This window comes from Aureimonas sp. N4 (assembly GCF_001463925.1).
In the GTDB taxonomy this organism is placed as follows: domain Bacteria; phylum Pseudomonadota; class Alphaproteobacteria; order Rhizobiales; family Rhizobiaceae; genus Aureimonas; species Aureimonas ureilytica_A.
In genome coordinates this window covers 1-55,723 of the sequence record NZ_BBWS01000060.1, presented here as the reverse complement: position 1 = coordinate 55,723, position 55,723 = coordinate 1, and the positions used below count along the sequence as shown (strand labels likewise).

Annotated in this window: 55 protein-coding genes (1 of these 55 cut by a window edge); 29 read left to right on the top strand and 26 right to left on the bottom strand. The window is 64.3% G+C overall.

Going from position 1 to position 55,723, the window contains the following annotated elements; translation table 11 throughout:
• From AUL28_RS21185 to AUL28_RS21160, 6 genes are all read right to left on the bottom strand, one after another.
• Nucleotides 1-671, bottom strand: partial view of a type IV secretion system protein gene (locus tag AUL28_RS21185; RefSeq protein WP_062236794.1) — the 5' portion only. The gene continues 43 nt to the left of window position 1, outside the view; 671 of the gene's 714 nt are visible here — the first part of the coding sequence; its start codon is at nucleotides 669-671; its stop codon lies beyond the left edge, outside the window.
• Between the two features lie 3 nt (nucleotides 672-674).
• Nucleotides 675-3,035: a VirB4 family type IV secretion/conjugal transfer ATPase gene (locus AUL28_RS21180; RefSeq protein WP_062236792.1), complete on the bottom strand. Its 2,361-nt coding sequence runs from the start codon at nucleotides 3,033-3,035 to the stop codon at nucleotides 675-677.
• Complete coding sequence (locus tag AUL28_RS21175; RefSeq protein WP_062236788.1) at nucleotides 3,029-3,373, bottom strand: type IV secretion system protein VirB3; 345 nt, start codon at nucleotides 3,371-3,373, stop codon at nucleotides 3,029-3,031. The genes AUL28_RS21180 and AUL28_RS21175 overlap by 7 nt, the downstream gene beginning before the upstream one ends.
• 3 nt (nucleotides 3,374-3,376) lie before the next feature.
• Complete coding sequence (locus AUL28_RS21170) at nucleotides 3,377-3,664, bottom strand: TrbC/VirB2 family protein (protein ID WP_082640619.1); 288 nt, start codon at nucleotides 3,662-3,664, stop codon at nucleotides 3,377-3,379.
• A gap of 120 nt (nucleotides 3,665-3,784) precedes the next feature.
• On the bottom strand, nucleotides 3,785-4,408 hold the full coding sequence (locus AUL28_RS21165; protein WP_062236782.1) for a lytic transglycosylase domain-containing protein: 624 nt from the start codon (nucleotides 4,406-4,408) through the stop codon (nucleotides 3,785-3,787).
• Nucleotides 4,409-4,909: 501 nt separating this feature from the next.
• Nucleotides 4,910-5,452 carry a MarR family winged helix-turn-helix transcriptional regulator gene (locus AUL28_RS21160; protein WP_062236779.1) on the bottom strand — a complete coding sequence of 181 codons (543 nt, stop codon included), beginning with the start codon at nucleotides 5,450-5,452 and terminating at the stop codon, nucleotides 4,910-4,912.
• 165 nt (nucleotides 5,453-5,617) lie between these two features.
• Between AUL28_RS21160 and AUL28_RS21155 the strand changes: the two genes are divergently transcribed.
• The 3 genes from AUL28_RS21155 to AUL28_RS21145 all read left to right on the top strand — a co-directional run bounded on the left by AUL28_RS21155 (nucleotide 5,618) and on the right by AUL28_RS21145 (nucleotide 8,295).
• A complete protein-coding gene (locus AUL28_RS21155) occupies nucleotides 5,618-6,682 on the top strand; it encodes a hypothetical protein (protein WP_062236776.1) in 1,065 nt (354 codons plus the stop codon).
• Between the two features lie 375 nt (nucleotides 6,683-7,057).
• Nucleotides 7,058-7,297, top strand: coding sequence for a hypothetical protein (locus AUL28_RS21150; protein WP_062236773.1), 240 nt, complete (start codon nucleotides 7,058-7,060; stop codon nucleotides 7,295-7,297).
• Nucleotides 7,298-7,482: 185 nt separating this feature from the next.
• Entirely contained in the window at nucleotides 7,483-8,295 is an 813-nt protein-coding gene (locus AUL28_RS21145; RefSeq protein ID WP_244493594.1) for a helix-turn-helix domain-containing protein, read from the top strand.
• 100 nt (nucleotides 8,296-8,395) lie between these two features.
• Here the strand turns inward: AUL28_RS21145 and AUL28_RS23440 are convergent, their stop codons facing one another.
• The 6 genes from AUL28_RS23440 to AUL28_RS21115 form a co-directional block, all read right to left on the bottom strand.
• Nucleotides 8,396-8,551: a DUF4113 domain-containing protein gene (locus AUL28_RS23440; protein ID WP_244493595.1), complete on the bottom strand. Its 156-nt coding sequence runs from the start codon at nucleotides 8,549-8,551 to the stop codon at nucleotides 8,396-8,398.
• A gap of 250 nt (nucleotides 8,552-8,801) precedes the next feature.
• A complete protein-coding gene (locus tag AUL28_RS21135) occupies nucleotides 8,802-9,593 on the bottom strand; it encodes a glutaredoxin family protein (RefSeq protein ID WP_062236764.1) in 792 nt (263 codons plus the stop codon).
• Between the two features lie 18 nt (nucleotides 9,594-9,611).
• The gene (locus AUL28_RS21130) at nucleotides 9,612-10,124 is read right to left on the bottom strand and encodes a DUF305 domain-containing protein (RefSeq protein WP_062236761.1); all 513 of its coding nucleotides are present in this window, start codon (nucleotides 10,122-10,124) and stop codon (nucleotides 9,612-9,614) included.
• A gap of 72 nt (nucleotides 10,125-10,196) precedes the next feature.
• Complete coding sequence (locus AUL28_RS21125) at nucleotides 10,197-10,649, bottom strand: DUF305 domain-containing protein (RefSeq protein ID WP_062236758.1); 453 nt, start codon at nucleotides 10,647-10,649, stop codon at nucleotides 10,197-10,199.
• A 234-nt stretch (nucleotides 10,650-10,883) separates the two neighbouring features.
• Entirely contained in the window at nucleotides 10,884-11,261 is a 378-nt protein-coding gene (locus AUL28_RS21120) for a hypothetical protein (RefSeq protein WP_244493593.1), read from the bottom strand.
• Nucleotides 11,262-11,377: 116 nt separating this feature from the next.
• Entirely contained in the window at nucleotides 11,378-11,833 is a 456-nt protein-coding gene (locus tag AUL28_RS21115) for a DUF411 domain-containing protein (protein WP_062236752.1), read from the bottom strand.
• 221 nt (nucleotides 11,834-12,054) lie between these two features.
• Here AUL28_RS21115 and AUL28_RS21110 point away from each other — a divergent pair, with 221 nt between their 5' ends.
• The 11 genes from AUL28_RS21110 to AUL28_RS21060 all read left to right on the top strand — a co-directional run bounded on the left by AUL28_RS21110 (nucleotide 12,055) and on the right by AUL28_RS21060 (nucleotide 20,989).
• Nucleotides 12,055-14,544 (top strand): heavy metal translocating P-type ATPase, encoded by a 2,490-nt coding sequence (locus tag AUL28_RS21110; RefSeq protein ID WP_062236749.1) that lies wholly within the window; start codon nucleotides 12,055-12,057, stop codon nucleotides 14,542-14,544.
• Between the two features lie 32 nt (nucleotides 14,545-14,576).
• Entirely contained in the window at nucleotides 14,577-15,041 is a 465-nt protein-coding gene (cueR, locus tag AUL28_RS21105) for a Cu(I)-responsive transcriptional regulator (protein WP_062236745.1), read from the top strand.
• A 59-nt stretch (nucleotides 15,042-15,100) separates the two neighbouring features.
• Entirely contained in the window at nucleotides 15,101-15,301 is a 201-nt protein-coding gene (locus AUL28_RS21100) for a heavy-metal-associated domain-containing protein (protein ID WP_062236742.1), read from the top strand.
• Between the two features lie 189 nt (nucleotides 15,302-15,490).
• Entirely contained in the window at nucleotides 15,491-15,898 is a 408-nt protein-coding gene (locus tag AUL28_RS21095; RefSeq protein WP_156420120.1) for a hypothetical protein, read from the top strand.
• 108 nt (nucleotides 15,899-16,006) lie between these two features.
• Entirely contained in the window at nucleotides 16,007-16,330 is a 324-nt protein-coding gene (locus AUL28_RS21090) for a hypothetical protein (RefSeq protein ID WP_156420119.1), read from the top strand.
• The gene (locus tag AUL28_RS21085) at nucleotides 16,327-17,781 is read left to right on the top strand and encodes a TolC family protein (RefSeq protein ID WP_062236733.1); all 1,455 of its coding nucleotides are present in this window, start codon (nucleotides 16,327-16,329) and stop codon (nucleotides 17,779-17,781) included. Before AUL28_RS21090 ends, AUL28_RS21085 begins: the two co-directional genes overlap by 4 nt.
• Nucleotides 17,782-17,795: 14 nt before the next feature.
• Nucleotides 17,796-19,184, top strand: coding sequence for a multicopper oxidase family protein (locus tag AUL28_RS21080; RefSeq protein ID WP_062236855.1), 1,389 nt, complete (start codon nucleotides 17,796-17,798; stop codon nucleotides 19,182-19,184).
• 58 nt (nucleotides 19,185-19,242) lie between these two features.
• A complete protein-coding gene (locus AUL28_RS21075) occupies nucleotides 19,243-19,719 on the top strand; it encodes a cupredoxin domain-containing protein (RefSeq protein ID WP_062236852.1) in 477 nt (158 codons plus the stop codon).
• Between the two features lie 38 nt (nucleotides 19,720-19,757).
• Complete coding sequence (locus tag AUL28_RS21070; protein WP_062236730.1) at nucleotides 19,758-20,042, top strand: copper-binding protein; 285 nt, start codon at nucleotides 19,758-19,760, stop codon at nucleotides 20,040-20,042.
• Nucleotides 20,043-20,141: 99 nt separating this feature from the next.
• Nucleotides 20,142-20,465: a hypothetical protein gene (locus AUL28_RS21065; RefSeq protein ID WP_062236727.1), complete on the top strand. Its 324-nt coding sequence runs from the start codon at nucleotides 20,142-20,144 to the stop codon at nucleotides 20,463-20,465.
• A 149-nt stretch (nucleotides 20,466-20,614) separates the two neighbouring features.
• Nucleotides 20,615-20,989: a hypothetical protein gene (locus tag AUL28_RS21060; protein ID WP_062236724.1), complete on the top strand. Its 375-nt coding sequence runs from the start codon at nucleotides 20,615-20,617 to the stop codon at nucleotides 20,987-20,989.
• Between the two features lie 454 nt (nucleotides 20,990-21,443).
• Here the strand turns inward: AUL28_RS21060 and AUL28_RS21050 are convergent, their stop codons facing one another.
• From AUL28_RS21050 to AUL28_RS21040, 3 genes are all read right to left on the bottom strand, one after another.
• Complete coding sequence (locus AUL28_RS21050; protein ID WP_058599640.1) at nucleotides 21,444-24,329, bottom strand: Tn3 family transposase; 2,886 nt, start codon at nucleotides 24,327-24,329, stop codon at nucleotides 21,444-21,446.
• A 254-nt stretch (nucleotides 24,330-24,583) separates the two neighbouring features.
• Complete coding sequence (locus AUL28_RS21045) at nucleotides 24,584-25,603, bottom strand: isopenicillin N synthase family dioxygenase (RefSeq protein ID WP_058599641.1); 1,020 nt, start codon at nucleotides 25,601-25,603, stop codon at nucleotides 24,584-24,586.
• A gap of 298 nt (nucleotides 25,604-25,901) precedes the next feature.
• Nucleotides 25,902-27,041 (bottom strand): cobalamin-independent methionine synthase II family protein, encoded by a 1,140-nt coding sequence (locus AUL28_RS21040; RefSeq protein WP_192843510.1) that lies wholly within the window; start codon nucleotides 27,039-27,041, stop codon nucleotides 25,902-25,904.
• A 203-nt stretch (nucleotides 27,042-27,244) separates the two neighbouring features.
• Between AUL28_RS21040 and AUL28_RS21035 the strand changes: the two genes are divergently transcribed.
• Nucleotides 27,245-28,015 carry an HAD family hydrolase gene (locus AUL28_RS21035; protein WP_058599642.1) on the top strand — a complete coding sequence of 257 codons (771 nt, stop codon included), beginning with the start codon at nucleotides 27,245-27,247 and terminating at the stop codon, nucleotides 28,013-28,015.
• Here the strand turns inward: AUL28_RS21035 and AUL28_RS21030 are convergent.
• The 5 genes from AUL28_RS21030 to AUL28_RS21010 all read right to left on the bottom strand — a co-directional run bounded on the left by AUL28_RS21030 (nucleotide 27,981) and on the right by AUL28_RS21010 (nucleotide 33,181).
• Nucleotides 27,981-28,814, bottom strand: a complete 834-nt coding sequence (locus tag AUL28_RS21030) for a MurR/RpiR family transcriptional regulator (RefSeq protein WP_058599643.1) — start codon at nucleotides 28,812-28,814, stop codon at nucleotides 27,981-27,983. The two genes, AUL28_RS21035 and AUL28_RS21030, sit on opposite strands and share 35 nt — an antisense overlap.
• Nucleotides 28,815-28,963: 149 nt before the next feature.
• Complete coding sequence (locus tag AUL28_RS21025; RefSeq protein ID WP_058599644.1) at nucleotides 28,964-30,229, bottom strand: ABC transporter substrate-binding protein; 1,266 nt, start codon at nucleotides 30,227-30,229, stop codon at nucleotides 28,964-28,966.
• A 34-nt stretch (nucleotides 30,230-30,263) separates the two neighbouring features.
• The gene (locus tag AUL28_RS21020) at nucleotides 30,264-31,082 is read right to left on the bottom strand and encodes a carbohydrate ABC transporter permease (RefSeq protein WP_192843509.1); all 819 of its coding nucleotides are present in this window, start codon (nucleotides 31,080-31,082) and stop codon (nucleotides 30,264-30,266) included.
• Between the two features lie 12 nt (nucleotides 31,083-31,094).
• Entirely contained in the window at nucleotides 31,095-32,030 is a 936-nt protein-coding gene (locus AUL28_RS21015; RefSeq protein ID WP_082640616.1) for a carbohydrate ABC transporter permease, read from the bottom strand.
• Nucleotides 32,027-33,181, bottom strand: coding sequence for an ABC transporter ATP-binding protein (locus AUL28_RS21010; protein ID WP_058599646.1), 1,155 nt, complete (start codon nucleotides 33,179-33,181; stop codon nucleotides 32,027-32,029). Before AUL28_RS21010 ends, AUL28_RS21015 begins: the two co-directional genes overlap by 4 nt.
• A gap of 196 nt (nucleotides 33,182-33,377) precedes the next feature.
• Between AUL28_RS21010 and AUL28_RS21005 the strand changes: the two genes are divergently transcribed.
• Nucleotides 33,378-34,196 (top strand): phosphodiesterase, encoded by an 819-nt coding sequence (locus tag AUL28_RS21005; RefSeq protein WP_058599647.1) that lies wholly within the window; start codon nucleotides 33,378-33,380, stop codon nucleotides 34,194-34,196.
• A gap of 96 nt (nucleotides 34,197-34,292) precedes the next feature.
• On the opposite strand, the gene AUL28_RS21000 is transcribed toward AUL28_RS21005, so the two are convergent.
• Complete coding sequence (locus tag AUL28_RS21000) at nucleotides 34,293-34,907, bottom strand: recombinase family protein (RefSeq protein ID WP_058599648.1); 615 nt, start codon at nucleotides 34,905-34,907, stop codon at nucleotides 34,293-34,295.
• 648 nt (nucleotides 34,908-35,555) lie between these two features.
• On the opposite strand from AUL28_RS21000, the gene AUL28_RS20990 reads away from it, so the two are divergent.
• The 4 genes from AUL28_RS20990 to AUL28_RS20975 all read left to right on the top strand — a co-directional run bounded on the left by AUL28_RS20990 (nucleotide 35,556) and on the right by AUL28_RS20975 (nucleotide 41,424).
• On the top strand, nucleotides 35,556-35,960 hold the full coding sequence (locus AUL28_RS20990) for a FixH family protein (protein ID WP_062236715.1): 405 nt from the start codon (nucleotides 35,556-35,558) through the stop codon (nucleotides 35,958-35,960).
• Nucleotides 35,960-37,465, top strand: a complete 1,506-nt coding sequence (locus AUL28_RS20985; RefSeq protein ID WP_306302771.1) for an efflux RND transporter periplasmic adaptor subunit — start codon at nucleotides 35,960-35,962, stop codon at nucleotides 37,463-37,465. The genes AUL28_RS20990 and AUL28_RS20985 overlap by 1 nt, the downstream gene beginning before the upstream one ends.
• Nucleotides 37,462-40,572, top strand: coding sequence for an efflux RND transporter permease subunit (locus AUL28_RS20980; protein WP_062236711.1), 3,111 nt, complete (start codon nucleotides 37,462-37,464; stop codon nucleotides 40,570-40,572). The genes AUL28_RS20985 and AUL28_RS20980 overlap by 4 nt, the downstream gene beginning before the upstream one ends.
• 276 nt (nucleotides 40,573-40,848) lie before the next feature.
• The gene (locus AUL28_RS20975; protein ID WP_062236708.1) at nucleotides 40,849-41,424 is read left to right on the top strand and encodes a recombinase family protein; all 576 of its coding nucleotides are present in this window, start codon (nucleotides 40,849-40,851) and stop codon (nucleotides 41,422-41,424) included.
• A 572-nt stretch (nucleotides 41,425-41,996) separates the two neighbouring features.
• On the opposite strand, the gene AUL28_RS22885 is transcribed toward AUL28_RS20975, so the two are convergent.
• Both AUL28_RS22885 and AUL28_RS20970 read right to left on the bottom strand, forming a co-directional pair.
• Nucleotides 41,997-42,140, bottom strand: coding sequence for a hypothetical protein (locus tag AUL28_RS22885; protein ID WP_156420118.1), 144 nt, complete (start codon nucleotides 42,138-42,140; stop codon nucleotides 41,997-41,999).
• The gene (locus AUL28_RS20970; RefSeq protein WP_062236705.1) at nucleotides 42,137-44,320 is read right to left on the bottom strand and encodes a heavy metal translocating P-type ATPase; all 2,184 of its coding nucleotides are present in this window, start codon (nucleotides 44,318-44,320) and stop codon (nucleotides 42,137-42,139) included. The genes AUL28_RS22885 and AUL28_RS20970 overlap by 4 nt, the downstream gene beginning before the upstream one ends.
• A 68-nt stretch (nucleotides 44,321-44,388) precedes the next feature.
• Here AUL28_RS20970 and AUL28_RS20965 point away from each other — a divergent pair, with 68 nt between their 5' ends.
• From AUL28_RS20965 to AUL28_RS20925, 9 genes are all read left to right on the top strand, one after another.
• A complete protein-coding gene (locus AUL28_RS20965; protein ID WP_062236702.1) occupies nucleotides 44,389-44,811 on the top strand; it encodes a MerR family transcriptional regulator in 423 nt (140 codons plus the stop codon).
• 68 nt (nucleotides 44,812-44,879) lie between these two features.
• Nucleotides 44,880-45,218 carry an ArsR/SmtB family transcription factor gene (locus tag AUL28_RS20960; RefSeq protein WP_062236699.1) on the top strand — a complete coding sequence of 113 codons (339 nt, stop codon included), beginning with the start codon at nucleotides 44,880-44,882 and terminating at the stop codon, nucleotides 45,216-45,218.
• A gap of 11 nt (nucleotides 45,219-45,229) precedes the next feature.
• Nucleotides 45,230-45,637, top strand: a complete 408-nt coding sequence (gene arsC, locus AUL28_RS20955; protein WP_062236848.1) for an arsenate reductase (glutaredoxin) — start codon at nucleotides 45,230-45,232, stop codon at nucleotides 45,635-45,637.
• On the top strand, nucleotides 45,634-46,077 hold the full coding sequence (locus AUL28_RS20950; RefSeq protein WP_082640615.1) for a GNAT family N-acetyltransferase: 444 nt from the start codon (nucleotides 45,634-45,636) through the stop codon (nucleotides 46,075-46,077). The genes arsC and AUL28_RS20950 overlap by 4 nt, the downstream gene beginning before the upstream one ends.
• The gene (gene arsH / locus AUL28_RS20945) at nucleotides 46,074-46,799 is read left to right on the top strand and encodes an arsenical resistance protein ArsH (protein ID WP_062236696.1); all 726 of its coding nucleotides are present in this window, start codon (nucleotides 46,074-46,076) and stop codon (nucleotides 46,797-46,799) included. The genes AUL28_RS20950 and arsH overlap by 4 nt, the downstream gene beginning before the upstream one ends.
• Nucleotides 46,800-46,821: 22 nt before the next feature.
• Nucleotides 46,822-48,132, top strand: a complete 1,311-nt coding sequence (locus tag AUL28_RS20940) for an arsenic transporter (protein WP_062236692.1) — start codon at nucleotides 46,822-46,824, stop codon at nucleotides 48,130-48,132.
• Nucleotides 48,105-49,379 carry an arsenite efflux MFS transporter ArsK gene (gene arsK, locus AUL28_RS20935; protein WP_062236689.1) on the top strand — a complete coding sequence of 425 codons (1,275 nt, stop codon included), beginning with the start codon at nucleotides 48,105-48,107 and terminating at the stop codon, nucleotides 49,377-49,379. Before AUL28_RS20940 ends, arsK begins: the two co-directional genes overlap by 28 nt.
• 329 nt (nucleotides 49,380-49,708) lie before the next feature.
• Entirely contained in the window at nucleotides 49,709-50,185 is a 477-nt protein-coding gene (locus AUL28_RS20930; protein ID WP_062236686.1) for a hypothetical protein, read from the top strand.
• Between the two features lie 128 nt (nucleotides 50,186-50,313).
• Nucleotides 50,314-53,289 (top strand): TrlF family AAA-like ATPase, encoded by a 2,976-nt coding sequence (locus AUL28_RS20925; RefSeq protein WP_062236684.1) that lies wholly within the window; start codon nucleotides 50,314-50,316, stop codon nucleotides 53,287-53,289.
• A 234-nt stretch (nucleotides 53,290-53,523) separates the two neighbouring features.
• Here AUL28_RS20925 and AUL28_RS22880 read toward each other — a convergent pair whose 3' ends face one another.
• From AUL28_RS22880 to AUL28_RS20910, 3 genes are all read right to left on the bottom strand, one after another.
• On the bottom strand, nucleotides 53,524-53,727 hold the full coding sequence (locus AUL28_RS22880; protein ID WP_156420117.1) for a hypothetical protein: 204 nt from the start codon (nucleotides 53,725-53,727) through the stop codon (nucleotides 53,524-53,526).
• Between the two features lie 219 nt (nucleotides 53,728-53,946).
• Nucleotides 53,947-54,630, bottom strand: a complete 684-nt coding sequence (locus tag AUL28_RS20915; protein ID WP_062236680.1) for an Abi family protein — start codon at nucleotides 54,628-54,630, stop codon at nucleotides 53,947-53,949.
• 115 nt (nucleotides 54,631-54,745) lie between these two features.
• Nucleotides 54,746-55,243 (bottom strand): helix-turn-helix domain-containing protein, encoded by a 498-nt coding sequence (locus tag AUL28_RS20910; RefSeq protein WP_192843508.1) that lies wholly within the window; start codon nucleotides 55,241-55,243, stop codon nucleotides 54,746-54,748.
• Nucleotides 55,244-55,723 lie beyond the last annotated feature (480 nt).

The window sequence follows — 55,723 nt, the reverse complement described above, 5'->3', positions numbered from 1 at the left end:
TCCTGCCGGCGCCGATCCTCCATCAATGTCTGACGCCCAGTGCGCTCTTCGGCTTCCTGCACCATTTTGAGCCCCTGCATTCGCATAAGATCGTTCTGGAGCATGGCCTGCTCAGCCTGAAGCCGCGTCGAGATCGCGGTGAGTTCACCGACATTGTCAGCTCTATCGATGCTGTCGCGCAGCTCCTTGAGCCCCCCTAGGCGGTCCTCCGCCGTCTCGTAGATCACCTCGCCGATCCCTTGACCGCGCGCGGTGCGCATGCCTTGGCGTTCCAAAGCCTTGCCGTAGAAATCGTCCGTGGCGGTGTAGCCGGTCACCTTGTTTCCGGCCCGAATGGACGCGATGCGGCTTGCCAAGTCGCCAGAGCCCTTGCCTGTCAGGAGATCCTCGTAGTCGTCGAAGTTCTCCGGCAAGTAGCGGCGGATTTGATTGCTATCGAGGAGTTTGGCAATGTCTTCGACATCCTTGAAGTCGTTCACGCTGTCGTAGAGGCGTTTTGCTTCGTCGAGTTGGCTCTTGAGCTGCTCAATCTGCTCGACCTGATTGCTTACCTGCTTGATCGACTCCGCCATGTTGCGAGGATCAAATACGATGTCGAGCGCCAACGTAGGAGTGGCGACGAGCGAACCGACGACGACGAGCGTGACCGGGATGGTTTTCTGAAACGCCATGAATCAAGCCTTTCTGCGTTGGTGGAAAATCGGGAGCCAAACGGTCGGATCATCACCGTGCTCGGCGCGGATCGCATCGAGGAGGTCGACGGTCTCAAAGCGACCGGACAGGATCGCCAGCTCGTCGGGGAGCGAGCCGAGATTCAGCTCACAGACCACCGAATTGTGGCCCTGCTTCACGAGGAACTGCCGCATGTCGACCGTCAGCTCCTCGCGGACGAGGCGATATTCCTCCGCCGTCAGGCCGAAGCCCTCGCAATAGTCGGCGCGGCTGGCGGCCGGGTTCGGCATGAATATCTTCGTCGGGCACATTTCGACGATCGTGTGCGCGATCTTCGAGCGAAGCGCGTCGGCCGGGCTTTGCGTACCGAACACCATGATGGCGTTGCGCTTGCGGTAGGTCTTGAGACCGTTCTGTGCCAAGTCAAGAAAGGCATCGTCGCCGAGTGCCTTCCAGAACTCATCGATGTCGATGATGAGTTTTCGTCCATCGGCGAGCGCCTGCACGCGATGGAAAAGCACCATCATGAGCGGCGTACGGATTTCCGGATGATCGAGGAAGTCGGTCATGTCGAAGCCAAGGAAGCGGGCGTCGAGCGCGATCGCGTCGCGGTCGTTGTCGAGCACCCAGCCGAGCGCGCCACCATTGCACCAGCGCTCGAGCCGCGCACCGATGCCGGTCTCGTCGCTTTGGCCAAGAAGGGGGCGCAGCGCGGATAGAGAGCGCTGTTCGCGCGGCAATGGCTCCAGCGCGGCGAGGCCATCGTCGATCCGCCGTTCCTCGACGACGGACAGCGGCTCGTTCGGACGTGATACCAGCTTGCGGACGAGGCGGCCGAAGAAGTCGCGGTTCTCTGGCGTGAACTCCAGCGCCTTCAACGGAGCACAGCCGGTCGGGCGACCATTCTTCAGCGTCAGGTAGGTTCCACCGCAGGCGCGTACGAAGAGCTCGGCGCCACGGTCCTTATCGAAGAACACCTGCTGTGCACCATGCTTCTCGGACTGTGCGAGAAGGAAATTTTGCGCGACGGTCTTGCCGGAGCCCGAAGGGCCGCAAATGAAGGTGTGGCCGAGATCGTCGACGTGGAAGTTGAAATGGAAGGGGCTCATCGCCGTGGTTCGCAGCAGTGCGACCGCGGGACCCCAGTGATTGTTCTCAGGCTTTCCGTACGGGAAATTGTGGAAGGGTGCGAGCGCTGCGAAGTTGCGTGAGTTGATTGCGCCAGGACGCACCCGCATACCGAAATTGCCTGGAAATTGCGACCAGAAGGCCGCCTCGAGCGCTAGGTCCTCACGCGCGACGGCCATACCGGAATCGGCGAGCATCGAGCGGGCGGCGGACATGTTGTTTGCCAGTCCCTTCATGTCGTCGCCGTAGACGAGCATCGAGAACTGGTGCTCTCCCAAGACGAACCGGTTCGACATGAGGTCGTCGATCGCGCCGTCGAGCTGGTCGATCTGCGACGAGGCTCGGTCGTTGGCGTTCGTCATCTGGTTCTGCTTACGCTCCATGACAACGCGAGCAGACGCCTTCGACAGAAAGGTGAAGCTCTGCGAGATCACGAAAGGGAAACGCGCTTTCAGGAGGTGGTTCCAGGCACCGGGCCTTGTGGTGGCGGGATATTCCTTAATGCCGAGAACGCCGGCGTAGCGCTGGTCGGCCGCGCCGCGCAGCTCGATCGCCTCCCGACCGAAGATCAGCCGATCGCGATAGAGCGCGTTGCCAAGATGACCTCTGACAAGCGGTATCCGCAGCGGCCCGCCGGTGAGGACGAGGTTCAGCATCTCCATCGGTTGGCTGAACATCATCCCTTGATGCTCATAGAGGCCGAGGAGGGTGGGATTGTAGCGGGCAAGACCGGCCATCAGGTCACGGCCTGCGTCCTCAAGGAACTTGATTGCGTCCACATCGGGACCGTTCCGGTCGCCGCGACGGCGGGCTAGGCGCGACAGGAAGCCGGCTGCACGCTGGCCAAGGTCACGGCCGCCATAGCTGACCAGTGTGACGTAAATCTCGTTGACGAAGAGCCGGCGGCCGGTGACATGCTCCCGGTACCTAGCGTCAAGATCGCGCGCGAAGGTCGAGCGGAACTCGCCATTCGGATAGGTCCTGTCCTCGCGGCGGACGACATGCGTCCAAATGGCAAGCCGATCGTTCGCGATGTTGCGCCAGGACTGATGTAACTTGGTGTGCCAGTCGTTGAGATCGGTGTTGTCGGCCGTTTCAAAGCTCGTCCCGTCGAGCTTGAGCGCCAGCATCATCGCGCCGGTGTCCAGCGCGACGACATGCTCGTTCGCATGACGGCCGTAAGGGAGGAACGCAGCGGCGCCAAGCTCCCGCTTAAGGAGGGCGGCGCTTACCATCCGACGACGTCTTTGCGGGAATAGCGCCGCATGACCGGCAGCGGGGCATACGAGCTGCCCCCCCACACTGCCTTGTTGCGATTGCGGCCCTTCGTGTGGAGGTAGGCAAAGAGGACGTTAAAGCGGTTGTGGTCGTGCCGGACAATCGCGCGGAAGAGGAGATGGATTACGCCGCCGAGCACGAGATAGATCATGCTGCCCGCAAGGAGGTAGACGATGGAGGTGATTAGAAAGTTCACCAGCATCGCCTCGACTGGCACGCCCGCGATCATCGCTGGACGCGTGCAAGCAAGGAACAGCGTGTCCTCGCTCAGCCTATCCTGTCCGTCGTCCGCCATTGGTCAGGCGCCGGTGATCATGCCGACGATCTCCTCGGCCGAAAACAAGATCACAATACCAGCGACGACGATCGCGCAGCGTCGGAGATCGAGATAGCCGAAGATCCAAAGAAATCCGGTGATGATGACGCCGAGGACCGCCAGAAGCCGTGCGGTATCCCCCGTCAACATGTCGACGATGTTTTGCAGGACGCCCGAAAACTCCTGAGCTCTGGCGGGGTCGGTGGCGCTGAGGGCAATCGAACAAGCCATCACCAGCAGTGCGACAGATTTCCGAGATGCGATCGTCATGATCGAAGCCTCCGTGTGATGTTGCGCGATGCCAACTCTCAGGGCAGCGCGCTGCCCGGGTGGGCGGCTAAGGTTGAACTCGGCTGATCCAGCGGAATGGGCCGGGGAGATGCCACAGGGTCAGTTGAAGAGGTTCACCCGCTTGGCCGGGGACGATCGAAAAACATCGAGAGCGTCGGGCTCGGTGGCGAGTGGTTTAGCATTGGGACCGCCGCTTGGCGGCTCGACACCTTCCGCCGGGGTCAACCCCCTGCGGATGTCTTCGATCGCTGGGACTACGTAGGTGCCCGCATTGAGAACTTTACGGACGTAGCCATTTCGAAAGCCCCGCTCATGGCTGCCCGTGTTATAAGCTGACAGCGCCATATGCAGCGCGTCTTTGTCTCCCGCTGCTTTCGGCCGAGCGGAACGGAAGCCGGACTCAATCACTCTGGCTGCCGCCGCGACATTCCGGCAGGCATCAAAGGCATCAGCCACCGTGAGGCCCAACCACTCAAGGTTGGACGAATTGATCTGACCAAGGCCGAGATCGATATTCGCGCCCGCTTTCAGCAGAACAACTGCCTGCGCAACAGCCTCATCAGCGCTGCTCGGCTGGCGATCAAGCGGAGTTCCAGCGTTGATCCCTATCGCATAAGGATTAAAGCCCGACTCTACCCGGATGATGGCCGCCATTGTTTCCGGAGCGACCGTTGGAGAGCATTTTGAAGCAAGTTCGATAATGGCTGCCAGCTCCAATACCATCTCGATTACCTTCCAGGGTTCGGCAACCTTTCGCCTGCATGAGCAGCTAGAACCACTCGCGAAACCGGTCCATACATGAATGAGTCATGCAAATCTAGTCTGCTCAAACGCTGACCCGTTGATGCGGTGTGGTAAAGGCTATCGATGCGTGATGGGACAGACGGTACAGTGCGAAAGACAACAGCCCTATTTTTCACCCAATCAGACTGGCGTGACCGAGGCAGCGTGCTGTTTTCTACGTGCGCCTGCGGCGCGCTCAAAGCCTGCTCGTCCGGGACTTTTTGGAATGCCACACAACCGTCCAGAAAGTGCGGCCTACGCGGGACCGCAATGCTCGAGTTGAGAGCTTCCGGTAGAGATACCCAGAGGCTAGGCGGAGACCCGCAAAGCTGATTGCCCGATGCCTCATGGTGCCTTCGTATGCCCGTTCGAAGGCGCTTGATTCCGTCGATCAGAGCTTTTTAGTCGAGTGCGTCGCGTTCCCTGTCCATTCAACACGCCTCAGGGCAGCTGATGCCTGTTCTCAGCACCGAACAACTCAGCCCATCGCTCCTCAATAGGGCAGCCATTCGGAACACAGACACTCTCGTCGCACATCCGGCAGATTTGGTAGCACTGCCCGTCACGCTTGTTCAGCAGTCCACCTAGCACTTTGTGCAAAAGGCCTTCGAGCTCCGCATTTTCAGTATCGGTAAGTGGCGAAACGGCTCGCTCCAGCACGCCCTCACGCTGCTTAAGGGCTAGCTTGCGAAGTTGATGTCCTTTCTCGGTCAGCTCCAAAAGGACGATACGTCGGTTGTCAGGTGACTGGGACCGCATGACCAAACCGTCGGCTGTGAGCCTATCAATGACGCGCGTTGATCCGCTTTGAGTAAGCCGGAGAGCAGTGGCGACTTGACCTACAGACATGCCTGGGTGCGCGCCGATCATGATGATGGCGGCTCCCGTTTCGCCCTCGATTCCTAGGACGTCGGCAACTGCACTACGGAATCCATCGGCCAACGCGAGGGATAAAGCACCTAGGATATTTGCGGTCTTTTCCAACGCACTCTCCCGATCATGTATGAGGAATACAACGGTCCAGGGTGGAAAGCCATTGAGACTAAGAAGCTTGCCTTTCTGAACATGTATGAGTCATATAAACGATCAGGTTTATGTGATCGTTGAGGCTTATGCATGCTAGTTGAGTGCCCAGAAGCGTCCCTCTCTATGCCCCTCCACGCTCTTATCGACGCTTCCTCTAATCCAGGCTCCGCACCAGACTTCGGGAGTGACATCGATGCGGCTAACGCGGTTCTTCTAGACGCTGACAAGACGCGTGAGGAGAAATGCCGCGCCCTTCTAGCGTGGATCGCACGCCATCAGCCCTGCTTATTCGGCCGTCTTGGTTCACGCGGCTTACACGGTATCGGGATCAATGTTTGCTGGCTGGACCATGAGGACATCGCAAAGGGTGATCTCCATCTACAGCACAAAATTCAGGGCGCTCGGCGGGAGTGGAAACGTCAAGCCGCCGCAGGAAAGGCGCACGGCTTCCTGATCATGTTCAACGATGCGCGTCTCTTAACGGTTAAGCCAAGCGCCGCTCTCGTCGCTCTCTGCGAGAAGATTGCCGATCTCTATCTGATCGAGCATGCGCCTGTCGAACCAGACGTCATATATACGGAAGCCATACCCCTCGAGCTTGGCGAGCTGACGCTGTTCAAAGCTGGCATCAACATCTTTTATCCTACTGCCCACCGAACCCGGCATCACGATAGGCGATGCCCCGGCGGCCTGCTGATCTCCGTTAATAGTCCTGGGCACTGGGCCAACTCATTGGTGAAGCATGGCCTTGCGCCAACACTCACGGAGGCTGTCGATCGAGCCATGGACAATGCGTTGCGTTCGATTGGAAATGGCGGGATGGGAAGCGCTCCAACACCGACCTGCACGTGGCACAACCGTCAATCTGATACTGACGAGAAGCGGCGAAACCTCGGCAAGATGCCCTTCTATATCCCGAAGGACCACTCCCAGCGCGACTACACGGCGCTCTATCATACGGACGTTCTTATTCCGACGGACGTCACTTTGGACGGGGAGGTCGACCCCGAGCTCTCTGGCGCGGAGCAATGGAAGCATCTCATTCTCGATTATATCACCGAGGAGCGTTTCCCGACGACACATGTCAATTATGCGCTTTTCCATGGTCATCCAATTCCTCCGGAAGCCATGTTCCACAATCCGTGGCCACCACGCCGAGCGTCCAATTCGCCTTTGGCGGAGTACTAAAGCCGCACCTTGGTACTGGGGACGGTTCCATAAACAAAGTTATGAAAGAGGATAATTTCTATCGCTCCAACAGCAGCTTAGAGCCTATAGGCCGCACATATGAATAGCAATCCAAGGTCCCTTTCGCACTCACATCTGAGCGCCACGACACCAAAGCGATGGCTGAACGCACCAGCGAAGCTGAAACGCGCTAGAACGAGCCAGGCACCCTTGCTGCGCGTTGCTCCGTAGGCACTGCACATGCGCTCAGACGATCGCTCATGGCATTGAAGGTGACTTGCGTGAGCCTGCATTGCTCGCAGTGATTTTCGCTAGCGTTTCGTTCATAAATCAGCCAACGTCGCACTAGTTATCGGTTAACAGAATCGAGTCGTGATGATGGCACGGAAGGGCAGTCCCAGTTTGCAGGCTCTCACCCGCGCGCGTCGGCGCGAATTGGGCATGCGATCGATGGAAGCAGTTCTCTACGAGAGCGAGTTGGAGACGCTCGATGTCATCAAAACCCGATTGAACCTCACATCGAGGTCGGAAGTGCTGCGCATGATGATTGCGAAGACTGACCCCGACAGCTTCACCCCAGCGGACGCGGCCGTCATCAGGGAAGATGCCGCCTAATGTTGGACCTCAACCATATCTCGGAGACGCCATAGGCAAAGAAAAAGGCCCCGAAGCGGGAGCCGCCGGAGCCTCATTCTGTATTCGGTTCGCACCCGCAGAATTAAGCTCTCCCAACCTCATCGTCAAGAGAAATCGCGGCTCACCGCCACGGCCTCGCTTTGCCTTTTTGCAAAGGAGCGACCATGACGGCCCAACACCCCCGCGCGTCCTGGAGCGCGCGAGCGACGGCGCTTGTCCCCTCACCGGAGACAGCCGCCGAACGGGACCTTTTTGCCGATATTTCGACCCAGCAAGGTGCTGATCATCCAGACCATCTCGCCCGGCTAGCGATCTGGCGTGACCATCGGGCGGGGCTCATTTCCCTGGCCGAGGCGTCACGTCGTTCGCAGAATGTCGGCCGTGAACAGATGGCCAAGGCAGAGCGTCAGGCTGCGCCGGCAAGGCCGCGTCACACGCGAGCGGCGCCGAACGAGAGCCGCCAGTACGCTGGCGACATGGCGACCACAGCCGCGCGCGACGATCGGCTGACGCCGAACGCCAAAGCCTTTCTTCAGGTCCTTCGTGCGCGGTGCGGAAAGGGCCATGAGACGACGATCACGAAGGGCACGGCTGGAAACATTATGGCGCGCTCGACGCGCACCATCCGGCGCTATCTCGTCGACCTCGTTCGCTTCGGCTACGTGCAGCTCGCCATTCAACGCAATGGCCGCGGAATGCACCTGGGCCTGATCGTCACGATCACGGAGAAAGTCCGTCCTTTCTATGAAGAGACCAAGGGTCTCGCCGCATGGCTCGCGGAGAAGCCAAAGGCTGCCTTCCGCCCCTTCGGAGGCGTTCTATCTCCGAGAAGGAAGGGGGTGACACTCTTGTCGCCCAAAAACCAAACCAAAGAATTTTCCTCTACCGCTTCCTTCGGAAATGCGGACACGGGCCGCTCTGCAGCCCGTGACAGGCTTATGAATGGGGTAGGGGCAATTCCTGTGCCAAGCCGATAACGCTTGCTCCTGCCCTTCTCAGCCCTTTCAGCAACTTCAACCAGGTGTCCATGGCCCTGGATCGAAGCGCCATGGGTCGCGCATCGCGAGAATCTGGACGCTATCGTGCTGCGATGCGTGGTAGCTCGGCAACCCGTGTTGTGTACCGCGGGGAGCGCATGTCGAACTTGGTTTGCCAGTCACGCCGGATGCCGGCAGCCGCCGGCGCTATCGCGCCGCAGCCGAACTTGGCGTTCACTGCGTCGATCGCCGTCATAAGGCATTTGAAGTGATCGCGATCACGGGTGTCGAACAACGGACGTGGCCCCCTCCCGGCAAGGATTAGATCGTCCATGATGATACCAGCCTTTGAATAGCGATAGTCATCCTGGTAGATCCACCGAGCGGCGTGTTGCGCCGTTTCTCGTGCCCCCATAGCGCAGCTTAAGTATCAGTAAGATTGTGGGCATTCGGACCGATATGGGCGAGACCTTCAGGTAAGGGAAAGGCAAAACCAGCGATCGGGTTCATGTCTGGAGCATCCGCAGCGCCATCCAGAGCGCCATCACGACCATCATTAGGTTCTCAGTCAAAGACACGAAGCCGAGCGGCACGTTGGAGTCCCCGCCGACACATGCGCACTTCAGCTCCCGCTTGTCGACGTAGACCGCCTTGAACACCGAGACGGCCCCGACCGTGCCGATAAACAGGGCGACCGGCACCGACAGCCACATGGCGGCGCCCGCAAGCATCAGCACGCCCGCCAGAGCCTCGCCGAAGGGGTAGAGGTAGGCGTAGCGGACCCAGCGCTGCGCGAGGAGGTCGTAGCCGAGGAACATCGTGGCGAAGCCCTCCACGTCCCGCAGCTTCTGGACGGCCAGGAGGCACATCGCGATCGAGACGAACCACTCGACCGTGCGGCCCGCCAGCGGGGTTCCGAGGAGCGCCCAGGTGACGGACGCCGCCATGAGGGCGGCCATGGCGAAGATGGCGACGACGGGCTTGTAGGTGACGGCCTTCGGGTCCGCGACGAACTTGCCGAGGAAGCGGCGGAGGTCGTCGTACCCGCCGACCCGCTTGCCCTCGATGAACGTCTGCGGCGTCGTCGCGACGCCGTGCTCCGCCTTGAAAGCATCGGTCTCCTCGCGGGTGGTCAGCCAGCGGTCGTCGACCTCGAAGCCCTCGCGCTTGAGCAGGTCGACGGTACGCAGCCCCCAGGGGCAGACGTGCTTGGGCATGACCATCCGGTAGACGGTCGCCGTCTTTTCCCTTGCTGCGGTCGACGGGGCTGCGACCCCGTCCGCGATGGTCGTGGACATGTCGGTATCCTTTCCCGGTCAGTTGCCGGCCGCGAGCGCGGCCTCGGACATGCGCGGCGGTAGGTCGGGCGCGCCCCCGGCGGGCGGGTTCGCCTCGAGGTCGGCGATCAGGCGCTCCATCTCGCCGATCTCCCGGACCTGCGCCTCCACGATGCCGTCGGCGAGCTCGCGCACCCGCGGATCGCGGATGTGCGCCCGCTCGCTGGTCATGATGGCGATCGAGTGATGGGGGATCATCGCCTTCATGTACGAGACATCAGCGACCGTCTCCTGGCTGCGCACCAGCCAGAGGGCGCCGGCAAAGACGACGACGCTGGCCGCGACGATGCCGAGGTTCGCGCCGCGCCGGGGGTACATCCCCCACATGAAGCCGATCATGATCAGCGACATCACGGCGCCCATGACGACGGCCATCCACGTCCGGGTCTGACTGTAGAAGACGTGGTCGAGTGCGTAGGTGTTCAGGTACATCAAGCCGAACATCACGACCGTCGAGGTCGCGATCATCGCGGCGAAGCGTCCGTAGCCCATGGATCCTGCTCCCGTTCTCTGCTTGGTCGGGTCACCCCGGGCGCGGCCGCGCCCGGGGCATTGATCCGGCGCTTACTTGGCGAGGGCCTCGACGCGGGCCGTCATCTCCTCGATTTCCTTCTTCTGCGCGTCGATGATCATCCGCGCCATCTCCTTGGACTTCTCGTCCTTGCCAGCCTTCAGCTCGACCTCGGCCATTGCGATGGCGCCCTGGTGGTGGGCAATCATCCCGCAGTTGAAGGCGAGGTCCGGGTCCTTGATCATCGCAGCCTTCATCATCGGGCCGTGCATCTTCATCATGGCGTCCATGTTGCCCTTCTGGGCCGCGTCCATCTGGCCGCCGGACATCATGCTCTGCATGCCGCCCATCATGGACGACATGTCCATGGATCCGGCGGCGGCCTCGCAGGCCGCGGGGAGCGTCACCTGCTCGGACGACATCGTCATCCCGCCCTTGTCCTGCGCGGACGCGTGGGAGACGGCGAAGGCGGCGAGGACGGCGGAGAGGATCGTGATCTTGCGCATGGGTTGGTTCCTTTTCGGGGTCCGTCGGGACCGTTCGTCATGGGTTCGGGATCGGCGGCGGGACCTCCCGCGGCCGTCGTCGGGTCCGCCGCCTCGGGGCCGCCGTATCTCGGCAGTTCTCGGCGCGGCGACACGTTGGGCTGAGGCCCGTCGTCGGGTTCTGAAGGGGGCAAGGTCGCGCGGCGGGACGCGAAGTCCGGCGCAGGCGCGCTTGCGGGAGCGGCGCATGTCCGCTCAGGCGGACTTGGGAGGCCGCTTCAAGCCGGGAGGGAGGACACCCGCGCGGGCCTCGGAGACGGCGGCGACGGGGTCGGCGGCCGGGAGGCGCTCGGCGACCTGCGGGGGCTGCGGGAAGGGCAGCAGGCTCGTGCAAGACTTGCCGCAGCAGGACATGCCGTCGGCGGCCGCCTTCGCGGCGCCTTGGCCCGCATGGTCCGCGTGGCCGTCAGCGTGAACCGCGGCATCGGGGCCGGCGGCACTGTGGTGACCCGGCATGCCCATCTGCCCGGGCATGGCCATCGCGGTGCCGTGGCCGGCGAACGCGGCGACCGCGACCAGCGACAGCAAGACGACGAGACTGCGCAGGCACTTTCCGAGCATCGAACTTTCCATGGGTCGATGCCCCGAAACCTCGCGGCTCCGAGTTGGTTCCGTCAGCCGATGCCGTGTCCGGATTGATCACCCACGCGGGTCCGCGGAGTGCGCATCCCGCTCGGGGGGCCGGCCAGTCAGTCCTTGCCGGCGCGGTGGAAGACAGCCGGAGCGGCGGACGCGCCGCCGAACGAGAGGACGTCGAACTCGGCGTCCGGGTCGTCTCCCATCCCCGGCGAGCCGGCGGGCATGCCGGGCGCGGCGATCCCCGCCACTTGGGGCCGCTCCGCGAGCAGCCTGTCGACCGCCTCCATGGGAACGTGTCCCTCGACGACGTAGCCACCGATCCTCGCCGTGTGGCAGGACTCGACCGCCTCCGCCACGCCAAGGGAGCGCTTGACCGCCGTCATGTCCTCGCGGTCCTCGACCGTCACGTCGAAACCATGCCTGCGGGCGATGTCGGCCCATGCCGCGCAGCACCCGCAGGTCGCCGACTTGAACACGTGCATGTGCTTTGGGGAATGGTCCGCGAGGGCGGGGCCGGACAGGGCCGCGAGGACGAGGGCCGCGAGGATCGGCTTGGGCGAGAACATGTGAGGGCTCCGGTTGATCGTCGACACAGCCTGCCAGCACGGCCGTGGCCCGATCAAGGCGCAAGCGCGCCGCACGCCCGCCACGCGTTCACGGATCCGTGCTGCGGGCGGTGAGAGCCGGACCTCCCGACCGTCGAGACCGAACGGTCGGGGCCCCTTGACCTTCCCATGGTGGGAACCCCCATCTTCCGGCAAGTCGCAAACTTCCCGGGACGAAACCGATGAACCAGACCGTTCCCTCAGAGAAGTTCAAGACGGCGGGCGGGGTCCTCCGCCTCGACGTCGAGGGCATGAGCTGCGCGTCCTGCGTCGGCCGCGTCGAGCGCGCCGTCGCGGCCGTGCCCGGCGTGTCCTCGGCATCCGCGAACCTTGCCGCCGAGCGCGTCGACGTGTCCTTCGCGGGCGCCGCGGACGGGGCCGCGGTCATCCATGCCGTCGAGGAGGTGGGCTACGGGGTCCGCCAGGAGACGGCGGAAATCGGCGTGGAGGGCATGACCTGCGCCTCGTGCGTCGGCCGCGTCGAGCGTGCCGTGGCGGCCGTTCCCGGCGTCACGTCCGTCGCTGTGAACCTCGCGACCGAGCGCGCCACCTTGCGCCTCCTTCCCTCGGCCGACCTGCGCGCGGTCGAGGCGGCGATCCGCGACGCGGGCTACGAGCCGCGCGCGTCGGCGACAGGGACCGACGCGGCAGCGGAGCCTCGCGAGGCTGCCAGGGAGGCCGAGTACGCGAGGCTCCGCCGCGACCTCCTCGTTGCCGCCGTCCTGACCGCGCCGCTCTTCGTGCTCGAGATGGGATCGCATTTCGTCCCCGCCTTCCACGACCTGGTCATGGACCGGATTGGCATGTGGGAGAGCCGCGCCCTCCAGTTCGTCCTCGCCTCGCTCGTGCTGTTCGGCCCCGGCCTGCGCTTCCTGCGCAAGGGATTGCCTGCGCTGGCGCGCCTCGCGCCCGACATGAACTCGTTGGTTGCCGTCGGCACGCTCGCGGCCTGGGGCTACTCGGTCGTCGCGACCTTCCTGCCGGATGCGCTGCCGGCCGGGACGGCGAACGTCTACTTCGAGGCGGCCGCCGTCATCGTTACGCTGATCCTCCTCGGCCGCGTGCTCGAGGCGCGGGCCAAGGGCCGGACGGGCGCGGCCATCAAGCGCCTCGTCGGCTTGCGCCCGAAGACCGCGCGCGTCGGGCGCCCATCGGGCTTCGCCGAGGTCCCGCTGGAGGAGGTCGTCGTCGGCGACACCGTCGAGGTGCGCCCCGGGGAGCGGGTGCCGGTCGACGGGGCGGTGCTCTCCGGCTCGTCCTTCGTCGACGAGTCGATGATCACGGGCGAGCCCGTCCCCGTCTCCAAGGAGGGCGGCGCGACCGTCGTCGGGGGCACCATCAACGGGACCGGCAGCTTCACGTACCGGGCCGAGCGGGTCGGAGCGGACACCGTCCTCGCCCAGATCATCCGCATGGTCGAGGAGGCGCAGGGCGGCAAGTTGCCGATCCAGGCGCTCGTTGATCGCGTGACGCGCTGGTTCGTGCCGGCGGTGATGGGCACCGCGGCGCTGACCTTCCTCGTCTGGATCTTCTTCGGACCCGACCCGGCGCTGGGCTTCGCGCTCGTCAACGCCGTCGCCGTCCTCATCATCGCGTGCCCCTGCGCCATGGGCCTCGCGACGCCGACGTCGGTCATGGTTGGGACGGGACGCGCGGCCGAGCTCGGCGTCCTCTTCCGGCGCGGCGAGGCCTTGCAGTCCCTGCGCGACGTCGGGGTGATCGCCCTCGACAAGACGGGGACGCTGACGGAGGGGCGGCCCGTCCTGACGGACCTCGTCCTCGCGGACGGATTCGATCGCGGCGGCGTGCTTGGCCTCGTCGCCTCGGTCGAGGCGAAGTCGGAGCACCCGATCGCCGCCGCCATCGTCGCGGCCGCCAGGGTGGAGGGGTTGCCCGCGGCGTCGGTCGACCGCTTCGAGGCCGTTCCGGGCTTCGGCGTGGAGGCCGTCGTCAGCGGCCGCCGGGTCGCCGTCGGGGCGGACCGCCTGATGGTTCGGCTGGGACTCGACCCCGCGGCCTTCGTGTCCGATGCGGAGCGTCTGGCGAGGGAGGGCAAGTCGCCGCTCTACGCGGCGGTCGACGAGCGCCTCGCTGCCCTCGTCGCGGTCTCGGATCCCGTGAAGGTGACCAGCCTCGCGGCGATCCGCGCCTTCCACGGGCTGGGGCTGCGCGTCGCCATGGTGACGGGCGACAACGCGCGCACCGCGAACGCGGTCGCCGCCGGCCTCGGCATCGACGACGTCCGCGCTGAGGTGCTTCCCGACGGGAAGGTCGCCGCGGTCGAGAGCCTGCGCCCTTCGGGCAAGGTCGCCTTCGTCGGTGACGGCATCAATGACGCCCCCGCGCTCGCGGCGGCCGACGTCGGGTTGGCCGTCGGCACGGGCACAGACGTCGCGATCGAGAGCGCCGACGTCGTGCTCATGTCGGGCGACCTCCGGGCGGTCGCGACGGCGCTCCGGATCTCGCGGGCGACGATCCGCAATATCCGGCAGAACCTCTTCTGGGCCTTCGCCTACAACGTCGTCCTCGTGCCGGTCGCCGCGGGACTGCTCTACCCCCTGAACGGCATGCTCCTGTCGCCGGCGCTGGCGGCGGGCGCCATGGCGCTGTCGAGCGTCTTCGTGCTCGGCAACGCGTTGCGGCTGCGCCGCTTCTCCCCTGCCGCCGCCTGACCCGATCGCCCCCGAGCCGCAAGGAGACGAACATGAACATCGGAGAGGCCGCGAAGGCCACCGGGGTCAGCGCCAAGATGATCCGCCACTACGAGAGCGTCGGGCTGATCCAGCCCGCGGACCGGGCGGAGTCGGGCTACCGCGTCTACTCCGCCGCCGACGTCTTGACGCTGCGCTTCATCCGCCGGGCGCGAGACCTGAACTTCTCGATGGAGAGGATCGGCCAGTTGCTCGCCCTGTGGCGCGACCGCGGACGGGCCAGCGCGGACGTGAAGCGGATCGCCATGGAGCAGGTCGAGATGCTGGAGGCGCGCATGCGAGAGCTCGAGGAGATGGCGGGCACGCTCCGCCACCTCGCACGCAACTGCCACGGCGACGACCGCCCGGACTGCCCGATCATCGGCAGCCTGTCGGACGGATCCGCGGCGGCCGAACCCGTCGCCCCCATGCGGCGCCGTCCGGCGAACGCGCTGACGAAGGTCGGCGGCATCCGCTGAGGCCCTTGACCTTCCAACGATGGCAAGCCCCATCTTCCCCGCAACGAGAGGAGCCGACGATGCTGAAGCTGAAGGTCGAGAAGATGAGCTGCGGGCACTGCGCGTCCTCGGTCACCAAGGCGATCAAGGCGGTCGACCCGGCGGCCGAGGTGAGTGTGGACCTCGGGTCCGGCCTCGTGATCGTGGACACGTCCGCGGGCGACGACGTGGTGGGTTCGGCCGTCACGACCGCTGGATACCCCAACGCCCCGGCGGCCTGACCGCCGAGAAAGGACGAACGGCGGGGTCGCCGACACAGGTCGCCCCGCATGCCATGGCACCGCGTGCCGCGGCAGGATGAACCGCACCGGGCCGTCTGAGACCGCAAGGGTTGCCCACGCTGGCGCAGAACTGGAGAGGGTGCCGCCATCCGGATGGACACGGCACCGAGGATCGAATACGGAAATCATATGCTCGACAGGACGAACACGACGGTGATGGTGAGGAGGCTGCTTTCTGCGGTCCTTCTGTGCCTGTCCGTCGTCCTGTCGCAGATGGCGCACGCGAGCGTTCCGTTCGCGCCAATGGCTGGCGCCCAGTCGACGCATTCGGTGGCCGCCGACAACTCCGACGGGACCGCCGACCACCGCGACCGGGCGTCCGGCCACGCGCATGGCGACCGCGACGGGCATCCCAAGGCGGGCGACCACACGGGTCCCTCCGACACCAAGTGCGCCAGCCATTGCCCTGCGGTGTTCGTGCCGACCGGGACCGATACCGCCTTGCGCATCTGGTTGCGGCAGGACGCACGTGCGTCCGTCCATGCGTCGCTGACAGGACTGCGCGTCCCGACGGCTGACAGGCCCCCCCGAACCTGACCTGACAAGGCGCCGCGCGTCGGCGTCCGGCTTCCGCACGTCCGTCCCAATGACGGGCACCGGGAAGCGTCGTGCTGCGTCCGCCGGTCCTTTTGGCCAGGCAGCCGCATGTTCCGGCCCATGCATGGTCCGCGTCCCGTGGCGACACGCCCGGTTGGACCGCCATGCCGTCCTCAGGTCAACCGTCCCATGTACCGCTTCGCATTCCCGTGCGTTGCAGCGCTGCTCCTCGCAGGCTGCACCGCCACAGGCCCCGTCGGCCTGTCCGACCTCGGCACCGCCACGCCCCAGGTCGACGCGTCCCTGAGTGTCGCCCAGGCCCGCTACGGCTCCGTGGTCGGCTCCTACACCCACCGCATGCCCGTGGAGCCGAAGGACTGGCGCAAGACGGGCGTCGAGATCGCGCCCGTCGGTGCGGAGGGCGGCCTATGATCGCGTACCTCAAGGCCTCGGTGCTCCTCGCCCCCCTCGTCCTCGGAGGCTGCCTCGCGAACGACAACGCGTTCCTGCCGCAGGACGGCTTTGAGACCGTCGCCCTGCGCTCCGGCCAGGTGACGGGCAAGGAAACGGCCTGGGTGCAGGACCGCCGGCAGGCCGCGGCCGTCGACGCGAAGGTCCGCCGCCTCATGGAGGGCAAGTACCTCGGCGCGGACGCGGCGGTCCAGGTCGCGCTCCTCAACAACAAGGGGCTGCAAGCCTCCTATGCCGACATCGGGATCTCGGTCGCCGACCTCTGGCAGGAGACCCTGCCTCCGCTGAACCCGAGGATCTCCCTGAGCTACGGGACCGTGGACTTCACGCGGACCGTCGAGGGGCTGGTCGTCTCCAACATCATCGCGCTGATCACCCGCGAGCGGCGCCTGGACGTCGCGACGGCGCGGGTCCACGCCGCGCAGCTCGGGGCGGTCCTGCGCACGCTCGAGGTGGCCTCGCAGACGCGGCGCGCCTGGATCGAGGCGGTGGCCGCCTGGGAGAACGTCGCCCTCCTCAACCGCGCCAAGGTCGCCGCCGACGCGGCGGCCGAGCTCGCGGCGGGCCTCGGCGGCTCCGGTGCCATGACCAAGGCCGACCAGGCGCGCGAGCAGGTCTTCTACGCCGAACTCGCCGGGCGCACCGCGACGGCCCGTCTCGAGGCGAGGCTCGCCAAGGAACGGCTCGTCCGCCTGCTCGGCCTCTACGGACGGGACGTCGACTTCGAGGTACCGAACGCGCTCCCGCGCCTTCCGCGGGCCGTCGCCAAGCGCGAGGGCATCGAGGCCGAGGCCCTGCGCAGCCGCGTCGATGTCCAGCTGGCGAAGCTGCAACTCGACGCGCTGGCGAAGTCCTACGGCCTGACCAAGGCCACGCGGTACGTGTCCGACCTCGAGCTGGGTGCCGGCATCGAGGCCGAGGAGGAGGTCGAGGAGAACGAGGACGGCGGCAAGGAGCGCAAGACGACGCTCTCACCCGCCGTCGAGGCGAGCCTGACGATCCCGATCTTCGACAGCGGGCAGGCACGGTTGAGGAAGGCGGAGTTCGAGTACCTGCGCGCCGCCAACCTCCTCGCCGAGCGCGGCGTGAACATCCGGTCGGAGGCGCGCTCGGCCTACCAAGCCTACCGCTCGGGCTTCGACATCGCCAGGCACTACCAGAACAGCGTGCTGCCCCTGCGCACGACGCTCGAGAAGGAGGCGGTGCTTACCTACAACGGGATGATCACCTCCACCTTCGAGCTCATCACCGACACGCGCGAGCGCGTCGAGGCGAACATCGCCGCCCTCGAGGCAAGGAAGGAATTCTGGCTGGCCGACGAGGGCCTGACCAGCGCCGTCTTCGGCGGCGGGGAAACGGATGGCGGCGAGGCCGCCGAGGTCGAAACGGCCGCGGCCGGCGACGACGACTGATCGGAGAGATGGACATGGTTTCGAGAAGAGGCTTCATCGGTGCCGGCGCGGCGCTCGTGGGTGCCGCGGCCTGGTCGCGCACCTCCGCCATGGGCTTGCCCGAGGCGCCCGTCATGGACAGCGCGGCGACGCAGGTCCCGCCCGTGCCGTCGGAGGGACCGCACTACAACCCGGTCGTGACGCTCAATGGTTGGTCCCTGCCGTTCCGCATGAACAACGGCGTGAAGGAGTTCCACCTCGTCGCCGAGCCCGTCGAGCGCGAAATGGGCGAAGGGATGACCGCCTACCTCTGGGGCTACAACGGCCAGTCCCCGGGCCCGACGATCGAGTGCGTGGAGGGCGACCGCGTGCGCATCTTCGTCTCCAACAAGCTGCCCGAGCACACGAGCGTCCACTGGCACGGCATGATCCTGCCCTGCGGCATGGACGGCGTGGCGGGCCTGACGCAGCCGCCGATCCCGTCCGGCAAGACCTTCGTCTACGAGTTCGAGGCGAAGAAGAGCGGGACGTTCATGTACCACCCCCACGCGGACGAGATGGTCCAGATGGCGATGGGCATGATGGGCTTCTTCGTGATCCATCCCAAGGATCCGAACTTCATGCCCGTCGACCGGGACTTCGTGTTCCTGCTGTCGGCCTACGACATTGATCCCGGCACCTACGTCCCCCGGGTCATGGAGATGACCGACTTCAACCTGTGGGCCATCAACAGCCGCGTCTTCCCCGACGTGGCGCCGCTGGTCGTGCGCAAGGACGACCGGGTGCGCGTGCGCGTCGGCAACCTCACCATGACCAACCATCCGATCCACATGCACGGCTACGACTTCGAGGTGACCTGCACGGACGGCGGCTGGGTGCGCCCCGAGGCGCGCTGGCCGGAGGTCACGATCGACATCCCCGTCGGCGCGATGCGCGCCTACGAGTTCGACGCGGTCTACGAGGGCGACTGGGCGCTCCACTGCCATAAGTCGCACCACACGATGAACGCCATGGGCCACGAGATTCCAACCTTCATCGGCGTCGACAAGACGAAGGTCGCCAAGAAGATCCGCCAGGTGCAACCAGACTACATGCCGATGGGCACCAAGGGCATGGCCGACATGGCGGAGATGTCCATGCCGCTGCCGGACAACACCATCCCGATGATGACGGGCTGGGGCCAATTCGGCTCGCTCGAGATGGGCGGCATGTTCACCGTGGTGAAGGTGCGCGAGGGCATCGAGAAGGGATCCTACGAGGATCCCGGCGACTACGCGCACCCGCCTGGCACCGTCGCCTACGAATGGACGGGCGCGCTCCCCGAGGCACCCTCCGCACCCGCCGGCAGCGCCGACGGAAGCTCGCTCCGCCCCGCCGGGAAGACCGCCGCGGCGGCTGGCGCGGCAGACCATTCCGGCCACTGACTGCGGCCGCGAACCCACCAACCCCAATAAAGGAACGAACACCATGAAGTTCACGCACATGGCCTTCGCCGCGGCCGCCGCCGCGCTCGTCGGCTTCGCGTCCGCCCCGGCGTCGGCGTCGGGCAACCATGCGGGTGGCCACGACGAACTCGCCGTCGGCAAGGCCGCCGAGAAGGGTGCCAGCGCCCGTCCGGTGAGGGTCACCATGAAGGAGACCCCGGACGGCAAGATGTTGTTCCAGCCTGCGAAGATCCAAGTCCAGCAGGGAGAGACCATACGCTTCCAGTTCACGAACTCCGGCGAGAACGCCCACGAGTTCGTCATGGACGAGCCCGCCAAGAACGCCGAGCACAAGGCGCTGATGCAGAAGTTCCCAGAGATGGAGCATGACGATCCGAACGCGATCCGCCTCGAGCCGGGCGCCAAGGGCGAGATCGTATGGACCTTCTCCAAGGCCGGCAACTTCGAGTTCGCCTGCCTGATCCCCGGACACTACGAGGCGGGCATGCACGGCCCCCTTGTGGTCATGAAATGAACCGAACCCACGCATCCACGGAACGAGGAACCCAGCACATGAAGACGATCCGCTCCTTCGCGACCGCCGCACTCGTCGCGCTCGCCGCAGCCGCCCCCGCCGTCGCCGCCGAGTACGCCAAGGGCGAGGTCACCAAGGTCGACGAGAAGGCCAAGAAGGTCACGATCAAGCACGGGGAGCTGAAGGACCTCGAGATGCCCGCGATGACGATGGTCTTCGCGGTCCCCGACGAGGCCACCCTGAAGAAGCTGTCGGTCGGGAAGTCGGTCGAGTTCATGGCCGAGAAGGTCCGCGGCAAGCTGACCGTGACCGACGTCAAGTAGCGTCGGCCCGCACCCCGAGACCATGAAGGCCGGGAGCACCGCGCGCCGCGCGGACGCTCCCGGCACCCGATCGCTGTTGCCAGAGGAAAGGAGGCGCCCATGAGACTGTTCGGCATCGTGCTCGCCTGCCTGCTCGCCCTCGCGACGGCTGCGGGCGGACTCCTCGAACGCGGACACGCCATCTCGGCCGAGGCCCGGCCGCGCGACGGGCATGCACTGTCCGTAGCGGGCCACTCCAATCCCGGCGCGCCCCCGGGAGCGGAGCCGTCAATGCACTGCGGCGTTGCCTGCCCGAGCATCGTTCCCAGGCTCCCCGCGACGTCCGAGCGGATCGAATGGCACGCCTCGCCGTTTGTCGCGGCGGCGGCGTCGATCCCTGAGGGGTACATCCAGCCCGTGCCGCGGCGTCCCCCGCGGGCTTGAGCCGCCCGACAGGGTCCACTTCCATCCAACCCGCTCCGTTCCGCCGGAACACCCCCGAGCCGCGAAGCCGGGGACCGGGAACGTTCGCCCGAAAATCCCCGACCATCAATACGCCGGCCGCCGCGCGCCCGGCATCGAAGGAACACGACATGAATACCCTCTTCCTCACCGCCGTCCTTTCCCTCGCCACTGTCGCCGCCTCGGCCCAGTCGCTGGTCCCCGGGTCGGACATCTTCCTGGAACAGACCGAGGCGCAGGCGGTGCACGACACGGCGACCGACACCCACGTAGGCGCCACGCCGACCGCAACGAACCTGAAGCACTCGGCGTCCTCGTACGGCTTCCCCGCGGCCTCGTCCGTCAGCGGCACGCATGGCTTGGTGCCGGGCTCGCGAACGGACACCAGGGCGGTCGACACTCAGGCCGGGCTGTCCGTCCTCCAGGGCACCAGCCACGGCGAGATGGCCGAGACGGCCCTCGGCAAGCGCTCGCTCGTGCCGGGATCGGGCTACGGCAACCGCTGATCCCGCTCAGTTCGGGCCTGGCTCGCTGGGCCCGACCACCCCCGGTGCTGAGCTGACCGGATGTCCATTACGCCGACGGAATTTTCGTAGTCGGGCGCAGTTCACCCCTTCCGGCGTACTTTCCGTCCGGTCGTTTTCACAGTTGCAAGGGATCCCGTGACAACCTCTCATGTCGAGGACGGGACAATGGAAACAATTCCCCCAAAGTCCTACACGTGCTGCGCGCCGATGTGCGCGACATAGAGCGCACCCTCCGCCTGTACCTTTCCTACCGGCGCACGACATGGCATCACTGTCCCGTGAGCATAGTAGCCCGCTTCAAAATCTCCCTTACGACCTTGGTCGTCGCCGCATTTGCCCTGATGCCAATGGGCGAAGCCATGGCCTATGTTAGTGCGTCGACGACGGTTGCGGACATCCAGGGGTCGTTTGCGGGAGGGGGCGGAATCCTACGCTAAGGCTTTGGCCAGCGATATTCTCCGGTGAGATTGATGTGTTCCCATCCGAGCGGCGAGACATGGGCCAAGAGATCGGGCGATAGCAGCTTTCCATCGCGTTTGTGGTTGGCAACGACCTCGCCGAGCTTCATGGTGTTCCAGAAGATGATGATCGCGGCGAGCAGGTTCATGCCGGCGATCCGGTAATGCTGGCCTTCGGCGGAACGGTCGCGGATTTCGCCACGGCGATGGAAGCTGATTGCCCGCTTCAGCGCATGATGGGCTTCGCCCTTGTTGAGCCCGATCTGGGCGCGGCGTTGCAACTCGGCATCCAGAATCCAGTCGATCATGAACAGGGTTCGTTCGACACGGCCGACTTCCCGCAGGGCTGTCGCAAGTTCGTTCTGCCGAGGATAGGAGGCGAGTTTCCGCAGGATCTGGCTTGGCGCGATGCTTCCGGCGGCAATTGTGGCGGCGATCCGCAGGATGTCGGGCCAGTTGCGCTCGATCATGGCCTGGTTGATCTTTCCACCAATCAACGGCCTCAAATGCGCCGGCGCGTTCGACGGACTGAAGGCATAGAGTCGCCTGGACGGCAGATCGCGGATGCGTGGGGCGAAGCGGTAGCCGAGAATGGCGCACGCAGCAAAGACATGATCGGTGAAGCCGCCCGTGTCGGCAAACTGCTCCCGAATATGGCGACCGGCATCGTTCATTAGCAGGCCATCAAGGATATAGGGAGCTTCGCTTGCCGTTGCAGGGATCACCTGGGTCGCGAACGGCGCATATTGGTCCGAGACGTGACTATAGGCTTTCAGGCCCGGGGTATTGCCGTATTTCGCGTTGACCATATTCATGGCCTCACCTTGCTCTGTGGCGGCAAAGAACTGACCGTCGCTCGAAGCTGAGGTGCCCATGCCCCAGAACCGGGCCATAGGTAACGCCGTCTGCGCCTCGACCACCATGGCCAGCGCCCGATCATAGGCTTCGCCCTCGACATGCCACCTGGCAATGCGGATCAATTCCCAGAACGTGTGGGTGTTTGTCGCGTCAGCCATTTTGCGCAGGCCAAGGTTGACCCCCTCGGCAAGAATGACGTTCATCAGGCCGATCCGGTCGGCGCAGGGCGCTCCAGTGCGCAGATGCGTGAACGCTTCGGTGAAGCCGGTCGCTGCATCCACTTCCAACAAGAGATCAGTGATGCGTGTGGGCGGTATCTGCTTGTAGAGATCGAGCACCAGATCTTCGGCGCCGGTCGGCGCGGCGGCTTCGAGCTTATCGATATGCAGAACGCCATTTTCGATTGACCCGCCGGGAATCGTGCCTGCGCGAGCGGCACGGCCAAGCTCGCGCAACCGCATGTCGAGGCGAGCTTGCCGGTCTGCCAGCCATTCCTCCGGCCGCAATAGCACAGCGAGACGGCCGCCTTCCGCAACAGCTTGTGCCGGAATGAGTGCGTGTTTCAGATCGCCATAGCGCCGGGACCTGGCAAGCCAGACATCCCCGGAGCGGAACGCATCGCGCAGATGGAACAGCACCGCGATCTCCCATAGGCGGGTGTCGTCAGCCGTCTGGGCCCGAAGATGGCGATGCCATTTCGAGCTCGGCCGCAGGAAGCCAGTATGTGCGGCGTCGTTCAAACCGGCGCGCAGGGCCGTCACCGCTTCCAGAAGCGGCTGCGCGACTGGCGCAGCCCGCAAATCGAGCAGGCGCAACATACGCGGAGCGTATCGACGGAAGCGATGATATCCGTCGAGCACATGATTGAGCGGATCGTCAGTCATGGTGGCGGTTAGCCTGGCAGCCATCGCGACAAGGGTTTTGAAGCCGTCCCACCCTGATCCGGTTGCGATGACGGCGTCCAACGGCTGGCCGTCATCCTGCGCATCGACCAGGGCCCCGCCGATTTCGGCGAACGATTTCAGGGTGTCACGCACCGCGCTCGCTTCGTCCGCGACCTTTGCCTGGCAAATACGCTCCGAAGCACGGTAGAGACGGCCGACGATCCGGTCGTGGGTTTCGACCACGGCGTCGGCAAGCATCGCCTGCCATTCCGATACGCAGACGGCCAGAATCGCAAGCCGCCTGTCCTCCGGGAGATCGCGCATGCCGTCAGCATAGTACCGTTCGCCCTGCCTGCGCAGACGGGTCACCCGATGGGCAGGAACACCGGCAAGCAGATCCTCGGGAAGATCGACATGTTGCAGATATTCGAGCCGGTCGAGCAGCCGGTTGGCCGACGAAGAGTTCGAGCCGGGTTCAAACTGCCGCAGCCACACGAAGCGGGTCACCCGATCGTCAGCCGTCTCCTCGAGCAATGCCAGTAACTGTTCCCGGATCGGCACCGACAAGCGACTGGCGATCCTCGTCTCGATTTGCCGCTCGGCATCAACCAGAGCCGTGGCGCAGAGCCGCTCGATCGTGGATGTCGCGGGCAGGACGGTGCGGGTGCGTCGGCATTCAGCCACAAAGCGACGGCCAATGTCCTCGTTCGACACCGCCAGTTCGGCTTCCTGGAACAGCCAGTCCTTCAACTCACGCGCACCACCTCCGGAGAAAGTGCGGTATCCATAGATTGCCCGCAACTCGGCAAGGTGCTCGTGCCGCGTCTCCTCGCGGGCGGCATAGTCTACCAGATCATCGGCATGCAGACCGAGTTGAGCTCCGATAAATTCGACGACCTCAGCCGGTATCAGTTCGCCCGGGCCTAGCACCCGACCGGGATAGCGCAGAACGCACAATTGCAGGGCAAAGCCGAACCTGTTGTGAGCGCGTCGACGTTGCCTGATATGCCCGAGATCTTCATCGCTCAGCGTATAGTGTTTGAGCAAATCCGTCTGCGAGGTCGGCAGGCGCAACAGCACATCCTTCTGCCGACCGCTTAGGGTGACGCGCCGCGGCATTCATGCCCCTTCAGCAAAATTCGATGAATGACATGGGGAGAGATGCAATACCCCAGCTCTTTGAGTCAGAAGGACAAGCTAATTTCGGGCAATCATACCAATCGCTTGTGAATGGCCGCCCCTGGAGCCGACATCGACATCACAGAATGTCCGAGATGAGGACGAAAGCCGTGCGTTACTGACATCGAAACCCGACCGGCCGTTTTTACGCGGCCGCTCAGGTAAGCTGTGTCGGTTAGCTATTCGTCACAAAGTCAGGCGTTGACGTCGCTGTAATGTGCGCGTGCAACATGCGGGTGTGAACGAAGGCGCGCTTTTAGATGATTTGCACCGACATCATTCAGGATCGGATTTAGCGGATCAACCGTGACACCACGCTCGGCGTGCCTGATGTGCTCAGGCATATCAAACACGGGGATTTTTGCTCCATAGTAAGCGCCGAGGAAGAAAACGACCGAGTAGCGCTCCATCCCTTCTGGCGGAAGGGTCACGGCATGAACATCTGCGCGCACGAATCCATTTGTCACGAGCTCCAGCAGCTCACCGGTGTTAACGATGAAAGCCCCTGGGATCGGCGGTGCATCGATCCAATCTCCAGCTTCCGTTTTCACTTTCAGGCCCGGAACTTCGTCGTTCAGAAGGATGGTGACGAGGCCACCGTCCTTGTGAGCGCCGACGCCCTGCTCGGAGGTGGTTTGATCCTTGCCCGGATATCGAAGAATTTTGAGATGTTGGGCGGGATGTGGATCGAATATCGGAGCAAAAGCGTCAGGGCTCTGACCGAGCGCGACCGCAATGGCGCCAAGCACGTCCTTGGCGACGTGCGTTACTTCCGCCTGATACTCGAGAATCACGTTCTTCAATTCCGGCAACGCTTCGGGCCATTGATTGGGACCAATGACGCGTTTCCACAGAGGGTCGCTTTCTGAAAGCGCGACTGGCTCGCCCTCAGTGTCGAAATCGACCTGCTCCCGCCAGTCCCGCTTGCCGCCGGTCAGCTCGAAGCCAGCGCGGTTATAGCCCCTGAAACGGGGTGTTTTGACCATCTCAATGGCAAGCTTATCCTTTTCGGGCAGGGCAAAGAATGTTTTCGAGACCTCGAGAATGCGTTGGGTGGTCTCTTGGCTGACGCCGTGTCCAACGAGGTAGAAGAAGCCGTAGTCGTGCAGGATCTCGCGGAGCGACAGTATGAAAGTTTCGCGTTCAGCCGCGTCACCATGAAAACGCGAGATGTCAACCATAGGCAAAGAGATGGGGAGAGTGTCAGAAGGCATAGTTTTCCTAATGTGTTGGTTCGAACTTGTGTTGGGTAGTGGCAACAAGCAGCCGACAGTGCCGTCGCCTGCCGTCAGCGACATGGGTGCCATCCGGCTACGGACCCGCCCCTGCCTTGCGTACGGCCGGGCATAATGTGCAGGTGTGATGCGCATCCAGGGCTCCCCACTGAGGCCGATGTCAATCAGCCTCATGTGAAAGCAACAGCGCACTGCCCAACACCTGGGAGCTCGGTTGGGTCGGTCGCTATGCACCGCCTCACGTGTCAAATTTTTGCTCGAGGGGCGCCCAAACGCTTCAAGACCAAAGCTCTTTGGTCGCGAGCGCCGCCCCATCGGTAAGTGCCTTGAGTTTCAGCCAGGCGATTTTGGGATCGACAGGCAGGAAGTTCGCGAAAGTGGCGAATCCACAATCGGTTCCGGCTATGACACGCTCGCGACCGACAATGTTGGCGAACCGGACGATCCGTTCAGCAACAAGCTCAGGGTGTTCGACATAATTGGTGCAGGTGTCGATGACACCGGGCACAAGCACCTTGTCTTGCGGAATGGTCACCTCTTCAAACACGCGCCATTCATGGGCGTGGCGTGGGTTGGCTCCCTCGAAGAGAAGAGCCTGGGCGCGAAGGCCAAATATGAGATCGACGATGTCGGTCAGGGGGACGTCGTGATTATGCGGCCCTTCATAATTGCCCCAGCAAAGATGGACCCGAAGCCGGTCGGCGGGAATATTACGGGTGGCATGATTGATTATCTCAACCCGTTTGGCCACCTGCTTCCGGAATTCCCCGACTTCGAGCACCTTATGGCCGACATGCCGTCCCATCGCGAGATCCGGGGAGTCAATCTGAAGCAGAAAGCCGGCTTGGTGAATGGCCTCAAGTTCCGAGCGCATTCCTTCAGCGAGCGCTTCGATATACGCGTCTTCGCTGGGATAGAACTGGTTTTCCAGGAATATGGAGATGACGCCGGGCGACGCGGCACTGATGAAAGCGTCGGAAGCGGATACTTTCTGCGTGGCGGCTTTAAGATTGCTAATATCCTCGTTGACCGCGTCTTCCCCCCTGTAGCTGATCGGGCCAGTACAAGCAGGCATCGCTACATCGAGGCCCTTCAGGGCATGCGCCGCGAACTCCGGAACATCGTGCAGGTCAGCGATTGCGATACCTGAACCGCTGCCGTCAAATCCGCTTAGACGGTCTTTGACGTAGGTCGCATAGCCGATCTTGTTCGTCTCACCGTCGCTTACAATGTCGATGCCGACCTCTGCCTGTTTCCGGACGATTTCGATGACGGCGTCTCGAATATCCGCGGACAAATTCTCGTCGCCTGCTTGCTCTTCTCCGCGGTCTTTCCGTGTCAGGGCCTCCGCAAGCCAAGTTGGTCGTGGCAAACTGCCGGTGTGGGTGGTGAGAATCCTGTCCAAGCTCTGCTGCATTTCTTGCTCCCTTTGCTGGATGTTCAACGATCCACTGCCTTGCTAGGGGCACGCTAGCTCCGCTTCGTGACACAGAAATGAAAATTTCTCACTCTAATTGGGTATTGACTTGAGCGAATCGCAAATACCGCGCATCAATGATCGTGGAAACGGCGTTCCGCGAGAGCCGTGCATTGTTCATCAGAGGCTTGGGATAATTTCACATGAGGCTGACATCCAATTGCCGACCCACGATTGATGTCGCGGCCGTCGTTGAGACCGGAGCCGACGCTTTGCTCTTAGATCTCGATGGTACGCTGACCATCGGCGAGCATGCAGTCTGTGGCGCGGACCGCCTGCTTGCAAGCTATGCGGACCGCTTCGCCGTAATCACCAACAACTCCAGCGATCTGCCCGAAACAATTGCGCAGCGCCTCGCCGAATGCGGCCTTTCAGTTCCGGCATCGCGTATCTTCACGGCAGGAATGGCAATGATAGAGGCTCTCGCCGAACGGCAAGCGCCGACCTTGGCGCTCGTCTCGTCGGTCATGCGTGCCCGCGCTTTGGAGCGCGGTGTGCTCCTCGTCGATAAGCACGCTCACACCGTGGCGATCGGTCGTGATGCAGCGTTCGACTACCCCATGCTAACAAATGCGGCCAATGAGGTACGCTACGGTGCGCGACTTGTCGCGTCCAATCTCGACAACAACCATCCTGGCTCGTCCGGGACCATCGTGCCAGAGACCGGCGCGCTCGTTGCTGCCATTCTCGCCGCGGCAGGATCTCAGGACGTGGAGGTCATCGGCAAGCCATCGGTTCGCTTGGCTGAACTTGCCCTTGATGCGCTCGGATGCTCGGCCGCACGCTCGGTGGTCGTGGGTGATAATCCCGCCACCGATGGAGCGCTTGCGGCCTCGATTGGCTCTGCTTTCGTGCCCGTTATGGTGCGAACCGTCGACGTCAGAAGCGCTTCTCGGAGAGCACGCGTGCGCTGAGCTGTAGCTTTTCGGCTGAATGCTCGGGATTTCCAAGCGCGCAGCAGGACACCAGAGTGTCGATGATGGCGAGTTGCGCCACACGGCTCGACATGGCCTCCGGCCGATAGCGGGTCTCGTTCGCGACCGTATGGAGAACAACGTCGCAATGACGTGCGAGGGGCGATTTGCCGAGACGCGTGATGCCGATCGTCTTAGCGCCAGCTTCCTGTGCGAGACGGGTCGCTAGAACCGTTTCAACTGTGCTGCCGGAATGAGAAACGGTGATCGCGGCCACCTCGCTGGATGCCATCGCTGCGGTAACGGCCTGGACGTGTGAGTCGACGATTGCTCTGGCATCCAGCCCAAGCTGGAGCAAACGGTATCCGAGATCCTGAGCGATGGGTGCCGACGAACCGATTCCATAGACCTCGATGCGGCGGGCGTTCTGCAAGATCGCGATGGCGCGTTCCAGCGCTTCAGGCGAAAGGAGCTTGCGCGTCTCGGCGAGCGAGGCGGCATGTGCGCTGAAGATGCGCTCGCCGACGCGCGTGAAGTCGTCCGTTTCCTCAAGGTCTTCCTGGATGAAGCGAACCGGCTCGACGAGGTCGCGCGCCAGCAGGATCTTCAGGTCCTGAAAACCTCCGGCGCCGACGCGGCGGCACAGGCCGACAACGCTGCCCTCGCTCGCGCCGGTTTGCTCCGCGAGTTCGGTGATCGACATGCGGATCACGTCCTCAGCGTTAGCCTCGATATAGGAGGCGATCCGCCGGGCGGTTGGAGGAAGATCGTCCCGCGAATGCCGAATGCGGGCGAGCATGCCATTCTGGGCAATTTTAGGAGTCACGGGAGGGGGGTGTTGCTCTGATCTGGACATAGCGGATGTTAGCGGGCTCAGCGAGTCATAGCAAAGATATGGGCAGCGGAACGCATCCCGCTGCCCTTGCGACGGACAATGCGAAGATAAGGCTACTTTTTATCCACGCTGACCAGCGTTTCCACTTCATGCGCCGCCTGCTTGATTCCCTCTTCCGGGCTAACTTGCCCGGCAACGATCGCCTGAAGGCTGTCGCGGATCACATCGATGCTCTTCAATGTGTTTTGCCCCGGAAATGCATACCACGTGAAAATATACGGGATTTGTTCGACGGAGATCTTGAAGTTTGGGTTCTCCTCGTAGAACGACGCCAGCCGTTTTGTGCCCTCCTCGTGCATGGGCATATAGCCTGAACCAGGGACCATGATTGCGGTGCCGATCGGCCCTGCGGCGAACATGGCGTATTCGTAGGCAGCCTTGGCCTCCTCCGGATCATCGGTGATGATCATAGCGGCATTACCGCCTGAAGGCAGGCGCCGCTCGCCGGTCGAGCTTTCTGGCCAGAAGGCGGTGCGGATGTCGAAGTTCGCTTTATCCTGAACGCCGGCGAGCCAAGCCGTTGACGAGAAGTAGAACCCGACCTGGCCGGCGATGAAGGATTGCTCGCCTTGCGCGCGGGTCCAGTTCTCCATCACTCCCTCGTCCACGAAGGAGCGCAGAAGCCTGACTGCCCGCAGGCCCGGCTCTTCATCGAACGTCACCTCGGTCTCGGCCTCGTTCATCATCGACCCGCCTTCTGAATACACGAGGACCTGGAAGTCCCAATTGCCGGTGATGAGATAGTCATAAAATAGACCAGTCGTACCCGGAACGGCGGCCTCGATCGCCTTGGCGGCTTCGATGACTTCGGGCCATGTGGTCGGCGGGGCGGAGGGGTCGAGCCCAGCCTTTTCGAAGAGATCGGCGTTGAAGTACATGATCGGCGTAGAGATGGCGAACGGAATTGCCATCTGCTTCTCATCGAAGCGACCGAGCTCCATCATGGTCGGGTAGTAGCCGCCTTCCTTCCATCGCGGATCCTCGGCGACGAAGGCGCTGAGATCATGGGCCTGACCCGCGTCAACAAACTGGCGAATTTGGTTGACGCCCTGGAACGTTAAAGTCGGGGCGTTGCTCTGCGGGATGCCAGAAAGCGTCCGCTGAACAAGTTGCTCGTAGTCGGGCTGCGGAGCTTCGAGCGTCACCTTGATGTTCGGGAACTCCTTGTTAAACTCGGCGATGATCTGCTCGTGGATCGGCCGGAAGATGGCGCCGTATGCGTGCGCTACGGTGATCTCCACCTCCTGCGCCATGGCGGCTGGAACGAGAGCGCCGAGCCCGATCGCGGCGCCGGCGAGAAGTCTGATCAAATGCATCATGCTTGGTGCTCCATATCATCGATGAAATGCGGGCTCATCCTTTGAGGCCCGAAAGCGTGACGCCTTCCACGAAGCGCCTGCGGGCGATCAGGAAGGCGATGACGAGTGGCATCACGACAAGGGTGGCGGTCGCCATCATGGGGCCAACCTCATTGCCGCCTTCGTTGGAGGCGAATATCGAGATGCCGAGCGGCGGTGTGGCGCGCTCAATCGAGGTGACGACGAGCAGCGGCCAAAAGAAGTCGTTCCAATGGGTGACGACTGAGAAGATGCCGAAGGCCGCAAGAGCGGGAAGCACCTGCGGCACGACGACGAACCACAGGGTGTAGGCTTCCGACGCGCCGTCCATGCGAGCGGCATCAATAAGTTCCTGAGGAACGGTCCTGAAGCTCTGGCGCAGCAGGAAGATGCCGAATGCGCTGCTGGCGAACGGGATGATCAGCGCTGCATAGGTGTCGAGAAGCCGGGCTTCGGCCAGCATCATGTAGACCGGGATCGCGGTCACTTGGGGCGGGATGAGCAGGACCGCCAGGACCGTGGACATGATGAGGCCGCGGATGCGGAAGTTCTTGCGGGCAAGGACGTAGGCGGCGGGTATGATCGTTAGATATTGCAGGACCAGGATGCCTAGCGTGACGATCACGCCGTTGATGACGAACGTGCCGGCATAGCCGACGGTCCAGGCCTCGACATAGTTCGCGAAATCCCATTCCCGGGGCAGGAAGGCGATGTCGGGTGTGTAGATCTCGTTCTCAGGCTTCAGCGACAGGCTCAGCATCCAGGCGAAGGGCAAGAGCATCACGAGGCCGCCGGCGCCGAGGGCCAGATTGATGACGAGGTTCTTTATGCGCATGGCCGTCACCCCTCAGCCGTAATGGACGCGCCGATCGAAGACGCGCATCTGGTAGAGGGTGAGAGCGAGCATTACGAGGAAGAACAGCGTTGCGATCGCCGCCGCGATTCCGGTCCGGAAATAGATGAAGCCTTCCTGATAGAGCGTATGCAGGACGATCTCGCTCGCTCCATTGGGTCCGCCCTCGGTCAGGACACGCACAACGTCGAAGATCTGTAGTGACTTGATGATGGTGATGATCAGGACGAACAAGGCCGTCGGTCCAAGCATGGGCCAGGTGACATGCACGAACCGATCGAGGCCGGTGCGGGCGCCGTCCATCTCCGCCGCCTCGTAAAGGTGGCGCGGAATGGCAAGCAGGCCCGCCAGGAAGAGGACCATGTAGTAGCCGACGAGCTGCCACATGGAGATGAAGCCGATCGTATAGAGAACCAGATCGGGATCGTTCAGCCAGTTGATGGGCTCCAGACCGAGCTGACGCAGCGCCCACGCGACCATGCCGACCTGCGGATGCAGCACCCACTGCCAGACGATCGCCATGGCGATCAGTGTCGAAGTAACCGGGAGGAAGTAGACCGTCTGCCAAAACGAGGCGAGGCGCGCCTGCGAATGGATCGCAAGCGCCAGCAGCAGCGCCATAAAAAACGAGCTGGGAATGACGAAGAGGTTCAGCTTCAGCGTATTCCAAAGCGTCCCGGCGAAATGGCTGGAAGCCAGAAGCGTTCGGTAATTGTCGAGGCCGACGAAGGACAGCGAGCGCGCACCGAGCCGCCAATCGGTGAAAGACAGCGCGATCGTCGCGAAGGTCGGTAGGATGAAGAAGACGAGAAGGACCGCCACCGCCGGGATTAGATAAGCGGGGTTCGCGATTATAGGCGTGCGTTCGAAGCCTTGATCGGTTCGAGAAGCATCGGCGGCGATTGAGCCTGGCTCGGTGATCGCGCTCATGCCGCAGCCCTCATTCGTTCGCCGCGCCGGCGTGATCCGGCTGCATCGAACAGCAACGCGCTGTTCCAATCAGGCCGCACTGCGATCTCATGGCCGGGAGAGAGGCCCGCAGCCTGTGCAGGCTGCACCCGGACGCAGATGTCTTCCCCGCCCAGCGACATATGCAGAATTGCTTCGTTGCCGAGATGCTCGACAATGTGGATGTGGCCACGCAGCGCGTGTGGGTGATCCACCGGACACAGATGTAGCGCCTCGGCTCGCAGCCCGACACGCAGAGCCCCCTTTCGCGGTGCCGGCGCACCATCGAGCTCGCCCGGCATGTCGCGGATCGGTTGCCCGCCGAGGAATGCATTCCTGTCCTCGATGCGAAGGTCGAGGACATTGATCTTGGGCAGGCCAATGAACTCGGCCACGAAGAGGTTGGCCGGGTCGTTGTAGAGTTCGAGCGGAGGGCCGACCTGCTGAAGGCATCCTTCATTCATAAGCACGATCCGGTCGGACATCGTCATCGCCTCGCCCTGGTCGTGCGTAACGTAGAGGAACGTGACGCCGAGCCGGCGATGCAGGTCGATGATCTCGGCCCGGGTCGTCGCGCGCAGCTTGGCGTCGAGGTTCGACAGCGGCTCGTCCATTAGAAATAGCTTGGGCTGACGCACCATGGCTCGTGCCAGCGCGACGCGCTGGCGCTGTCCGCCTGAAAGCTCGGCCGGCTTGCGTCGGGCCAAATGGTCGATCCCAAGCATCCGACAGACTGGATCAACACGCGCGGCGATTTGGTCGTCGACGAGGCGCCGGCCGGGAGCAAGACGCCTCAGCCAGGGCAGGCGCATGATCATCGGTTCCTGCATCAACAGGGGGAAGGCGACGTTCTCGAGAACGGTCTTGTGCGGATAGAGCGCGTAGTTCTGAAAGACCATAGCGATATTGCGCTCGCTCGGGGGCAGATGCTGGATGGACTTGCCTCCCATGCCGATCTCCCCCGCCGTGGCGGTCTCGAGGCCCGCGATCATGCGGAGGAGCGTGGATTTTCCGCATCCGGACGGACCCAGCAGGCTGATGAACTCGCCGCCGGCGATATCCAGCGAAACGTCACGCACCGCCTCGAATGAATGAAAACGCTTACAGACACCTTTGAGGCTTATAGACGTCATTCGAATTCCTTCCGGTCGCGAGCTTCAGATCGGCTCGCGCACGGCAGGGGAGTAGCAGCGTCAGATGACAGATGTGTGTAAGTCTCATTTGTTGTGAGTCTCGCATTAAAATTTTCTCATCGTGATGTCGCAGTTCTGCTATTCGAACCGGCTACCGGCTATGCATGCTGTGCTGAGAGGAAAGGAATTCACACTGATGAAGATCGTTCAGATTACCGACCTGCATCTCGGACCTCCCGGCGAACGCGTGTTTGGCCTCGATCCGTGGATGCGTCTCGAAGCCTGCATCGCGAACGTCAACCTGAACCATGCGGATGCGGATCTTGTGGTGTTCACCGGAGACCTCGCGCATAACGGCGAGGAAGCCGCCTATGTAGAGTTGAGGATGCGCCTACAAGAACTTAAGGCGCCCTTCCGCCTGCTAATCGGCAACCACGACGATCGTGCGACCTTCCGTCGGATTTTCCCTCAGGCGCCGGTCGATGATGCCGGCTTCGTTCAATCAAGAATTCAGACCGCCGCGGGAAACCTGATTTTTCTCGACACGAATGAACCGGGCACTCATGCGGGTCGTCTCTGCGCCGCGCGTCGGACATGGCTCGAGGACGCGCTCGGTGCCAATCCGGGGCCAGCATTCCTGTTCATGCATCATCCCCCGCTGAGCCTGCACCTTGCGCCAATGGACGCAATCAGGCTACGAGATGCCGAGGCCCTCGGCGAAATTCTTTCCCGTCATGGGGAGGTGCGACACATCTTCTTCGGACATGTGCATCGACCGATCGCAGGAAACTGGCGGGGCATCCCGTTCTCCTGTCTGCGTGGCACGAATCACCAGGTCTGGCTGGACTTCACGGCAGAAAGCGAAATTCCGTGCAGCCTCGAGCCACCGGCCTACGCTGTCGCATTCATTCAGCCGGAGCAGGTGGTCGTTCACACACATGACTTTCTCGACGCGAGCCCGAAATACGCTTACGATCCTGATCTGTCATCGGATGAACAGGTCAAACTGGTTTAGGCACCCAACTAATGGCTCGTAGTCACTTGGCGAGGTTGCTTGCCGTGTCGCCTACTTGCGATGAGCGATAATTCTGCACTTGGTATGAGCGACGGTTTAAGCCACGGCGGCGGTTAACTTCAGGTCCGCTTTCAGCAATACCGCTTGACGGCCCAAGGTCCGATAGACCGTCGGCCGGGAAATCGAAAACACCTCGGCAAGATCGCTGACCGAGTATTCGCCGGTATCGTACATGCGGAGCAGCTCTTTTTGCTGGCGATCGGAGAGCTTCGGCTTCTTTCCGCGTAGCTTTCCCCTGGAACGTGCGAGCGCCATGCCCTCGCGCGTTCGCATCCGGATCAGGTCGGCCTCGAACTCGGCGAAAGTCGCAAGGATATTAAAGAACAGCCTACCCATCGGATCGGACGGATCATGAATGCTGGCGCCGATCTGCAACCTCACCCCCCGAGAGGCAAGGTCATCCCCGATCTCGCGTGCGTCAGGGACGGAACGTGCAAGCCGGTCGAGCTTGGACACGACAAACGTATCGCCACTGCGTGCGGCGGCCAGCGCTTGGTTCAGACCGGGCCTTGCTCGGTTTGAGCCGGTAAAACCGTAATCTGTGTAGATGCGATCAGCCGCAACCCCGAGTTTCTGCAGAGCTTCCATTTGCGCTGCGAGATCCTGTTTGTCGGTTGAGCAGCGGGCGTAACCGATGAGTATGTTCATCATCTTAGAATCTGTAACGTAAGAGGCCCCTTCAACGCAAGAAATATAGTACCATTCAAATGAGACAACCGACTTCCGGCTAAACTGAGCCTTTCGGGCCCATCGAAATGTGACGGAACAATCGTCCGTTGAACGACCCTCATTCGGACAGGAGGTTGGGACAGATCGCACAGGCTTTGCGCTTAGCGTAGGATTCCGCCCCCTCCCGCAAACGACCCCATCCAGTCCGAGCGGATCGCCGTCGCGGACATGGACGGAACCGGGGACATGGCCGGCATGGACGGCATGTCGGCCGAGGCCGGAATGCCCTGCTGCCCCGACGACCCGGCCCCGTCAAGGGACGGTTGCGGCAAGTCGGCCTGCCCGACGATGGCGGCCTGCGCCTCCCAGTGCATCCCCGCGGGCCCCGCTTCGGCGCCGGGCCTCGGGTCGCCCCGGACGTCTGAGCCGTTGTTCGGCCCGCCGGGCGTCCGCAGGCTTGTCTCGCTCGCCCGCGCGCCGCCGCCCCGACCTCCCAGAACCTGATCGACCGGTCGGCGCCGTGGCGCCGTTCGAGCGGTGCGGAGCGATCCGTGCCGATGCTGACGCATGGCGTTTCGCCATCCCGCCGCAGGCAGCGCCGCGGACGGGGATCGATCGGGAATTGGACACATGAAGAAGACCAGTATGCGTGTCGCCGCGGCGGCCGTCGCGACCCTCCTGTCGCTCGGCGCCGGGACCTCCGCCATCGCGGCGATGACCGACTACGAGTTCCAGCTCGTCGACGCGAAGGTGAAATCGGGGAAGGACGCCGTCGTGGCCGTGCGCCTCGTCGACCGGAGGACGGGAAAGACCGTTCCCGACGCCGTCGTCTTCGAGACCCGCGCCGACATGGCGCCGGACGGCATGGAGACCATGACGACGCCCATCGAGGCGCTCCCCTCGGACGAGCCCGGCGTCTACCGCTTCAGGGTCGCCCTCGTCATGGACGGCGGCTGGCGCATCTCCCTCGGGGCGAAGGTCCAGGGCGAGGAAGGCACCCTCAGGGACGAAGTCGTCCTCCAGGCGGCCGAGTGATGCGGACGGCCATCGTCGGCCTCGCCCTCGTCGCCGTCGCGGCGGGGACAGGAGGCTACCGGGCGGGACAGGCCGGGCTGACGGCCGCCCGGCTCGGGGAGGCGCTCGGCCTGTCGGGGACGCCGCCGGTCGCGGCCGAACGCGCGGAGGCGGCGGGGATGCCCACCGCGGCGCCCGTCGGCGCGGCATCGCCGGAGCGCGTCCTCTACTGGCGCGATCCCGACGGCAAGCCGACCTACTCGGCCGGGCCGCGGAAGACGGCGGACGGGCGCGACTTCGTGCCCGTCCGCGACGATGGGGCGGCACCGGGCGCCATGACGGCAAGCGCCGGACCGGACGCATCCGCAGGCGGGGCGCCGCAGCGGAGCGACGCGGCCCCGGCCAAGCGGATCCTCTACTACCGCAACCCGATGGGCCTTCCCGACACCTCGCCCGTGCCGAAGAAGGACTCCATGGGGATGGACTACATCCCGGTCTACGACGGTCCGGAGGAGGAGGCCGGCGTCGTCGCGATCACGCCTGGCCGCCTCCAGAGGACGGGCGTCCGGTCGGAGCAGGTGTCCCGCCGGGTCGTCGGCCGACCCCTGCGCGTGCCGGGCGTCGTGAGGCTCGACGAGCGCATGGTCTCCGTCGTGACGACGCGGACGGATGCCTTCGTCGAGGAGGTCTCCGACGTCACCACGGGTTCGTCCGTCAGGAAGGGGCAGCCGCTGGTGCGCCTCTACTCGCCGGAGGTGGCCGCTGCCGGCGCGCAGTACGTGATCGAGCTGAGGAGCGGCGGCGCCGCGGGGTCGGGCGGCGCCGGCCTGAAGCTTCGCAACCTCGGCGTCCCGAAGGAGGAGATCCGCGGGATCGAGAGGACGGGCAAGGTCCCGACATCTATGACCTGGACGGCCCCGCGCGACGGCATCGTCCTCGAGCGGTCGGCCGTCGACGGCATGATGACAGAAGCGGGGAACGTCCTTTTCCGCCTCGGAGATGTCTCGCGGGTTTGGGTCGTCGCCGACGTGCCCGAGCGCGAGGTCGGAAACCTGCGGCTCGGCGCCGCCGCGCGGGCCACGTTCCGCGGCCTGCCGGGTCGGACGTTCGAGGGCCGGGTCGACCTCGTCTACCCGCAGGTCTCGCCCGAGACGCGGACGGTGAAGGTGCGCGTCGGGGTGGACAACCCGGAAGGCCTCCTCCTTCCCGACATGTACGCCGACGTCGGGATCGACACCGGGGCCGGCGAGGCTGTGGTCGCCGTCCCAAACGACGCCGTCGTCGACACGGGATCGAGCCAGGTCGTCATCCTCGACCGGGGCGAGGGTCGCTTCGAGCCGCGACCCGTCACGGTGGGCGTCCGAGGGACGGACCTGACGGAGATCGCAGCGGGCGTCCGCGAGGGCGACCGGGTGGTGACGGGGGCGAACTTCCTGATCGACGCGGAAAGCAACATCCGGGCGGCTCTGTCGGCCCTCGGCGCGCAGGGGCAGGCACTTGTCCCGACGGCGGAGGCGAAACCATGATCGCCCGCGTCATCGCCTGGTCGGCGAGGAACCTTGTCCTCGTCCTCGTCGGCACGCTGTTCGCCGTGGCGGGAGGCGTCCACGCCCTGATGACGCTGCCGCTTGACGCGATCCCCGACCTCTCCGACGTGCAGGTCATCGTCTACACAGAATATCCCGGCCAGGCCCCGCAGGTCGTCGAGGACCAGGTCACCTACCCCCTGACGACGGCGATGCTGACGGTGCCGAAGTCCAAGGTCGTGCGCGGCTTCTCGTTCTTCGGGGTGTCGTTCGTCTACGTCGTGTTCGAGGACGGCACCGACCCCTACTTCGCCCGCAGCCGCGTGCTCGAGTTCCTGAACGCGGCCGGACGCCGGCTCCCGCCCGGCGTGACCCCGACGCTCGGGCCCGACGCGACGGGCGTCGGCTGGGTCTACCAGTACGCGGTGGTGGCCAAGGACCGGACGCTCGCCGAGCTCCGGTCCCTCCAAGACTGGGTCGTGCGCTTCGCCGCCTCCGACGCGGACGGGGTGGCGGAGGTCGCGAGCGTCGGCGGCTTCGTGAAGCAGTATTCCATCGTCGTCGACCCGAACCGCATGCGCAGCCAGGGTGTGACGCTCGACATGCTGAAGGAGGCGGTCGGCGCCAGCAACATGGACGTCGGCGGCCGGACGGTGGAGATGTCCGAGTTCGAGTACATGGTGCGAGGGCGGGGCTACCTGCGCGGCACGCAGGACATCGAAAGCGTCGTCCTCATGAGTCCCGGCGGCGTGCCCCTGCGGCTCTCGGACGTCGCGAGGGTGGAGACGACCGCCGACGAGCGCCGCGGCATCACGGAACTGGACGGCGAGGGCGAGGTCGCGAGCGGCATCGTCATGCAGCGCTTTGGCTCCAACGCCCTCGACGTGATCGAGGACGTGAAGGCGAAGCTCTCCGCCATCCTGCCGAGCCTGCCCGCGGGGACGCAGATCGTTCCCGTCTACGACCGCTCGCAGCTCATCGGCCGCGCCATCGAGACCCTGAAGGGGACCCTCCTCGAGGAGAGCCTCATCGTCGCGCTCGTCTGCGTGGTGTTCCTCCTCCACCTCAGGAGCGCGCTCGTCGCCATCCTCATGCTGCCCGTCGGCATCCTGATGGCCTTCGGCGCGATGAAGCTGGCGGGGCTGGGCTCCAACATCATGAGTCTGGGCGGCATCGCCATCGCGGTCGGCGCGATGATCGACGCCGCGATCGTGATGATCGAGAACGCCCACAAGCACCTCGAGCGGGCACCGCCCGGCAAGCCGAGGGTCGAGATCCTCGTCGAGGCCGCTAGCGAGGTCGGTCCCGCCCTGTTCTTCAGCCTCCTCGTGATCACCGTCTCCTTCCTGCCGATCTTCACGCTGGAGTCGCAGGAGGGCCGCCTGTTCGGGCCGCTCGCCTTCACCAAGACGTTCGCCATGGCGGCGGCCGCCTTCCTGTCGGTGACGCTCGTCCCGGCGCTGATGGTCGTCTTCGTGCGCGGGCGCATCGTGCCCGAGCACCGCAACCCCGTGAACCGCTTCCTGATCCGGGCCTACCGCCCGGTCATCGGCGGCGTCCTGCGGGCGAAGACCCTGACCATCCTCCTCGCCCTGGTCGCGCTCGGCGTGACGGTCTGGCCGGCTCGCCAGATCGGCTCGGAGTTCATGCCGAACCTCAACGAGGGAACGCTGATGTACATGCCGACGACGCTGCCCGGCCTGTCGGTGACCAAGGCCGCCGAGCTCCTCCAGACTCAGGACCGCATCATCAAGTCGTTCCCGGAGGTTGCCTCGGTCTACGGCAAGGCCGGGCGCGCCCTCAGCGCGACGGACCCGGCGCCGACGGAGATGTTCGAGACGCTGATCAACCTGAAGCCGGAGGAGGAGTGGCGGCCGGGCGTCACGCTCGACAGCCTCAAACAGGAGATGGACAAGGCGCTTCAGTTTCCCGGCGTGTCGAACGCCTGGACGATGCCGATCCGTGCCCGCATCGACATGCTCTCGACAGGCATCCGCACGCCCGTCGGGGTGAAGGTGTTTGGCACCGACCTCGCGGGCATGGAGGCGGTCGCCAAGGACATCGAGCGGGTCCTCAAGGGCGTGCCGGGAACGTCGAGCGCATACGCGGAACGGGTGGTCGGGGGCTACTTCCTCGACATCGTGCCGGACCGCGAGGCCCTCGGCCGGTACGGGCTGTCCGTCCGCGACGTCCAGGAGACGATCGGCATGGCGCTCGGTGCGGAGACGGTGACGACGACCGTCGAGGGACGGGAGCGGTACGCCGTCGTGGTGCGCTACCCGCGGGACCTGAGGTCAGACCCCGACGCCGTCGCGAGGGACGTGCAGGTCGCGCTTCCCGGCGGCGGGACGGTCCCGCTCGGCGAGGTCGCGAAGGTCGAACTGACGAGGGGCGCGACCTCGATCCGGACGGAGAGCGGGCAGCTCGCGATCTACGTCTTCGTCGACATCGCGGGCCGTGACCTCGGCGGCTACGTCGCCGAGGCGCGGGAGGCGGTGGCACGGGAGGTGACGTTCTCGCCCGGCTACCACGTCGCCTGGAGCGGGCAGTACGAGTACCTCCAGCGCGCCGAGGCGAAGCTGAGGGTCGTCGTGCCCGTCACGCTGCTCCTGATCTTCCTCCTCCTCTACCTGAACTTCCGGTCGATGACGGAGACGCTCATCGTCATGCTGTCCCTGCCGTTCGCGGTGGTCGGCGGCGTGTGGCTGATGTGGTGGCTCGATTTCGACATGTCCGTCGCGGTGGCGGTCGGCTTCATCGCCCTGTCGGGCGTCGCGGCGGAGACGGGCGTGATCATGCTGATCTACCTCCAGCACGCCGTGGAGGAGGTCCGGCAGCGGCGCGTGGCCGAAGGCAGGCCGTTCGACCGCGGGGCGCTGCGGGAGGCCATCATGATCGGGGCGGTGGAGCGGGTGAGGCCGAAGATGATGACGGTGGTCGCGATCATGGCGGGCCTCCTCCCGATCCTGTGGAGCAACGGGGCGGGCTCCGAGCTGATGCAGAGGATTGCCGTTCCCATGATCGGCGGGATGGTCTCGTCGACGGTCCTAACGCTCGTCGTCATTCCGGCAGTGTTCTCGGCGGTGAAGGGTTGGAAGTTAGGCTAGGGCAAAAGACGACGAAATGTCCAAGACCATCGATCAGATGCGTCAGTGCGTTTCTGCCGCCACTTCGCCGTAACGCCGCCTCCACCGGTGCAAGTTACGGCATCCTTTGAGGGGCTCTTACGCGCGCTCAGTGTTTCGAAGCCTACGCCGAAAGTGTCGCAGAAACGGTCGTTTCTGCGACATCCGTTCAGGCATTCGATGAAGTACTGTATACTCGGCGTTGGGCATGCCGCATATCTGTGTTGCATAATCATCGTCGCTTTGCGATGATTGATCATGAGTTCTACGACAAAATTTGGTTACGCTCGCGTATCCACCGACGATCAACGTCTCGATTTGCAACGTGACGCACTGCGCGCTGCCGGATGCTCTCGCATTTTCGAGGATAAGGTATCCGGTTCGCGTGTCAGTCGTCCCGGTCTCGACCTCGCTCTTTCCCATTTGCGCTCCGGCGACACCCTCGTCATCTGGCGGCTCGATCGTTTGGGGCGAACCACTCATCAGCTTGTCGGTCTCCTCGAGCAGTTCGAGCGTGACGACATTAAGCTCCAGTCGCTGCAGGACGGCATCGACCCGTCCACCGCACTCGGGCGTGCCATGCTCCAGATCGGGGCGGTCTTTGCCGAGATGGAGCGCAACCTCATTCGGGAGCGAACCAAGGCGGGCCTGTCGGCCGCGCGCGCCCGCGGGCGGCTGGGGGGACGCAGACCCAAACTCGATGCCGATGCGATCGACACTGCGCGTCGACTGATGAAGGATCCCGATCTCACCATGGGCGAGATCGCCGAAAGGCTGAAGGTGGACCGCGCAACGCTCTACCGAGCATTAGGGCGGCATCAGCAGAAAGGTTGAGTGAAGGTTACGATTGTCGCGATGCTCGCCTGCCAGAACGTTAGCAACCGGACCCCTGCCCGCCATGCCAATCGAACCGAAGCTCCAAGGCATTTATCCCATAGACTGGCGGTAACTCTCCGCGTCGATCCGCTTCCGCCGCGCTAAAGGCGCGTGCGAGTCCTGAGGGCGTCCGGATGGGCGGCTTGTGTGCGTTCTGGCTGATGGTCGTTGGTTCGACGAGTCGCGAGGGCAATGGCGCGACAGGCGCGGGAAGAGCGTCCGCACCAACCGATCTGTGCCGGCGGAACTTCCCGATGGTTTCGGTCATCGCTGGACAATGGTGCGTTTGGCGTGAGCTCACCTTAACCATGACCTCGCAGATAACGCGGGCACCAATCTCGCTGCCCTCTGCCAACGCTGTAACCTCATTCACGACCGTCCTCCGCACCATCTGGCCAGACGCCGCATCACTTACCTTATGCGGCGTGCGCTCGGTGACTTGTTTGATGGACGATATCGCTGAGCCGGACTGGCGAGTTTCGACCCTTCTGAGACCTTGAGCCTTCGTTTCGTATCGCCGGAAGCGGACATCAGGCGTAGGCGTAGGCGTAGGCGTAGGCCCGCCCGCCGATCTCCTTGGACGTCCGGCGGGTGGCGAGCAAGAGGCACGCCACGGTGACGGCGAGAACGATCGCCGAGCCGAACCGCAGGACCTGGTCGATGGCGGCGCTCACCGCGGCCTCCAGGCGAGGAGCCGCATGGCGTTGGCGGTCACGAGGACGGTCGCGCCCGTGTCAGCGAGGATCGCCGGCCAGAGGCCCGTAATGCCAAGGACGGTGGTCACGAGAAATACCGCCTTCAGGCCGAGCGCGATCGCGATGTTCGCCCGGATGTTGCCCATGGTCGCCTTGGAAAGAGCGATCATGTCCGGCACGTCGCGCACGCGGCCGTGGAGCACCGCCGCGTCCGCCGTCTCCAGCGCCACGTCGGTGCCACCGCCCATGGCGATGCCGACATCGGCCGCCGCCAGCGCGGGGGCGTCGTTGATGCCGTCGCCGACCTTGGCAACGATAAGTCCTTCGGCCTGGAGTTCGCGAACGATGCGCTGCTTGTTCTGCGGCAGGAGTTCAGCCCGCGCCTCGATGCCGAGACCGGTCGCCACGGCCTCGGCCGTCGTTTGATTGTCGCCCGTCAGCATGACGGCGCGGATGCCGTCGGCCTTCATGGCCGCGAGCGCTTCCCGTGCGTCCGGGCGCGCCTCGTCGCGCATGGCGATGTAGCCCGCGACCTCTTCTCGCGCGAGCACGACGGACACGGTCTTTCCTTCCGCGTTCAGCGCGGCGATCGCGGCCGACTGCTCGTCGCCTAGAGGCGCGTGGCGCCCGGCGGCCTGCGGAGATCCGAGGAACACGGGTTCGCCGCCGACCTTGCCCTCGACACCCTCTCCGGGGACGGCGTTGCTGTCGAAGGCGGGAGGCACCGGTGCCTTTTCCGTCTTCGCCCGGTCAAGGATCGCCAAGGCCAGCGGATGGTTCGACCCCTTCTCCAGCGCGGCCGCGAGCGACAGCACGTCCCGCGCCGGACGACCGACCGCGACGACGTCGGTCACGACGGGCCTGCCCGCCGTCAGCGTGCCCGTCTTGTCGAAGGCGACGGCGGTGATCTTGCCAAGCGTCTCCAGCACAACGCCGCCCTTCATCAGGAGGCCGCGCCGGGCGCCCGCCGACAGGCCGGCCGCGATGGCGGCAGGCGTCGAGATGACGAGCGCGCAGGGGCAGCCGATCAGGAGGATGGCGAGGCCTTTGTAGATCCACTCGCTCCAGTCCGCGCCGAACGCAAGGGGTGGCACCAAGGCGACGAGGAAGCCGACCGCAAGGACGGCGGGCGTGTAGACCTTGGAGAAGCGGTCGATGAAGCGCTCGGTCGGCGACTTCGATTCCTGTGCCTCCTCCACGAGGCGAACGACGCGCGCGATCGTGTTGTCGGCGGCTGCCGCAGTGACGCGCACCCTGAGGACGGAGCCAGCGTTGACCGTGCCAGCGAACACCAGATCGCCGACCGCCTTGCGCTTCGGAACGCTCTCGCCCGTGACGGGCGCCTCGTCGACCTCGCCAGAACCCTCGACGACCGCGCCGTCGGCCGGGATGCGGTCGCCGGGGCGCACGAGGATGGTGGCGCCGACGGCAAGGCTCTCCGCGGGCACCTTGGTCGTCTCACCGTCCCGCTCAAGGAGCGCCGTCTTCGGCACGAGGGAGGACAGGCCTTGGATGCTCGCCCGGGCACGGCTGGCTGCCAACCCCTCCAGCATCTCGCCGACGAGGAACAGGAGGACGACGGTCGCCGCCTCCTCCTCTGCTCCGATGAAGACGGCGCCGATGGCCGCGATCGACATCAGCGTCTCGATCGAGAACGGGGTGCCGAACCGCGCGGCCGTGACCGCCCGCCAGGCGACGGGAACGAGGCCGACGGCGAGCGCGGCGAGAAACGCTGGACGTTCCAGCGCGGGCGAGAGGTGGCCGAGGACGTAGGCCGTGAGGAGAGCAGCGCCACAGGCGGCCGTCAGCCGCGCCTTCTTCGTCCGCCACCAGAGCAGGCCCGACTCGGCCGGGTCGTCGTGCGTGTGTCCCGCATGGTCGCGGTCGCCATGGTCGTGCCGTCCGGTCGGGGCCGCGACGGGCGCGGTCGCCGTCCCGTTCGCCGCCTCGGCGCCGTAGCCGAGGTTCCGGACCTGCCGCGTCACGGCGGTGGCGTCGAAACCCTCGCCATGGCGGACCTTCACCGCGCCCGAGGTCACGGAGACGGTGACGCCCTCCACGCCCGGCAGCCGTCGGATCGCCGTCTCCACCTTATTGCCGCAGGCGGCGCAGTCCATGCCTGTGACCCGGAAGCGGCTCTCGCCCGTCGTGGCGCTCATGGCGCTCTCCTTGCTTGCGTCTCGGGAGAGGCGTACTTCCTCTAGCGGCTAGAGGAGCAAGAGGAAAAATGACGAACGGCGTTCCGATCGGCGAGGCCTCGCGGGCGAGCGGCATCAAGGTGCCAACGATCCGCTACTACGAACAGATCGGCCTCCTGGCCGCCCCACCAAGGACTGAGGGCAACCGACGCCTCTACGACGCGGGCGACCTGCGTCGGCTCCGTTTCATCCGCCACGCCCGCGAACTCGGCTTTGAGATCGAGCCGATCCGCGAACTCCTGGCGCTGGCCGGGGAGCCGGACCGCCCCTGCGAGAGCGCCGACAGGATCGCGGCAGCCCACCTTGCCGACATCGACCACAAGATCGCTCGGCTGACGGCGCTGCGCGCGGAGGTCGCGCGGATGACGGACTGCTCGAACCACTCCGTCGCCAAGTGCCGGGTGATCGAGGTGCTCGGCGATCACGGCGAGTGCCTACACGACACGCACTGACCCATCCCCCCCAACCGGACTTTTCGCCGTAGCTTGAACATTACAACGATGTTTGCAATATCGTAGGGATGAACGACGACTCAGCCGTTGCCGCCCTGTCCGCCCTTGCCCACGCCGACCGCCTCGCGGCCTTCCGGATGCTCGTCTGCGCCGGCCCGAACGGCATGCCGTCCGGGGAGATCGCCGAGACGCTGTCCATCCCGCCGACGCGGATGAGCTTCCACCTCGCAACACTGGAGCGCGCCAAGCTCCTGCGCTCGTGGCGCGACGGGCGCCGCGTCCTCTACGCGGCGAGCTACGACGACATGCGCCAGCTCCTCGCGTTTCTGACGGAGGACTGCTGTTCGGGGAACCCGGAAATCTGCGGGAACCTCGGCGCCGACCTCCTTGCCCCGTCATGCTCGTAGGAGACCTGCTCGTGACCGTCACGATCTACCACAACCCCGCCTGCGGCACGTCGCGCAACACGCTGGAGATGATCCGCCAGTCCGGCGAGGAGCCGGAGGTCGTCGAGTACCTGAAGGCTCCCCCGAGCCGCGAGCGGCTGGTCGAACTGATCGATGCCATGGGCATCCGCCCGCGCGACCTCCTGCGCGAGAAGGGCACGCCCTACGCCGAACTCGGCCTCGGGGACGAGACCCTGTCCGACGACGCCCTCCTCGACGCCATGATGGCGCACCCGATCCTGATCAACCGCCCGATCGTGGTGACGGACAGGGGCGCCGCGCTCTGCCGCCCGTCCGAGAAGGTGCTGCCGCTCCTCGACAACCCCGTCGCCACCTTCACCAAGGAGGACGGGGAGACCGTCGGAGGCACCCGGACATGACCCCGGCGCTCGTCGCGACCGCCGTCGACGATCCGTCCGGCCTCGTCGGCCTCCTGTCCGCGGCGGGGCTGCCGACCGAGGACGTGGCGGAGCCCGGCCGGGTGTTCCTGCGCTACGCCAACGAGGGCGGCGAGTTCGTCGGGATCGGCGGCCTCGAACACCTCGGCGCCGCCGTCCTCCTGCGGTCCATCGCCGTCGTTCCCGAGCACCGCGGGCGCGGCATCGGCGGCGCGATCACGGCGGACCTGATGGAGCGCAGCCGCGAGCAAGGCGCGGCTGACGCGTTCGCCTTCACGACAGGGGAACGCACCTTCCTCGCGGCGCTCGGCTTCCGCCGCGTCGAACGGACGGAGGCTCCCGCCGCGGTGCTGGCGACCCGGCAGGCCATGGGCCTGTGTTCGGCCTCGGCCGTCCTGTGGCGGAAGGAGACCGGACGATGACGGACCCCGCCGCTCTCGACCTGCCCTCCGTGGACCTCGACCAGCTTCGCCCGATTGACGGGGACGCGCTCGCCGGCCCCGACGCCCCGACGCACCCGCCGCGCATCCTCGTCCTCTACGGCTCGATCCGCGTGCGGTCCTACTCCCGCCTTCTGTCCGAGGAAGCCGGTCGCCTGCTGCGCTGGTTCGGCTGCGAGGTGCGCACGTTCGACCCCCGCGGCCTGCCTCTCCCCGACGGGGCGGAACCTGACCACCCGAAGGTGAAGGAACTGCGCGACCTCGCCGACTGGTCCGAGGGCATGGTCTGGGTCAGCCCGGAGCGCCACGGGGCCATGACCGGGATCATGAAGGCGCAGATCGACTGGATACCCCTCGCCCTCGGCGCCAAGCGTCCGACGCAGGGCAAGACGCTCGCCGTCATGGAGGTGTCGGGCGGCTCGCAGTCCTTCAACGCCGTGAACCAGATGCGCATCCTCGGCCGCTGGATGCGCATGGTGACGATCCCGAACCAGTCGTCGGTGCCGAAGGCGTTCCTCGAGTTCAACGAGGCGGGACGCATGAAGCAGTCGGCCCTCTACAACCGCGTCGTCGACGTCTGCGAGGAACTGGTAAAGTTCACCCACCTCGTGCGAGGTCGCTCGGACTACCTGACGGACCGCTACTCCGAGCGCGTCGAGAGCGCGGAGAAGCTGTCCGAGCGCGTGAACCAGCGCACCCTCTGATCCTCTCTCCCCCGGACCGTCCATGCTCGCACTCGCGATCTTCGTCGCCACCCTCGTCCTCGTCATCTGGCAGCCCCGGGGCCTCGGCATCGGATGGTCGGCGCTCGCCGGCGCCGCGGTCGCGCTGGCGACCGGCGTCGTCGGCTGGGACGACGTCGGGACGGTCTGGCACATCGTCTGGGACGCGACCTTCACCTTCGTCGCGCTGATCGCCATCTCGCTCATCCTCGACGAGGCCGGGTTCTTCGCCTGGGCCGCGCTCCACGTCGCCCGCTGGGGCGGGGGCAACGGACGGCGGCTGTTCCCGCTCGTCGTCCTGCTCGGCGCGGCCATTGCCGCCGTCTTCGCGAACGACGGGGCCGCGCTGCTCCTCACGCCGATCGTGCTCGCCATCCTCTTGCGCCTCGACTTCGCACCCGCGGGGGCGCTCGCCTTCGTCGTCGCCTGCGGGTTCGTCGCCGACACGACCAGCCTGCCGCTCGTGGTGTCGAACCTCGTCAACATCGTCACAGCCAACTTCTTCGACGTGTCCTTCGGCCGCTACGCCGCGGTCATGGTGCCGGTGAACCTCGTTTCACTGGCGGCGACGCTGCTCGTCCTCTGGCTTTGGTTCCGCCGAGACGTGCCCGCCACCTACCGCGTCGACGAGCTGGAGGCGCCGGGCCATGCTGTCCGCGACCCGGCCGTGTTCCGGACCGCATTCCCGCTCCTCGGACTCCTGCTCGTCGCCTACTTCGTGACGGGGCCGCTCGGCGTGCCGATCGCGTTCGTCACCGGCGCCGCGGCTTTCGTCCTCATGGCGGTAGCCGGCCGCTGGTTCTCCGGCGGACGCGGTGCGGTGGTTGACTTGGCCAGGGTCCTGCGCGGGGCGCCATGGCAGATCGTCCTGTTCTCGATCGGCATGTACCTCGTCGTCTACGGTCTGGGGAACGCCGGGCTGACCGACATCGCCGCCAGGGTCCTGATCTGGCTTGGCCAGCAGGGCACGTTCGTCGCCACCGTCGGCACGGGCTTCGTCGTGGCGGCGCTCGCCTCCGTCATGAACAACATGCCCGCCACGCTCGTCGGGGCGCTCGCCATCGACCGGGCGGACGTGGCGCCCCTGACCCGCGAGCTCATGGTCTACGCCAACGTCGTCGGGAACGACCTCGGCCCGAAGCTCACGCCGATCGGCTCGCTCGCGACCCTCCTGTGGCTCCACGTCCTCGCGGGCAAGGGCCAGCGGATCACCTGGGGCCAGTACATGCGGGTCGGCCTCGTCCTGACCCCGCCCGTGCTGCTGGCGACGCTCGTAGCCCTCTGGGTGTGGCTCCCGCTTGTGCCGTCCCCGTGAGAGACGCGCGCGGCGCCTGGGCGGACATCGCCGCCCTCGGGGTCAGCCAGATCGTCGGCTACGGCACCCTCTACTACAGCTTCGGCATCCTCGCCCCAGCCATGGCGCGCGACATTGGATGGCCGACCGAGTGGGTGTTCGGTGCCCTGTCGGCCGCGCTGCTCGCGGGCGGGCTGGTCGCGCCTTGGACGGGGCGCTGGCTCGACCGCTTCGGCGCCGGTCGGGTCATGGCCGTGGGGTCCGTCGCGGCCGCCGTTGCGCTGGTCGCCGCCGCCCTCGCTCCCGCAGCCCCCGCTTTCGTCCTCGCGCTCGTCGCGATCGAGGTCGCGTCCACCTTCGTCCAGTACGGGGCCGCCTTCCCCCTGCTGGTCCAGCGGCACCCGGGGACTGCGCAACAGAGCATCCTCTACCTCACCCTGATCGCAGGGTTCGCCTCGACCCTGTTCTGGCCCCTGACGACGTGGCTTCACGGGACGATGTCGTGGCGGGAGGTCTACCTCGTCTTCGGGGCCATGAACCTTGCGGTCTGCCTGCCCATCCACCTGTGGCTGGCCCGCCGGCCGAAGGCCAGGCCGCTCCCGGCGGCCGGGGCGGACGCTCTCGTCTCCACCGTTCCTCCGTCGGGTCTCGTGCCGCCGCATCTCCGTTCCCGGGCGTTCCTCCTGATGGGCGTCGCCTTTGCCTTCCAGAGCCTCGTGGTCTCGTCCGTGCTGGTGCACATGCTGCCGATCCTCTCGGCGCTCGGGCTGGGGCTCGCGGGCGTCATGGTCAGCGCCGTGTTCGGGCCGGCGCAGGTCGCGGGCCGCTTCACGCTCATGGTGTTCGGGCGGGACCTGTCCCCGCTGGCGCTCGCGGTGATCTCCGCCGCCCTTCTGCCCGTCTCCCTGATCCTCCTGGCGGCCACCGCGCCGTCGCCCGTCGGGGCCGCCGTCTTCGCCGCCCTGTTCGGCCTCGGGAACGGCCTCTACAGCATCGTCGGGGGCACCCTGCCGCTCGCGCTCTTCGGCCCCGAGGGGTACGGCGCGTTGCAGGGGCGCGTCACGTCCATTCGGCTGATCGTCGGCTCGGCGGCGCCGTTCGCCTTCGCCTTAGCGAGGGACTGGATGGGCGTCGACGGCGGTCTGCTGGTCACGGCGCTTCTCGGATGCGGGGCAGTTGTTGCCTTTGCCTCCGTCGGGCTCCTGTTGCGTCGAAGGTCCGATCGTCACTTGCCGCCGACGGTGGCGGAAGTCCGCTCTGATGTGTGATCGGATCCCAAGCGGACCGACCGCTTTCCACCCGAAATCGCCGATCGGCGTGATAGAAGCGGACGTCCGGAAGCGGTCCATCCGCTATCGTCCCAAGATTGCCCTGCTACGCAAGCGGATAAGGTAGTGTCGGACAAACGGTGAGCTTGAATACCCGCCATTTAATTCGCTCAGTCACAGTCTCACGTCGATCGGAGCCATTGTGGTTCGGTTTCACCCATAGCCGTGGATGACTAAACCTTGGACAACGATATACGCCTGGGTTGTGCCGCTGCGAAAGTCCTGCTCTCCTTTCCTTACTGCACTTTTTAGCTCCTCAGGAACGGCGCATGGACGGGCATAATTTTGAGCGGTTGAAAGCGCATATTCTACCGCGATCTGTGGCCCAAGGATTCAACGCTGCTCGCTCCGAATGGGATCTCCGGTTCGTGGAGATCAGCGACGAACCCGATCATTGTCCCTGTGGGCAGCAGATCCTCGAGCACTGCTATATCCGAAATCGCCTGACCCACCGTGAGACCTATGTCGGCAACGTTTGCATCAACAGGTTTCTGGGGATCGATACCGGCAACCTGTTCGATGGCCTAAAGCGGATTAGGGATGATTTATCCGCGAACGCGAACGAGGCGGTGATCGAGTATGCTCGGAAAAACGGCTTTCTCTATGATCGGGAATATACGTTTCTCCACAGCACAAAGCTCAAGCGCAAACTGAGCAGTGCCCAGTCATCATGGAAGGTGAAAATCAATCGCCGGATAATTGAACGTACTGTGGTGCATCGTCGAACGGATAGGGCATCGACGTAGACGGGTCACGTCTTTCAGGCGGCAAAACCATCTCAAGGGGTCGATGCCGCGCGTGTAGGAGTAGGCGGGTCAGCACGAGAGCTTCCTTTCGCAATTGGTGACCGCGCAGAACGAGCAGTGGGAAACAAATGGTCGGTCGTGGGTCTGAATGGCGTCGCTGGGAACCGCATATCCATGCACCTGGCACCATTCTCAACAATCAGTTTGGCAGCAGTTCGCCTTGGGAAACCTACCTCGCCAAACTTGAAAGCGTCGTGCCGAACATCGAGGCGTTGGCGGTGACAGACTACTATCTCACCGACACCTACGAGGAGGTTCGGAAACACAAGGCAGCGGGCCGCTTGCCCAACGTCCAACTCATCTTCCCCAATGTCGAACTGCGTCTGGACGTTGCCGCCAAGACCGGCTTCGTCAACCTGCATCTTCTCGTCAGCCCTGAAGATCCTCAGCACGTCGCGGAACTGCAGCGGATCCTTCAACGCCTTCAGTTCAAGGCTCACGGCGATACATTCAGTTGCACTCGGGCTGACCTGACCTCGCTTGGAAAGAAGGCTAATCCGACCATCAAGGACGATCACGCAGCACTCGCTCACGGCGCTACTCAGTTCAAAGTCCATTTCGATCAGCTTCGCCAGGTGATGCAGAGTAGCGACTGGGCGAAGGCGAACATCCTCACCGCTGTTGCGGGCGCTGCCGGCGACGGCACGTCCGGCCTACGTCAAGCCGCCGACACGACGATCCGGGAAGAGATCGAGAAGTTCGCGCATATCGTTTTCTCGAGCAGCCCAGCGCAGCGGGAGTTTTGGTCCGGACGCAAAAACCTCACGCCCGAACAGCTCCGTGAGCGATATAATGACTGTAAGCCGTGCCTGCATGGTAGCGACGCGCATGACCAAAAGACGGTCGGACAGCCTGATGAAGAGCGCTTCTCATGGATCAAGGGTGGTCTTGAATTCGATGCGCTTCGCCAAGCGTGCATCGATCCCGAAGGCCGCGCTTATGTCGGCACGCAGCCACCGCGCACGGCGATGCCGTCGCAGGTGATTTCTCATGTCACGATCGCTGACGGCGATTGGGCAAAAACCTCCGACATCCCCCTCAACCCAGGACTTGTCGCCATCATTGGTGCAAGGGGCTCCGGGAAAACAGCCTTGGCCGACATGATTGCCGCCGGCTGCGATGCGGTTACGCCCGAAGCCTGGCGCGCGAACGCGAATATCAGCCCCTCGTTTCTCGTCCGCGCGCGGAAGCTGCTCGGCAACGCGTCCGCGACGCTTACGTGGGGCGGTGGTGCCTCGGTGACGCGGTTCCTCGACGGCCGTGACGCGAATGGGCGCCTGTCGTTCCCGCGCGCCCGCTACCTATCCCAGCAGTTCGTTGAAGAGCTGTGCTCCGCAAATGGCGTATCGGACGGCCTTGTCGGCGAGATCGAGCGCGTGATCTACGATGCGCACGACCAGGACCACCGGGAAGGCGCGATCGACTTCGAGGAACTACGCAGCTTCCGCACCGCTCGTTTCCAGCAAGCACGCGAGCGAGATGCAAAGGCTGTCGCGGACATTTCGGATCGAATTGCCACCGAGCTAGAAAAGGAAGCCGCTGTTAGCAGTCTGTCGGCGCAGGTCGAGCAGAAGACGGCTTTGATCAAAAGCTACGGCGAGGATCTGGCTAAACTCGTCGTCAAAGGCTCCGAAGCTCAAGCCCAAAGGCATGCGCAGCTTGGTTTGGCCGTCCAATCTGTCCGCAACCGTATCCAGGGTTTCAGCAATCAGCGTCGCACGTTCGGGGCCCTGCAGGATGAGGTCGCCAGCACCCGGGCAACCAGAGCTCCTGAGATGTTGCGCCAAGCCCAGGAGCGGCATCAGCAAAGCCATATGAGCGAGCAGCAGTGGGACGATTTCCTGCTGATCTACAAGGGAGACGTCGATGCGAGGCTGACGACCTACATCGCATGGGCGGACAAGCAGATCGCCGCCCTGACCGGCATGCCCCATCCCGTGATCGATCCGAACACCCCCTTGTTTCCGGATACGGCAGACTTGGCCACCCTGCCCCTCAATACGCTTCAGGCGGAGGTCTCACGGTTGGAGGCTTTGGTCAGTGCCGACAAGCTCGTACGGAACCAATATTCCGCGCTGTCACAGCGTATTGCCCAGGAAAATACCGCCCTGCAAACATTGCAGGCGCGCCTGACCGACGCTCAAAGCGCTGCTGCCCGTCGTACGAGTTTGCAGGTCGAGCGCAACGAAACTTACGGCCGGGTTTTTCAGGCTATCATCAACGAGCAGACAGCGCTTGCGGATCTCTACGCACCGCTGATGGCACGACTTGCGCAGTCCAGCGGCACGCTACGCAAGCTCGGCTTCTCTGTTCGCCGAGTTGTGAACGTCGACGCCTGGGGTGCCGTAGCCGAGGAGAAGCTCCTCGATCGCCGCAAAGCAGGGCCATTCCAAGGACGCGGTGCGCTGACTGCTTTGGTGGACATCACCCTTCGACCCGCGTGGGAAAGCGGAACAGCCGCAGAGGTGCAAGCGGCAATGGCCAGCTTCATCTCGCAGTATACGCGAGACTTCATCAGCCACGCGCACTACGCTCCCGACCAACAGACGGAGTACCGCAATTGGTTGAAGCAGTTCGCTCATTGGCTCTTTGACACCGATCACATCTCGGTCCGCTATGAGATCGTCTACGACGGGATCGATATTCGCAAGCTCTCTCCAGGTACGCGCGGCATCGTATTGCTCCTCCTCTACCTCGCGCTGGACGACGCGGACGATCGTCCGCTCATCATCGACCAACCTGAAGAAAACCTTGATCCGAAATCGGTCTTCGACGAGCTCGTTGGCCTCTTCATTGAGGCCAAGGCGAAGCGCCAGGTGATCATGGTCACACACAACGCCAACCTCGTGATCAACACGGATGCAGATCAGATCATCGTAGCGGACTGCGGCCCTCACCCAACAGGCGGCTTGCCCCCGATTACGTACAAAGCCGGCGGTCTCGAGAACGCGGACATCCGCCGAGCCGTCTGCAACATTCTCGAAGGTGGAGAGGCAGCTTTCCGTGAGCGAGCTCGCAGACTTCGAGTTCGCTTGGAACGTTGAGATGCGGAGTCGAAGGGCATTTCATCCCAGCACGATTGGCAACCCGATCCTGACAACTGGAGGACGCGGAGTTTGAGAAGACCACACCAGTCCACGTTTGAGCGCCTTCTCGAATGGGCTCAACCGCCGCATTTTAGCGAGCGCTTTTCGCTGATCGTTCAGAGATCCGAGTACGCCATGAAGCGGGCTGGCTACCTGACGAGGCCTACCGATGCGATGGCGTCTTGGAGGCAGTTAGGCGCGGCCGTCGATCGGGCCAATGGCGGAAGGATGCTGGCGGTGGTGCGCGCAGACCGTACCTGTCGCACGCTTTTTGACAATCCACCGTCCAAACTGATCGTTCACGACGGCATGCTGGCTTGGCAAGAGCAGCGTGAGCCAACCACTGCGGCCGAACTCATGGACGTTGTTCGCCACATCCGCAACAGCTTGGTGCATGGGGAGAAGTCCGCAGAAAGCCCTAGGGACGAGGAGTTGGTCCGAGCTGCTATGCGGGTGCTTGAGATTGTGATCGATGCAGCCTCCAGGAGACGAGACGACGATCCTGCACTCGCGCTTTTTGTGGATGCGCTCTTCGAAAGCACCTCAAATCTGCCCGTCGTTCCACTTCAACCGCCTGTAAGGCGCCGTACATAGGGTGAGGTAAGACGTTTTGGTTTACGGTTGCGCTGGCTCGTCCCTTTGTTTCGCGAGCTTGATCCCTTCCGTTGGATACAGATCCTGGAAGCGACTGTGGGCTCGGCTCCACTCCGCTGCGGCGGGCGACAGCCAACCGGTGAGCTCCAGGATCGCATCCTGATGGCGTGGCAAGCTCCAATGGATGATCGGCTCGTGATGCGCGACACGATTGCGCAAAAGGCGGATGGGCGCCAATGGTCCCGAGAAGTCCTTGCGTCGAAGCCCCTTTCCATCGGTGCGCTTTGCGATCGCATGAAGTGTCTTCTGCCAGAGGGTCTCGTACTCGCGACCCACCAACGCCGTCCAAAAGCCAAACGTCAGTGCTGCGACAAGGCTGTCGTGGCTCTCGTCCTTGTGTCCATCCGCAAGCTGTTCACGAGCCTTGCCCAACATCTCCAGCTGACGCGCATTGAGTTGATAGTCGGGGAGATCGAACCAGTTCTCCCCTGCCGCATCCCGCAGAACGGTGTCGATCCGGTTGCGGAACGCCACTTCAAGCATGTGGAGCGAGGTGTAGAAGCTCTCGGAGAGAGCCGCGTTCAGCGCGTAAAGCGCAACAGCGCGATCGCGATCGCCATCCGCCCATGCGAGATACGTTCCGAACCGCGCCGTCGAGAGAATGGTTTCAAGTCCGGGATGGGGAGGGTCAACATGTGTGGTCATGGCCGTCTGGGGTTGATTTTAGCCCCACCTTCACTCATATGGATCATGTAAGCCCCGGTACCGTCTCTGCCTCTGGCACGCGGCCGGGGTCTTTCTTTTCAAGCTGGATGAGAAATCATACCGACGGGGTCGGCTTGATGCGCCGCTTCGGCACTTCCACCCGCTTCCGGGCCTTTGCCCGCTCCTCCTTCTCCTTCGCGAAGTCGGGTTCGATCTCTTTCAGCTTCTTCACCAAGCCGTCCAGGTGGTAGGTGTTGGCCCCCCAATCGCCCGAGGCCGTCTTGTGCTGAACGCGCTGGACCAAACCGGCCTTCTCCAGCTTCCGAATCGTCTGCTGGATCGTCGATTGGCTGACGCCGATGCGATCGGCAAGCTGCTGCTTCGTCGGATACGGCACACGATCCCTCGTGCGCCAGTGCTCGATGAGCTGGATCAGGACACAGAAGGCGGTGGGCTTGAGCTGCAGACGGTGTTGCGCCCGCACGAGCATGGTCGGGACGGCCGTGTAACCATGCCGACGAACGTCGCTTCCCCACAACTGATCGAACGGAGACTCGGCTTCGGCCTCCGTCCGCAAGGGAACGACATTGGAGGGGGTACTGGTTGTGGACATGAGGATCATCCGGTCAAAAGCTTCGTACTCAACAAGTACGGAGGCTCAGAGGGATGCTCAATCCTGCTAGGCAGGTAGGGTGGGTCTAAATTGTGCTAGACCTAACCTCAGCATACTTCAGCTACCGTTCCGTCCAGCTAGCCTGATTCCGTTACTTAGGTGGCAGTCGGCCATCCGACCTCAGATGAAAATCTACGCCAGGACAGGCGAAAAACAGACCCACCAAAATTTGTAATCACGCTGAATGGCCGTTTGCGCCGTCAGAAATAACCCGACTATGCCGAATTGAGAAGCGTCCCCTCTTGGGCCGGGCACTAGTCGCTGTTGCTCCCCGAGCCCCCTACGGTGTCTCGGCCCTTCGGGTGACGATCCCTGACGCCTCCCGACCGTCTCGAGGAAGAGACTCGAGACCGCCGTGCGCGCTGTCGCTTGCAGGATCAGGCCGCGCTGGAACGCGTAGTCTGCAAGGACGACGAGCCT

Bases quoted from the DNA above. Each gene is read 5' to 3' on its own strand.
- AUL28_RS21150 (WP_062236773.1), top strand. From the start codon at position 7,058: ATGATGGCACGGAAGGGCAGTCCCAGTTTGCAGGCTCTCACCCGCGCG.
- AUL28_RS21095 (WP_156420120.1), top strand. From the start codon at position 15,491: ATGCTCGACAGGACGAACACGACGGTGATGGTGAGGAGGCTGCTTTCT.
- AUL28_RS21125 (WP_062236758.1), bottom strand. From the start codon at position 10,649: ATGCGCAAGATCACGATCCTCTCCGCCGTCCTCGCCGCCTTCGCCGTC.
- AUL28_RS21115 (WP_062236752.1), bottom strand. From the start codon at position 11,833: ATGTTCTCGCCCAAGCCGATCCTCGCGGCCCTCGTCCTCGCGGCCCTG.
- AUL28_RS20930 (WP_062236686.1), top strand. From the start codon at position 49,709: ATGGACGGGCATAATTTTGAGCGGTTGAAAGCGCATATTCTACCGCGA.
- AUL28_RS20985 (WP_306302771.1), top strand. From the start codon at position 35,960: ATGCGGACGGCCATCGTCGGCCTCGCCCTCGTCGCCGTCGCGGCGGGG.
- AUL28_RS21040 (WP_192843510.1), bottom strand. From the start codon at position 27,041: ATGCAGCAGAGCTTGGACAGGATTCTCACCACCCACACCGGCAGTTTG.
- AUL28_RS21045 (WP_058599641.1), bottom strand. From the start codon at position 25,603: ATGCCTTCTGACACTCTCCCCATCTCTTTGCCTATGGTTGACATCTCG.
- AUL28_RS21005 (WP_058599647.1), top strand. From the start codon at position 33,378: ATGAAGATCGTTCAGATTACCGACCTGCATCTCGGACCTCCCGGCGAA.
- AUL28_RS21110 (WP_062236749.1), top strand. From the start codon at position 12,055: ATGAACCAGACCGTTCCCTCAGAGAAGTTCAAGACGGCGGGCGGGGTC.
- AUL28_RS23440 (WP_244493595.1), bottom strand. From the start codon at position 8,551: ATGACGGCGATCGACGCAGTGAACGCCAAGTTCGGCTGCGGCGCGATA.
- AUL28_RS21075 (WP_062236852.1), top strand. From the start codon at position 19,243: ATGGCCTTCGCCGCGGCCGCCGCCGCGCTCGTCGGCTTCGCGTCCGCC.
- AUL28_RS21000 (WP_058599648.1), bottom strand. From the start codon at position 34,907: ATGATGAACATACTCATCGGTTACGCCCGCTGCTCAACCGACAAACAG.
- AUL28_RS21065 (WP_062236727.1), top strand. From the start codon at position 20,142: ATGAGACTGTTCGGCATCGTGCTCGCCTGCCTGCTCGCCCTCGCGACG.
- AUL28_RS21085 (WP_062236733.1), top strand. From the start codon at position 16,327: ATGATCGCGTACCTCAAGGCCTCGGTGCTCCTCGCCCCCCTCGTCCTC.
- AUL28_RS21020 (WP_192843509.1), bottom strand. From the start codon at position 31,082: ATGCGCATAAAGAACCTCGTCATCAATCTGGCCCTCGGCGCCGGCGGC.
- AUL28_RS21030 (WP_058599643.1), bottom strand. From the start codon at position 28,814: ATGCTCGCCCGCATTCGGCATTCGCGGGACGATCTTCCTCCAACCGCC.
- AUL28_RS20960 (WP_062236699.1), top strand. From the start codon at position 44,880: ATGAACGACGACTCAGCCGTTGCCGCCCTGTCCGCCCTTGCCCACGCC.
- AUL28_RS21060 (WP_062236724.1), top strand. From the start codon at position 20,615: ATGAATACCCTCTTCCTCACCGCCGTCCTTTCCCTCGCCACTGTCGCC.
- AUL28_RS21130 (WP_062236761.1), bottom strand. From the start codon at position 10,124: ATGGGCTACGGACGCTTCGCCGCGATGATCGCGACCTCGACGGTCGTG.
- AUL28_RS20965 (WP_062236702.1), top strand. From the start codon at position 44,389: ATGACGAACGGCGTTCCGATCGGCGAGGCCTCGCGGGCGAGCGGCATC.
- AUL28_RS21165 (WP_062236782.1), bottom strand. From the start codon at position 4,408: ATGGTATTGGAGCTGGCAGCCATTATCGAACTTGCTTCAAAATGCTCT.
- AUL28_RS21145 (WP_244493594.1), top strand. From the start codon at position 7,483: ATGACGGCCCAACACCCCCGCGCGTCCTGGAGCGCGCGAGCGACGGCG.
- cueR (WP_062236745.1), top strand. From the start codon at position 14,577: ATGAACATCGGAGAGGCCGCGAAGGCCACCGGGGTCAGCGCCAAGATG.
- AUL28_RS21080 (WP_062236855.1), top strand. From the start codon at position 17,796: ATGGTTTCGAGAAGAGGCTTCATCGGTGCCGGCGCGGCGCTCGTGGGT.
- AUL28_RS21175 (WP_062236788.1), bottom strand. From the start codon at position 3,373: ATGGCGGACGACGGACAGGATAGGCTGAGCGAGGACACGCTGTTCCTT.
- AUL28_RS21135 (WP_062236764.1), bottom strand. From the start codon at position 9,593: ATGTCCACGACCATCGCGGACGGGGTCGCAGCCCCGTCGACCGCAGCA.
- AUL28_RS21050 (WP_058599640.1), bottom strand. From the start codon at position 24,329: ATGCCGCGGCGCGTCACCCTAAGCGGTCGGCAGAAGGATGTGCTGTTG.
- AUL28_RS21155 (WP_062236776.1), top strand. From the start codon at position 5,618: ATGCCCCTCCACGCTCTTATCGACGCTTCCTCTAATCCAGGCTCCGCA.
- AUL28_RS21180 (WP_062236792.1), bottom strand. From the start codon at position 3,035: ATGGTAAGCGCCGCCCTCCTTAAGCGGGAGCTTGGCGCCGCTGCGTTC.
- AUL28_RS20910 (WP_192843508.1), bottom strand. From the start codon at position 55,243: ATGTCCACAACCAGTACCCCCTCCAATGTCGTTCCCTTGCGGACGGAG.
- AUL28_RS20990 (WP_062236715.1), top strand. From the start codon at position 35,556: ATGAAGAAGACCAGTATGCGTGTCGCCGCGGCGGCCGTCGCGACCCTC.
- AUL28_RS20915 (WP_062236680.1), bottom strand. From the start codon at position 54,630: ATGACCACACATGTTGACCCTCCCCATCCCGGACTTGAAACCATTCTC.
- AUL28_RS21070 (WP_062236730.1), top strand. From the start codon at position 19,758: ATGAAGACGATCCGCTCCTTCGCGACCGCCGCACTCGTCGCGCTCGCC.
- AUL28_RS21120 (WP_244493593.1), bottom strand. From the start codon at position 11,261: ATGGAAAGTTCGATGCTCGGAAAGTGCCTGCGCAGTCTCGTCGTCTTG.
- AUL28_RS21025 (WP_058599644.1), bottom strand. From the start codon at position 30,229: ATGATGCATTTGATCAGACTTCTCGCCGGCGCCGCGATCGGGCTCGGC.
- AUL28_RS20975 (WP_062236708.1), top strand. From the start codon at position 40,849: ATGAGTTCTACGACAAAATTTGGTTACGCTCGCGTATCCACCGACGAT.
- AUL28_RS20950 (WP_082640615.1), top strand. From the start codon at position 45,634: ATGACCCCGGCGCTCGTCGCGACCGCCGTCGACGATCCGTCCGGCCTC.
- AUL28_RS22880 (WP_156420117.1), bottom strand. From the start codon at position 53,727: ATGCACCAAGCTGTTGCGGATGTGGCGAACAACGTCCATGAGTTCGGC.
- AUL28_RS21100 (WP_062236742.1), top strand. From the start codon at position 15,101: ATGCTGAAGCTGAAGGTCGAGAAGATGAGCTGCGGGCACTGCGCGTCC.
- AUL28_RS21035 (WP_058599642.1), top strand. From the start codon at position 27,245: ATGAGGCTGACATCCAATTGCCGACCCACGATTGATGTCGCGGCCGTC.
- AUL28_RS21090 (WP_156420119.1), top strand. From the start codon at position 16,007: ATGTTCCGGCCCATGCATGGTCCGCGTCCCGTGGCGACACGCCCGGTT.
- AUL28_RS20970 (WP_062236705.1), bottom strand. From the start codon at position 44,320: ATGAGCGCCACGACGGGCGAGAGCCGCTTCCGGGTCACAGGCATGGAC.
- AUL28_RS21010 (WP_058599646.1), bottom strand. From the start codon at position 33,181: ATGACGTCTATAAGCCTCAAAGGTGTCTGTAAGCGTTTTCATTCATTC.
- AUL28_RS20925 (WP_062236684.1), top strand. From the start codon at position 50,314: ATGGTCGGTCGTGGGTCTGAATGGCGTCGCTGGGAACCGCATATCCAT.
- AUL28_RS21170 (WP_082640619.1), bottom strand. From the start codon at position 3,664: ATGACGATCGCATCTCGGAAATCTGTCGCACTGCTGGTGATGGCTTGT.
- arsH (WP_062236696.1), top strand. From the start codon at position 46,074: ATGACGGACCCCGCCGCTCTCGACCTGCCCTCCGTGGACCTCGACCAG.
- AUL28_RS21015 (WP_082640616.1), bottom strand. From the start codon at position 32,030: ATGAGCGCGATCACCGAGCCAGGCTCAATCGCCGCCGATGCTTCTCGA.
- AUL28_RS20940 (WP_062236692.1), top strand. From the start codon at position 46,822: ATGCTCGCACTCGCGATCTTCGTCGCCACCCTCGTCCTCGTCATCTGG.
- AUL28_RS20980 (WP_062236711.1), top strand. From the start codon at position 37,462: ATGATCGCCCGCGTCATCGCCTGGTCGGCGAGGAACCTTGTCCTCGTC.